Genomic DNA, 57,671 nt, shown 5'->3' on the forward strand with positions numbered 1-57,671 from the left:
CGGGGTTTTTCGACAGCACATCCTGTGCTGGCGAAAAACTGGCCGGCATCCCTGCCGGCCATCCTGCGGACTTTCCTCCACCCGCCCGCCGCGCCATAGGGGCCCCGGGTAAAGCAGCGCGCTCCCGGCGCGCAGAAGCAACAGCAAAGGCCAAAACAGAAGCCAGAGCAAAGCGAAGCGCCGCGAGCTCGCGGCGCTTCGTTTTTGCTTCTGCTGTTGACGTTGCCGTTGCTTCTGGCGCGCACGATGCGCGCCTGCTCTTCGGGGGCCCCTCGGCGACGGTGAGGCGGGGACGACAAGGCCGCATAGCGGGCGTTGCCATGGAGGGCAACGCCTTTTCGCGCGGGCAGGATGCCCGCTCGAAAAGCCCGGCCCCGCCTCACGGACTTGCCGGGCAGGACGCCCGGCAAGCGTCGCCGCGGGGTGGCCTTCTCTTTGGGTTACTTTTCTCTTGGCCACGCAAGAGAAAAGTAACTCGGGCCGCGTCAGCGGCACGAAACCGCTTTGAAATTTGCGAAGAACCAGCCGCTCGTGCGAACCGGCCGCATTCACGGCGCGTCGCCACCGCCCCGCAAGGGGGCGAGGGGAACCCCCCTCCGAACCGGCGCGCGTCATGCTGAGCGCCGCCTGGATCGCCGCCGCCGCCCTCCTGTGGCTGGCCCTGCTGTTCGCCGTCGCGCTGTACGGCGAACGCCACGCGCACGTTTTGCGCAACCGATGGGCGATCGTCTACGGCCTGTCGCTGGCGATCCACTGCACCTCGTGGACGTTCTACGGCACGGTGACGCAGGCCAGCCGTTCGGGCTGGTGGCTGCCGCCGACGTTCGTGGGCGCGATCCTCGTCTACCTGTTTGCGGCGGGCTGGCTGCAGCGGCTGGTGCAGTTGGCGCGCGAGTACAACGCCAGTTCGCTGGCCGACCTGATCGCCGCGCGGCTGGGGCGGCACTCCGGGCTGGCGGCGCTGGTGACCGCGGTGATGCTGATCGGCATGGTGCCGTACATCGCACTGCAGCTGAAGGCGGTGGCGATGAGCTACGGCGTGCTCAGCCGCGGCCAGTACGCCGGCACGCCGGCGTGGCAGGACAGCGCGCTCTACGTGGGCCTGGTGATGGCCGTGTTCACGATGCTGTTCGGCACGCGCCGCGCGTCGGCCACCGAGCACAATCGCGGGCTGGTGCTGGCGGTGGCGTTCGAGTCGCTGTTCAAGCTGGGCGCGATGCTCGCGCTGGGCTCGCTGCTGTTCACCGCGGTGCCGGACGCGGTGGCGATAGGCACGCCGCCGCCGCAGGACCACGACGGTTTCCCGGCGCTGATCCTGCTGGGCGCGCTGGCGATGTTCACCATGCCGCACCAGTTCCATGCCGGCGTGGTGGAGTGCCGCGACGGCGGTCACGTGCGCACGGCGCGCTGGCTGTTCCCGCTGTACCTGTTGCTGATCTCGCTGCCCATCCTGCCGCTGGCGCGGCTGGGCGACAGCTGGCTGCGCCCGGTGGGCGTGCCGTCGGACCTCTACGTGCTGGTGCTGCCGCTGGCGCGCGGCGAACACGGCCTTGCGCTGACGGCCTTCCTCGGCGGCCTCAGCGCGGCGACCAGCATGGTGGTGGTGGCCACGCTCACGCTCAGCCTGATGGTGAGCAACCATTTCGTGGCGCCGCTGCTGGTGCGTGCGGGCTGGGGGCAGGGCGAGCGCGGCGACCTGCGCGGCGCGGTGCTCACGCAGCGACGGCTGGCGATCCTCGCCATCGTGCTGCTGGCCTGGGCGTACAGCCGCGTGCTGGCGCGCAGCGATGCGCTGGCCGATATCGGCGCGATCTCGTTCTCCGCGCTGGCCGGGCTGGCGCCGGCCGCGCTGGCCGCGGTGTACCGGCCGCAGATCGGCGCGCGCGCGGTGGGCGCGGGCCTGCTGGTGGGCACCCTGGTGTGGCTGTACGCGTTGATGCCGGCGCTGTTCGCGCCGCAGCCGGCGTGGGTGCACACCGGGCCGTTCGGCATCGAGTGGCTGGCGCCCAGCCACCTGCTCGGCTTGGACGACTGGAGCCGGCTGGCGCGCGCGGTGGTGCTGAGCCTGTTGGCGAACATGGCCGTGATGTCGATGGTGGCGCGTTCGCGCTACGCGCATCCCGCCCCTGCACGGGGCGGCGGCGTGGCGCTGGCGGAGTTGCGCACGCTGGCGCAGCGCTTTCTGCCCGCGGCGCGCGTGGACGAGTTGTTCCACGATGCGCCGGATCGCCTGCTGGCCGAACCCTCGCGCATCGCGGCGGTGGAACACGAACTGGCCGCGATGATCGGTGCGGCCTCCGCGCGCCTGTTGCTGGACGTGATGCGCCACCAGGGCAAGCAGGATCTCGACGCGGTGGCCGCGATCGTGGGCGAGGCCGCGCAGGATCTGCGCTTCAACCAGCGCGTGCTGGCCGCGGCCTTGACCAGCATGAGCCAGGGCATCTGCGTGGTGGACGCCGAGCTGTGCGTGGTGGCGTGGAACCGGCCCTACGAGGAACTGTTCGCCTATCCGCCCGGCCTGCTGGAAGTGGGGCGGCCGGTGGCCGAACTGATGCGGCACAACCTCGCCGCCGGCCTGGCCGGCGCCGGCGAGATCGACGCCGACGTGCGCCGCCGCCTGGCGCACATGCAGGCTGGCTCGCCGCATCATTCCGAGCGGCAGTTCCCGAACGGCGTGGCGGTGGAGATCCGCGGCAGTCCGATGCCGGGCGGCGGCTACGTGGCGACGTATACCGACGTCACCGCGTTCCGCAACGCCGAGCGCGCGCTGAAGCGCATCAACGAAACGCTGGAGCAGCGCGTGGCCGAACGCACCCGTGCGCTTGCGCTGGCCAGCGACGCCGCGCAGCGGGCGAACGAGGCGAAGACGCACTTCCTCGCCGCGGTCAGCCACGACCTGCTGCAGCCGCTGCATGCCGCGCAGCTGTTCGCCCATACCCTGCAGGTGCGCCTCGCGGGCGACGCCGCCGCGCCCACCGCGCGCCATCTCGACGGCGCGCTGGCCGCCACCGAAAACCTGCTTGCCGGCCTGCTCGACATCGCGAAGCTGGAAGGCGGCCGCTTCAACGTGCGTCCGCGCGATTTCGCGCTGGCCGAGGTGCTCGATCCGCTGGCCGCCGAATTCCGCGCACTGGCCGAGGAGCGCGGCATCCGCCTGCGCGTGGTCGGCAGCCGCGGCTGGGCGCATTCCGATCCGCAACTGCTGCGTCGCGTGCTGCAGAACTTTCTCGCCAACGCCGTGCGTTACACCGAGCACGGCCGCGTGCTGCTGGGTTGCCGGCGCAGCGGCAACCAATGGCGCATCGAGGTGTGGGACAGCGGCCCGGGCATCGCCGAACAGGAGCAGGAACTGATCTTCGAGCAGTTCCGCCGCGGCAGCGCCGCCAGCGGGCAAGGCCTGGGCCTGGGACTGGCGATCGCCGACCGCATGGCCGGCCTGCTCGGGCATCGCCTGTCGCTGCGTTCCTGGCCGGAACGGGGCAGTGTGTTCGCGGTGGAACTGCCGCGCGCCGTCGCCGGTCGGATTGCGCGCGAACCCGCCGTCGCGCCCGTGCGCCACCTGCCGCAAGGGCGCGCGCTGGTGCTGGATAACGAGCCGGCCGCGCTGACCGCGATGAACGTGTTGCTCGAGAGCTGGCAATGGCAGGTGCATGCGGCGCGTACGCCGGCGCAGGCGGCGCAGGCGCCATGGACTCCCGACCTGCTGGTACTCGACTACCACCTCGACGGCGGCCTCACCGGGCTCGACGCGCTGGTCGGCCTGCGCGCGCGTTTCGGTGCGCTGCCTGCGGTGGTGCTGACGGCCGACCGCGACGCGGCCCTGCGTCAGCGCCTGATCGAGGCGGGCGTGAGCGTGCTGTACAAGCCGCTCAAGCCGCTGGCCCTGCGGCAGCTGATCCAGCACCACATGGCGGCGGTGCGCGAAACGGATTGAGCGTCAGTCGGCCCGCGCGGGGTCGACCAGGTCCAGCGAGCGCAGCAGCACGCTGGCCTGGGTGCGGTTGCGCACGCCGAGCTTCTCGAAGATCGCGGTGACGTGCGCCTTCACGGTGCGCTCCTGGATCGACAGCCGGTCGGCGACCTGCTTGTTGAGCAGGCCTTCGGCGAGCAGGCCGAGCACGCGGTATTGCTGCCCGGTGAGTCGCGCCAGGCGCGCGGCGAGGTCGCTGTCGTCCGGGTCGGAGGGCAGGGCGGCCACGCTCTCGCCGAGGTGCGGCGGCACCCATTCGCCGCAGTCCAGCACGGTGCGAATCGCGGCGGCGATCTCGTCGGGGCTGGCGCTCTTGGAGATGAAGCCGGCCGCGCCGTGGTCCAGCACGCGCCGCACCACGCGCGGTTCGTCGTGCGCGGACACCACCATCACCGCCACGGCGGGGAATTGCCCGCGCAGCGCGGCGAGCCCCGACAGCCCCCGGCTGCCGGGCATGTGCAGGTCGAGCAGGACCAGGTCGGTGTCCGGTTCGCCGCTCAGCGCGTCCAGCGTGGTGGGCAGGTCGCAGGCCTCGCTGATGCTGCCGTCGTCCAGCGCCGCCAGCGCCGCCTGGTGCAGCGCGGCGCGGAACAGCGGGTGGTCGTCGGCGATCAGCAGGCGCGGCATGGATCGGTCTTCCGGGGCTATCGGGCTAGCCTACACGGGGCAGGGTAGCGGCGCAGCGCACCGGTGACATGGGACTTTCGTACCATGGTCCGCCTCCGGCGACGCGCTATCGTGCGGGCATGTTGCCCGCCTTCCGCCTGTCCCTTGTTGCGGCCGCCGCCTGTGCGCTGGCGGCATGCGCCGTGTCGCCGCCGTCCGGGAAAAACGCCATGACGCCTTCCTTTGTGGTCAGTCCGGTGCTGGCAACCGTGCACCGGGGCAGCGACGACCTGCTCAGCGCCGGGCTGGGCCTGGCCGGTTTGCGCGGCGCGCCGTCGGCGTATGCCGATCCGCTGCATCCCACGTCTGCCGAGTTGCGTCGTCGCGCGATCCAGGCCAGTTGGAAGGGCATCGCCGACCTGGGTCCGCTGGGCGGCTACGGCAGCGTCTACGGCGCGGTGCCGGACGTGCCGGGCCGCGAGTACACGGCATTCGCGCGCCTCCCCGGCGCGCACTCGCCGCATCGCGTGCTGCTGCAGGTGCCGGACCACTTCGACCGCACGGCGCGCTGCCTGGTGGTGACGGCATCGTCCGGCTCGCGCGGCATCTACGGCGCCATCGCGCTGGCCGGCGCCTGGGGCCTGCCGAAGGGCTGTGCGGTGGCCTATACCGACAAGGGCACCGGCTCGGGGTATTTCGACACCGCGGACAACTCCGGCGTGGCGCTGGACGGCACGCGCGCCAAGGCCGGACAGGCCGAGCTGGAATTCGCGCCCGCGAATGCGCCGGCCGATGCCGGCATCGCGGTGAAGCACGCGCACTCGGGCGACAACCCGGAAGCCGACTGGGGCCGCCACGTATTGCAGGCCGCGCGCTTCGGCCTGGCGATGCTGGATCGCGCCTACCCCGATGCGGCGCCGTTCACGCCGAAGAACACGCGGATCATCGCCACCGGCCTGTCCAACGGCGGCGGCGCGGTGCTGCAGGCGGCCGGCCTGGACGACACGGGGCTGCTGTCCGGCGTGGTGGCGCTGGAACCGAACGTGCACATGCCCGGGCACGGCCGCGCCCTGTACGACTACGCGACCGAGGCCGCGCTGCTGATGCCCTGCGCCCTGGCCGATCCGCGTTTCGCCGATACCCCGCTTGCGCGCGTGCATGGGGCTGTGCCGCCGGCTTTCCTCGCGCGCTGCGCCAGCCTGCATGCGGATGGCGTGCTCGCTGCGGACACGCCGAAGGGCCAGGCCACCGAGGCCCTGCAGAAACTGCATGCCGGCGGCTGGCGCGACGAGGCCATCGCCACCGGCGCCAGCACCACGGCCTTCGACGTGTGGCGCGCGGTGGCGGCCGGCTATGCCTCGGCCTACCTGCGCCGCGGCGTGGGGCAGATGCCCTGCGGCTACAGCTATCGCGCCACGGATGCCTCCGGCGCGCCGGGCGCGGCGGACCCGGCCGTGCGGGCGTCGTGGTGGGCGGATGCCGCCGGCATTCCGCCGGGTGCGGGCGTGGGCTTGTTCGGCGGCACCGACCATTCGGCCGATCCCAGCCTGCCCGGCCTGCGCTGCCTGCGCGCCTTGTGGACGGGCACGGACGCCGACGCCAAGACGCTGCATGCGTCGGTGGCCGAGCTGGCGGCGCACCTGCCGCGCGCCGGGTTGCCGATATGGGTGGTGCACGGCGCCGCCGACGGCCTGCTGCCGACCGCCTTCACTTCCGAACCCTACGTGGCTTGGCTGCGTGCCGAAGGCCGCCATCCGCTGTACTGGAAGGTGCCGACCGCGCAGCACTTCGACGCCTTCCTCGCGCTGCCCGCGTTCGGCAACCGCCACGTGCCGCTGCTGCCCTACGGCTACGCCGCGCTGGACCGGCTGTGGGCGCACCTGCATGCCGGCCAGCCCTGGCCCGAGGACGTGCCCACGCCGGCGGCGCAGGTCCGCGGGGCCGCCACGCTCACCCGCGGGCAGCTCGACCTGCCGCCCTGACCCCGGATGGCCTCCGGCGTTTTGCCCATCTGCCGCAGGCGTTATCCTTGAGGGCCGTGCGCGCCTGCCGCCAGGCGTCGCCCCGTCAACCCCAAGGATTTCCGATGGCCATCCAAGTCACCCTCCAAACCAATCGCGGCCCGATCCGCCTGCGCCTGCACGACGACAAGGCGCCGCTGACCGTGGCGAATTTCGTGAACCTGGCGAAGCGCGGCTACTACGACGGCCTGTCGTTCCATCGCGTGATCGCCGACTTCATGGTCCAGGGCGGTTGCCCGGAAGGCAGCGGCCGCGGCGGCCCGGGCTACCGCTTCGAGGACGAGTTCCACCCCTCGCTGCGTCACGACAAGCCGGGCGTGCTGTCGATGGCGAACGCCGGCCCGCGCACCAACGGCAGCCAGTTCTTCATCACCCATGGCGCCACGCCTTGGCTGGACGGCAAGCACAGCGTGTTCGGCGAAGTGGTGGATGCGGATGATCAGCAGGTGGTCGACGCGATCCGCCAGGGCGACGTGATCGAGAAGGTCATTGTCGAAGGCGACGCGGACGCGCTGCTGGCCGCCAAGGCCGACCGCGTGAAGGAATGGAACGGCGTGCTCGACCAGCGCGGCTGATCCCCGTTCCGCCCGACACCAGGCCACCGCCCGCGGGCGGTGGCTTTTTTATGGGCGCGTAACCACCGGTGCCGCGGCTGATCCTAGAATCGGGCGGCTGCGCGGTGGCGCTGCGCGGCTTCCATCACCCCCAAGGAGAGCAGCGATGTCATTACTAGGTAGTTTGCTGGGCGGCGGCGGCCAGGCCGGCGGTTCGGATCTGATGTCGGTGGCCGGTCAGCTGCTTCAGCAGGCGGGCGGCGTGCAGGGTCTGGCCAACATGCTGCACCAGGGCGGCCTCGGCGAAGCGGTGCAGTCGTGGGTCGGCACCGGCGCGAACCAGGCCGTGTCCGGCGACCAGCTGAACCAGGCGCTGCAGGGCGGCGGCCTGGGCTCGGCGCTGCAGGAAGCGGCCGGCAAGCTGGGCATGGACCAGGGACAGCTGTCGGGTGCGCTGGCGCAGGTGCTGCCGCACGTGGTCGACCACCTCACCCCGGACGGGCAGGTGCCGGCGCAGGGCGGCGGCTTCGACCTCGGCGCGCTGGCCGGGCTGGCCGGCAAGCTGCTGGGCAAGTAAGCAAGGGACCAGGGAGCGGAAAGGGGGCGACCGTGACGCTGGTGGAGCGCAAGGCTCCACCAGCGAAGGCGCGGCCTCAGGAAGAGGACGATGGCTTGAAGAGTACGTGGTAGATCGCAAGCAGGATCACTGCGCCGCCGATCGAGGCGAGGAAGTGCACGAGGCCGGTCGGCCCCCAGAGGTGCAGCATTTCGCCCACGTAGGTGGCGATGACCGAGCCGAGGATGCCGATGATGACCGTGATGATGAAGCCCATCGAATCCTGACCGCCGCGGATGAACTTGGCGATCACGCCAACGATCAATCCGATGATGATGACCCAGAGCCAATGCATATCCGTGTGTCCTCGCGCTTGAAGTGGAAGGAATCCCCCTGGATGCGTTGGGGCCGGCCATCCTGCCGCCCCGCCGCCCGCATCGTCGCCGGTGCCGACGGCAGCGGCATCATGCCACCCCGAAGCCCTGCTCCGCATCCGCATTTGCGCGGGCATTCGCGCAAGATTCTGCGGGCAAAAGTTTGCCGCACTGCCGCATGCTAAAATCGCCGGGTTTGCCGCTGCCGGTCCCTCCCACGTACCCGAGGAAGTCATGCCCCAGCTCGCCCAACGCGTAGGCCGCGCCAAGCCCAGCGCGATCATGGTCATCGCCTCCCAGGCGAAGCAGCTCAAGGCCGCGGGCCGCGACATCATCAGCTTCTCCATCGGCGTGCCGAACTTCCTGCCCGGCGAGCACGTATACGCGGCGGCGCGGGCGGCGCTGGAGCACGACAGCGGCCAGTACGGCAGCAACCGCGGCGCCGAGCCGCTGCTGGACGCGTTCCTGAAGCACGTCGAGGCGCTGGGTTTCAGCGGCTACGGCCACGCCAACCTGGCGGTGGGCATCGGCGCCAAGCAGGTGCTGTACAACCTGGCCGAAGCGCTGCTGGACGAGGGCGACGAGATCGCGTTCGCCGCGCCGTACTGGACCACCTATCGCGACATCGCCGACATCGTGGGCGCGAAGGCGAACGTGCTGCATTGCGGCCCGGAGCAGAACTACAAGCTCGCCCCGGCGCAGCTCGACGCCGCGCTGGCGCGCAAGCCCAGGGTGTTCCTGTTCAACAACCCGTCCAACCCCAGCGGCATGGTCTACACGCGCGAGGAAATCGCCGCGCTGGCCGAGGTGCTGGCGAAGCACCCGGATACCTGGATCGTCACCGACGACATCTACAACTCGATGGTGTTCGACGGCATCGGCTACCACAACTTCGTGTTCGCCCGGCCGGAGCTGAAGGACCGGCTGGTGTTAGTCGACTCGGTGTCCAAGACCTATGGCATGCCGGGCTGGCGCGTGGGCCTGATGGCCGGGCCGGAAGCGGTGGCCAGGGCGATCACCACGCTCAACTCCAACCACATCACCAGCGTGCCGGAAGTGATCACCGCCGCCGCGGTGGCCGCGCTGTCCGGCCCGCAGGACGTGCCGCTGGCCAGGTGCGCCGAGTTCGCGCAGCGCCGCGACATCGTGGTGGCCGCGCTCAACGCCATCCCGGGCGTCAGCTGCCCGCGGCCGCAGGGCGCGTTCTATGCGTTCCCCGACATCTCGTCGGCGTTCGGCAAGACCCACCGCGGCACGCGGATCTCGAACGACGTGGAGTTCTGCGCCGCGCTGCTGGAAGCCAAGGGCGTGGCCTGCGTGCCGGGCTCGGCCTTCGGCGAGCCGCGCGCCATGCGCATTTCCTACACCTGTCCCGCGGCTCAGTTGCAGCCCGGATTGCAGCGTATCCAGGAGTTCTTCACCGAACTCGTTTGAAGCCCGGGTTCGTCGACCGAATCCCGAATCCCGACTCCCCCATCCCGGAGAATCACGATGAAAGCCCCCGTTCGAGTTGCCGTTACCGGCGCTGCCGGCCAGATCGGCTACGCCTTGCTGTTCCGCATCGCCGCCGGCGACATGCTGGGTCCGGACCAGCCGGTGATCCTGCACCTGCTGGAAATCACCCCGGCGCTGCCCGCGCTGCAGGGCGTGGTGATGGAACTCAACGACTGCGCGTTCCCGACCCTGGCCGGCGTGGTCGCCACCGACGACGTCAACGTGGCCTTCAAGGACGTGGACTACGCGCTGCTGGTCGGCGCCCGCCCGCGCGGCCCGGGCATGGAGCGCAAGGACCTGCTCGAGGCGAACGGCGCGATCTTCGCCCCGCAGGGCAAGGCGCTGAACGACCACGCCAAGCGCAACGTGAGGGTGCTGGTGGTGGGCAACCCGGCCAACACCAATGCGCTGATCGCCCAGCAGAACGCCCCCAGCCTGGACCCGAAGTGCTTCACCGCGATGGTGCGCCTGGACCACAACCGCGCGAAGAGCCTGCTGGCCGAGAAGACCGGCAAGCACAACACCGACGTGCGCAAGATGACGATCTGGGGCAACCACAGCTCCACCCAGTATCCCGACCTGTACCACGCCACCGTGGACGGCAAGCCGGCGCTGTCGCTGGTGGACCAGGCCTGGTACGAGAGCGATTTCATCCCCACCGTGCAGCAGCGCGGCGCGGCCATCATCAAGGCGCGCGGCGCTTCGTCCGCCGCCTCCGCCGCTTCGGCCGCGATCGACCACATGCGCACCTGGGCGCAGGGCACGGCCGAGGGCGACTGGGTGTCGATGGGCATTCCGTCCGATGGCTCCTACGGCATCGAGCCGGGCGTGATCTTCGGCTACCCGGTGACGGTGAAGGACGGCAAGTACGCCATCGTGCAGGGCCTGGAAATCAACGCGTTCTCGCAGGCGCGCATCGACGCGACGAACAAGGAACTGCGCGAGGAGCGCGCGGGCGTCGAGCACCTGTTCGCCAGGTAGGCAACGCGCCGCGACGTTTCGCGCGAACAAGGCGGCCTTAGGGCCGCCTTGTTCGTTCCGGCTTGCGCGCTCCGCGCTTGTTGCGTTCCCGTGGCGATGCGAACATGCCGCGACCGCTTACGGGCAAGGAGGGTGCATGCGCAGCGGGACGTGTCTGGTGTGGGTGGCGATGCTGGCGTTGGCGACGGCCGGCTGTTCGAAAAAACAGGCAGCGTCGCCCTCGTCGAGCTTGCCGGTGGCGGGCGAGCAGGCCAAAGCGGGCGCCAGGCTGGCCTACGAACATCATGTGCGCGTGGAACTGGAACAGGCCGGGATCGCCGCCCGCATGGCGGCGGTGCGCGAGGCCTGCGAGTCGGCACGGTTCGGCGACTGCAACGTCCTCCAGCTCAGCCAGGACGGCTACCGCGGCAGCCTGGTCGTGCGCATCGTGCCGGCGGGCGTCGAACCGCTGACCGCGTTGGCGTCCCGGGACGGCAAGCTGGCGTCGCGCGAAACCTGGGCCGAGGACCTCGCCGGGGCGGTGCAGGACAACGCGCGCAAACTCCGTCAACTGGACGCTTACGCCAGCCAGCTCGACGAGCTTTCCCGGCGCAAGGACCTGTCGGCATCCGACCTGATCTCGCTGGCGCACGAGCGCGCCACGCTCGAGACGCAGCGCGACGACCTGCTCGGCGTCGCCGCCCGGCAGCAACGCCGGCTGGACACGAACAAGCTGAGCATCGATTTCATCGATCCAGGTCGACACACCGGACGTTCGTTCCCGATCAGCCACTGGAGCGACCGGTTCCGCGAAGGCGCCGACGATGCGCTTTCCGTGCTCGCCTACGGCATCCCGTTCCTGCTGCTCGCGTTCCCGCTGACGTTGGGCTGGCGCTGGCTGTGGCGCCGCGTGACGCGCAGATCCGGCGGGCGCCAGGGAGGCTGAGCGCGGGCGTGGCGGCGCTCGCCGCCATGCCATGAAGCCCCGCCGCCAGCGCCCGCGACATCATGCCGCGGCGGGCGCGCGGCCCCGGTTCCGGCGCGGGCCATGGCGGGTTCCCGGGTGCTGGCGCATGGTTCCGCAAGCGTCCGGCCGGCAAGGCGCGGCGCCGTACGACCAAGGTCTACTCACGCGCCGCGCCGTGCCTGATCCAATCTCTGACGTGGCCATCGCGCAGGGGTGTTCCATGTCGTACGACGAGTTCTATCGCCGCTCGGTTGACGAGCCCGAGGCGTTCTGGGCCGAGCAGGCGCGGCGCATCCATTGGGAGACGCCGCCGCGGCAGATCCTCGACCAGTCGAAGCTGCCGTTCCGCCGCTGGTTCGTGGGCGGCACCACCAACCTCTGCTACAACGCCGTCGACCGCCACCTCGCGGAGCGCGCGGAACAGCTGGCGCTGGTCGCGGTGTCCAGCGAAACCGGCGTCACCCGCGAGTTCACGTATGGCGAGCTGTATCGCGAGGTGAACGCGTTCGCCGCCGTGCTGCAGTCGCTGGACGTGGGCCGCGGCGACCGCGTGGTGATCTACCTGCCGAACATCGCCGAGGCGGTGTTCGCGATGCTGGCGTGCGTGCGCATCGGCGCGATCCACTCGGTGGTGTTCGGCGGCTTCGCGGCGCACAACCTCGCGCTGCGCATCGACGACGCGCAGCCCAAGCTGCTGGTCTGCGCCGACGCGGGCATGCGCGCGGGCAAGGTGATTCCGTACAAGCCGCTGGTGGATGCGGCGCTGGCCGAAGCCTCGGCGCCGCCGCCGAAAGTGCTGGTGGTCGATCGCGGGCTGGACCCGGAGATGAGCCGCGTGGCCGGCCGCGACGTGGACTACACCGAACTGCGTGCGCGGCACGCGGGCGCCGAAGTGCCGGTGGCGTGGCTGGAATCGAACGAGCCGAGTTACCTGCTCTACACCTCGGGCACCACCGGCAAGCCCAAGGGCGTGCAGCGCGACACCGGCGGCTACGCGGTGGCGATGGCGATGTCGATACGCTGCATCTTCGACATCGCGCCGGGCCAGGTGATGTTCTCCACCTCCGACGTGGGCTGGGCGGTGGGGCATTCCTACAACGTCTACGGCCCGCTGATCGGCGGCGGCACCTCGCTGCTCTACGAGGGTCTGCCCACCCGGCCCGACCCGGGCGTGTGGTGGGGGTTGTGCGAGAAATACGGCGTGCGCAGCATGTTCTCCTCGCCCACCGCGATCCGCGTGCTGAAGAAGCAGGACCCGAGCTGGCTGCACCAGCACGACCTGTCGGCGCTGAAGTGGCTGTTCCTTGCCGGCGAACCGCTCGACGAACCCACCTCGCAATGGATCAACGCGGAACTCGGCGTGCCGGTGATCGACAACTACTGGCAGACCGAAACCGGCTGGCCCGCGATCACCCTGATGCCGGGACTGGACCTCAAGCCCGCCAAGCTCGGCTCGCCCGGCCTGCCCGCGCCCGGTTACCGCATGAAGGTGATCGACGAGGACAGCGGTCGCGAGGTGGCGGCCGGCGAGAAGGGCGTGCTGGTGCTGGAGCCGCCGCTGCCGCCGGGCTGCCTCAGCACGATCTGGCGCGACGACGACCGTTATGTGCACAGCTACTTCAGCCATTTCCGCGAGCTGCTGTACAGCTCGCTGGACTGGGCGATCCGCGACGCGGACGGCTATACCTTCATCCTCGGCCGCACCGACGACGTGATCAACGTGTCGGGGCACCGCCTGGGCACGCGCGAGATCGAGGAATCGGTGGCCGGCCATCCCGCGGTGGCGGAGGCCGCGGTGATCGGCGTGAGCGACGAACTGAAAGGCCAGGTGCCGGTGGTGTTCGCCACGCTGAAACAGGCGACGAGCGAAGGCCCCGCCGAAGTGGCCCGCGGCATGCAGCAGTGCGTGGTGGACCAGCTGGGAGGCGTGGCGAAGCCGGCGCGGGTCTACGTGGTCAACGCGCTGCCGAAGACCCGCTCGGGCAAGCTGCTGCGCCGTTCGCTGCAAGCCCTGGCCGAACACCGCGACCCGGGCGATCTCTCCACCCTGGACGATCCGACTGCGCTGGAGGAGATCCGCAAGGCGCTGGAGCGGGGGCCGGAAGCCTGACTCCCCTCTCCCTTTGGGAGAGGGGTAGAGGGTGAGGGTACAGGCGAAGCGCAATGCTTCGCGCTGGTCGCATCCTCACCCAGCCCTCTCCCGGAGGGAGAGGGCTTGAGGGTTACGCCGCGACGCTCTCCGCCACCGGCGCCGATGCCCGGATCAGGTGATCGAACGCGCCCAGCGCGGCGATGGAGCCCGCGCCCATCGCGATCACGATCTGCTTGTACGGCACCGTGGTGGCGTCGCCGGCGGCGAACACGCCGGGCAGCGAGGTCTGGCCGCGGGCGTCGATCACGATCTCGCCGCGCGGGCTGAGTTCCAGCGTGCCCTTCAGCCACTCGGTGTTCGGCAGCAGGCCGATCTGCACGAAGATGCCTTCCAGCGAGAGGCTGTGCATCGTGCCGTCGGCGCGATCCTTGTAGACGAGGCCGCTGACTTTCTGGCCGTCGCCCAGCACTTCGGTGCTTTGCGCGCTGACGATCACCTCCACGTTCGGCAGGCTGCGCAGCTTGCGTTGCAGCACCTCGTCGGCGCGCAGCTTGCCGTCGAACTCGAGCAGGGTGACGTGGGCCACGATGCCGGCCAGGTCGATCGCCGCCTCCACGCCGGAGTTGCCGCCGCCGATCACCGCCACGCGCTTGCCCTTGAACAGCGGGCCGTCGCAGTGCGGGCAGTAGGCCACGCCCTTGTTGCGATATTCGTTTTCGCCGGGCACGCCCATCTGCCGCCAGCGCGCGCCGGTGGCGAGCACCACCGTCTTCGATTTCAGGCTGGCGCCGTTCTCCAGCTGCACCTCGACCAGGCCGTCGGCGGATGCGCTGGCCGGGACCAGTTTCGTGGCGCGCTGCAGGTTCATGATGTCCACGTCGTAGTTCCTGACGTGCTGCTCCAGCGCCGCGCCCAGCCTGGGGCCCTCGGTGTAGTCGACCGAAATGAAGTTCTCGATCGCCATGGTGTCGAGCACCTGGCCGCCGAAACGCTCGGCCGCCACGCCGGTACGGATGCCCTTGCGCGCGGCGTAGATCGCCGCTGCGGCGCCGGCCGGGCCGCCGCCCACCACCAGCACATCGAAGGCTTGCCTGGCCTTGATGGTTTCGGCGGCGCGTGCGGCCGCGCCGGTGTCGAGCTTCGCCACGATCTGTTCCAGGCTCATGCGGCCCTGGTCGAAGACTTCGCCGTTCAAGTACACCGTGGGCACCGACATGATCTGGCGGCGATCCACTTCGTCCTGATAGAGCGCGCCGTCGATGGCGACGTGGTGGATGTTCGGGTTCAGCACGCTCATCAGGTTGAGCGCCTGCACCACGTCCGGGCAGTTCTGGCAGGACAGCGAGAAGTAGGTTTCGAAATGGAACTCGCCCTGCAGGTTCTGCACCTGGGCGATGGTCTCCGCCGCGGCCTTGGACGGATGCCCGCCCACCTGCAGCAGCGCCAGCACCAGCGAGGTGAATTCGTGGCCCAGCGGGATGCCGGCGAAGCGCACGCCGATGTCGCTGCCGACGCGGTTGATCGCGAAGGAGGGCTTGCGCGCCTCGCTGTCGTCGCGGCGCAGGCTGATCCTGTCGCTCATCGCGGCGATCTCGGCCAGCAGTTCTTCCAGTTCGCGCGACTTCGCGCCGTCGTCCAGCGCGGCGACGAGTTCGATCGGCTGCGCGAGTTTTTCCAGGTAGCCCGCGAGTTGGGCCTTGATGGCTGCATCGAGCATGGTGACCACTCCGGTGGGGATGGAGAAGAAAGAGAGAGGCTTGTGGCAGCGGCCGGCGCCGAGGGGAGGGCGGCTCGGAGGGCGCAAGCCGGGCGGGCGCGGGCCGCTGGCACAAGCATCCTCGGGAGGGAGGCCCCGGGTGCCGCGCACCCGGGACCGGTATTGCAAGTGGAGCGGTGGATCAGATCTTGCCGACCAGGTCCAGCGAGGGGGCCAGGGTCTTCTCGCCTTCCTTCCACTTGGCCGGGCACACTTCGCCCGGGTGGCTGGCGACGTACTGCGCGGCCTTCACCTTGCGCAGCAGTTCCTTGGCGTCGCGGCCGATGCCGCCGGCGGTGATCTCGACGATCTGGATCTTGCCGGCCGGATCGACCACGAAGGTGCCGCGGTCGGCCAGGCCGGCGTCCTCGATCAGCACTTCGAAGTTGCGGCTGATCGCCTGGGTGGGATCGCCCACCATGGTGTAGCCGATCTTCTTCACCGCGTCCGAGGTGTCGTGCCAGGCCTTGTGCGAGAAGTGGGTGTCGGTCGACACGCTGTAGATCTCCACGCCCAGCTTCTGGAACTCGGCGTAGTTGTCGGCGAGGTCTTCCAGCTCGGTCGGGCACACGAAGGTGAAGTCGGCCGGGTAGAAGAACACCACGGACCACTTGCCCTTGAGGTCGGCGTCGGTCACTTCGATGAAGTTGCCGGCCTTGAACGCCTGCGCCTTGAACGGCTTGATTTCGGTGTTGATCAAAGACACTTGTCAGTCTCCGTTGGTGGGTGGATGGGGGAGTCGATGGATTCAATTGTAGGGGGCGGTTTCAATTGTTCCAATTGATTGTTGAGATTGGATGAATTGAGCAAGGCTATGGCTTGGCATTTCCGGCAGTGCCGCGGGGCGCAACGCGCGCGGCGGCGTCGGACGGGGGGGCTTTCAGCGCTGGCGCGGCGGCATCGCACCGGCATAGTTCGCGCGCGGACGGATCAGGCCGCCGGCTTCCTGCTGTTCCAGCGCATGCGCCAGCCAGCCGGCCATGCGGCCTGCGGCGAACAGCGACAGCGCGGCGTCCGCGCCCTGGTGGTGCAGCAGGGCGATCGCGGCCAGCGCGAAATCCAGGCTGGGCGCCCGCCCGCTGCCCGCGGCGACCGCATCGACCAGCCGCTGCACGCGCGCCATGCCCGGCAGGCGCGGACGCGTTTCCTCCAGCGCGCGCAGCAGCAAGGCCGCGCGCGGATCGCCCTGCGGATACAGCGGATGGCCGAAGCCCGGCAGTTCGTCGCCGTGGCGCAGGCGTTCGCGCACGCAGTCGGCGGGCTGGCGTTCGCGCATGGACTGGCGCAGCAGCGCATGCGCGCGCGCGGCCGCGCCGCCGTGTTGCGGGCCGGACAGCGCCGCGAGCCCCGCCGCCGCGGCGGCATGCAGGCTGGCGCCGGTCGAGGCCGCCACGCGCGTGGCGAACGAGGAGGCGTTCAGCTCATGGTCCGCGCACAGCACCAGGGTGCTGCGCAGCAGGGGCGCGAGCTGGGCGGTACGTCCCTGCCAGTGGGCTGCGAGCTGTTCGTGGATGGGCCGCCGGCCCGGGCTGGTCGCGCAGAGCAGGGCGGCCGTCTCGCGCAGCAGGCGGGCGGCGCCCTCGCGGCGCTGCAGCGGATCGGTGCTGTGCGCATGCGGCGCGCCGATCGCCAGCAGCGGCAGCGCCGCGGCGGTGCGCTCCAGCGGCGGCACGTTGCGCTGGCGCAGCAGGCCCTGCACCGCGGCGGGCCAGGTCCGCGGCGGCGGCGGCGCGAACGGGTCGTGGCTGCCGCATTCCCACAGCAGGCGGGCGACGTCCTCCAGGCTGGCGCCGTTGCGCGCCAGCGCCATCGCCGACTCGCCGCGGTAGTAGTGGCCGTGGGGGCGGATCAGCGAGATCTGCGTCTCCAGCACCGGCAGCCCCCAGGTGAGGCTGTGCGCGGCGCCCTGGGCCGCGCCGCGCCCGGCGCCGCGCAGGTCGATCAGCCGCTCGATGTCGCCGGTGCGGTACTCGCGGCTGCGCCCGTCGGCGCCCGGCCGCGAGTCGACCTTGCCGCGGCTCACGTAGGCGTACAGCGTGGCGACGCTGACGCCGAGTCGCGCGGCGGCGTCGCGGGCGGAAAGGTAGTCGGGATGCATGCCGACATATTGATCGCTTGGATCAAGATTGATCAATATGTTTCGCGGGGGCAGAGTACGCATATTCGCGACGCGGAACGCCCCGCCTCGCGGCGTGCGATGGCGTTCCGGTCGCATGCCGCGGCATGGCCCGGCCGGCGCATCGCCTACACTGCTGCAGCTTCGGAGTATCGCCATGTCCTCGTTGGAATCCGTCGGCGTCCGCTTCCGCGCCGCCCTGGCCGCCGAGTCGCCGCTGCAGGTGATCGGCGCGATCACCGCCTATGCCGGCCTGATGGCGAGGCGCGTGGGCTACAAGGCGCTGTACCTTTCCGGCGGCGGCGTCGCCGCCAACTCGCTGGGCGTGCCGGATCTGGGCATCTCGACGATGGAGGACGTGCTGATCGACGCGCGCCGCATCGTCGACGCCACCGGGCTGCCGCTGCTGGTGGACATCGATACCGGCTGGGGCGGCGCCTTCAACATCGCGCGCACCATCCGCAACTTCGAGCGTGTCGGCGTGGCCGCGGTGCACATCGAGGACCAGGTGGGCCAGAAGCGTTGCGGCCATCGCCCCGGCAAGGAAGTGGTGTCGAAGGGCGAGATGGTCGATCGCGTGAAGGCCGCGGTGGATGCGCGCAGCGATCCCGGCTTCGTGATCATGGCGCGCACCGACGCGGCGGCGGCGGAAGGCATCGACGCGGCGATCGAGCGCGCGGTGGCCTACGTCGAGGCCGGCGCGGACATGATCTTCCCCGAGGCGATGAAGACGCTGGACGACTACCGCCGGTTCAAGGCCGCGGTGAAGGTGCCGATCCTCGCCAACCTCACCGAGTTCGGCTCCACGCCGTTCTACACCACCGACGAGTTGCGCTCCGCCGGCGTGGACATCGCGCTGTACTGCTGCGGCGCGTACCGCGCCATGAACAAGGCGGCGCTGAACTTCTACGAGACGGTGCGCCGCGAAGGCACGCAGAAGCACATCATCGACACCTTGCAGACGCGCGAGGAGCTGTACGACTTCCTGGGCTACCACGCCTACGAGGACAAGCTCGACGCGCTGTTCGCGGGCAAGCAGGACTGATTCCGTTACGCCGCCCGGCACCTTGCGCCGGCAAGTTTCGCGAGTATCCGAGGAGAAACATCCGATGAGCGAGCAAACCCTTCCCAAGGCCAAGAAATCCGTGGCGCTGTCCGGCGTGGCCGCCGGCAACACCGCGCTGTGCACCGTTGGCCGCAGCGGCAACGACCTGCATTACCGCGGCTACGACATCCACGACCTGGCGGCCAAGGGCTGCTTCGAGGAAGTGGCGCACCTGCTGGTGTACGGCGTGCTGCCGAGCTGGACCGAACTGCAGAACTACAAGGCCCGGCTGAAGCGCCTGCGCGGCCTGCCGGCGCCGGTGAAGGGCGCGCTGGAGCTGCTGCCGGCCGCCACCCATCCGATGGACGTGCTGCGCACCGGCTGCTCGGTGCTGGGCACCGTGCTGCCGGAGAAGGACGACCACAACGTCGCCGGCGCGCGCGACATCGCCGACCGCCTGATGGCCAGCTTCGGTTCCATGCTGCTGTACTGGTACCACTTCAGCCACAACGGCAAGCGCGTCGAGACCGAGACCGACGACGAGTCCATCGCCGCGCACTTCCTGCACGTGCTGCACGGCAAGGCGCCGAGCGAACTGCACGCGAATGCGCTGGACAAGTCGCTGGTGCTGTACGCCGAGCACGAGTTCAACGCGAGCACGTTCACCGCCCGCGTGATCGCCGGCACCGGCTCGGACATGTATTCGTCCATCACCGGCGCGATCGGCGCGCTGCGCGGGCCCAAGCACGGCGGCGCGAACGAGGTGGCGATGGAGATCATCTCGCGCTACCGCAGCGCCGACGAGGCCGAGGCCGACATCCGCGCCCGGGTGGAGCGCAAGGAGATCATCATCGGCTTCGGCCATCCCGTGTACACGGTGTCCGACCCGCGCAACGTGATCATCAAGGAGATCTCGCGCAAGCTCTGCACCGACGGCGGCAACCCGGTGCTGTTCGACGTCTCCGAGCGCATCGAGAAGGTGATGGGCGAGATCAAGAAGATGTTCCCGAACCTCGACTGGTACTCGGCGAGCACCTACCACATGATGGGCGTGCCAACCGCGATGTTCACGCCGCTGTTCGTGATCGCGCGCACCTCGGGCTGGAGCGCGCACGTGATCGAGCAGCGCCAGGACGGCAAGATCATCCGTCCCAGCGCGAACTACGTCGGCCCGGAAGACCTGGCCTACGTGCCGATCGACAAGCGCTGAGCATCGGGCATGCAACCGCCGCGGAATGCGCAAGGGAACCGGGCCGGTTCCCTTGCCGCACGCTCACGGCCCGGCGGCGTTGCCGGAGGCGCGCCGGCGCGTGAGCCAGCCGCCGCCGCAGATCAGCGCCACCAGCGCCACGTCCAGCGCGTAGCCGGCCCAGGGGTGCATCCGGAACCACGCGGCGGCCAGGTGATCGTGCGCGATCATGCGGGCGGCGGTGAACGCGATCGCGCCCGCACCGACGTAGATGATGGCGGGGAAGCGCTCGATCAGCTTCAGGATCAGGGTCGAGCCCCACACCACCAGCGGCACGCTGATCAGCAGGCCGAGTATCACCAGCGTCAGGTTGCCGCCCGATGCGCCGGCGATCGCCAGCACGTTGTCCAGCCCCATCAGCGCGTCGGCGACGATGATGGTGCGCAGCGCGGCCGCGAAGCTGCCGGCGGCGGCGACCTCGTGCGGCGTGTCGTCCTGCTTCAGCAGCTTCCAGGCGATCGGCAGCAGCAGCAGTCCGCCGACCAGCATCAGGCCGGGCAGATCCAGCAGCCACACCACGCCCGCGGTAAGCGTGACGCGCACCGCGACGGCGCCGAAACTGCCCCAGAACACCGCGCGCCGCTGCAACTGCTTCGGCAGGTTGCGCGCGGCGAGCGCGATCACGATGGCATTGTCGCCGGCCAGCACGAGGTCGAGCAGCACGATCGTGAACAGGCCGGGGAGGAGATCGGAGAAGGCTTGCATGCAGGGTTCCGACGCGCCGAGGCCATGCAGCGACGACGGATGCGCGCAGATCCGTCGTCACCGCAAAAGTCTCGTTCGCGGCACCGGCCGCCGCGGCGTCCGGAGCGAGGCATCGCTCGTGATGACGAACACCGCACGGATGCGCGACTGCATCCGGAACTACTCCCTCTTGGGTGGTAGTCCGCTTATTTTCGCGGGGCGTTTGACCAGGGTCAAGCGCGCCGCTGCTGCCGGCGGCATGCGCCGGATACAATCGACCACTACCATGAAGCGAGATACGCCATGAGCGCCCACGACATCCGTTCCGCCGTTCGCCCCGATCCCGACCAGCCCATGGTCGACATCGCCAACTACGTGGCCGATTACCGGATCGAGTCGAAGGAGGCGTACGACACGGCGCGTTACATGCTGCTGGATTCGCTGGCCACCGCGATGATGGCGATGAAGTTTCCGGAGTGCGTGAAGCACCTCGGCCCGGTGGTGCCGGGGGCGACGTTGCCGGGCGGCGCGCGCGTGCCGGGCACCAGCCACGAGCTGGACCCGGTGCAGGCCGCGTTCGCGATCGGCACCCAGATCCGCTGGCTGGACTTCAACGACACCTGGCTGGCGGCCGAATGGGGCCACCCCTCGGACAACCTGGGCTCCATCCTGGCCGTGGGCGACTGGCTGGGCCGCAAGGCCGAGCGCGAGGGCGGCCACGCGCCGACCGTGCGCGACGTGCTGGGTTACGCGATCAAGGCGCACGAGATCCAGGGTTGCTACGCGCTGAAGAACAGCTTCAACCGCGTGGGCCAGGACCACGTGATCCTGGTGCGGCTGGCGTCCACCGCGGTGGCCACCCACATGCTGGGCGGCGACAAGGAGCAGATCACCACCGCCGTGTCGCACAGCTGGATCGACAACGGCGCGCTGCGCACCTATCGCCACGCGCCGAACACCGGGCCGCGCAAGAGCTGGGCCGCGGGCGACGCCTGCCGTCGCGCGGTCACCCACGCGATCAACGCGGTGTATCGCGGCGTGGTCGGCTATCCGTCCGCGCTCAGCGCCAAGACCTGGGGCTTCTACGACGTGGCGTTCAAGGGCAACGCGTTCGAGTTCGAGCGTCCCTTCGGCAGCTACGTGATGGAGAACGTGCTGTTCAAGATCAGCTTCCCGGCCGAGTTCCATGCGCAGACCGCCGTGGAGTGCGCGATGAAGCTGCACGCCGAGGTGGCCGGCAGGCTCGACCAGGTCGAGAAGGTGGCGATCGAGACCCAGGAGGCCGGCTGCCGCATCATCGACAAGACCGGCCCGCTCGCGAACTACGCCGACCGCGACCACTGCATCCAGTACATGGTCGCGGTGCCGCTGATCTTCGGTCGCCTGGAAGCCTCGGACTACAACGACGAGATCGCCGCCGACCCGCGCATCGATGCGCTGCGCGAGAAGATGACGGTCAGCGAGAATCCGCAGTTCACCAAGGACTACTTCGATCCCGACAAGCGCTACATCGGCAATTCGGTGCAGGTGTTCTTCAAGGACGGCAGCTCGACCGAGAAGGTTTCCATCGATTACCCGATCGGCCATCGCAAGCGGCGTGCCGAGGGCATTCCGGTATTGCTGAAGAAATTCGAGGCGGCCATGCGCGGCTACCTGCCTGCGCACAAGGTCAAGGCGATCCTCGAGGCCACCCGGGATCCGGCGAAGCTGGATGCCATGCCCATCCAGCAGTTCCTGGGCCTCTTCACGCTCTGAACACGACGTGGCAACAATTCTCGCCGCAGTGGTATGCTGCATGGCAGCATCAACATCGCAGAATATCGCGATTCCACGATATGCTATATTTGTGTGAAGTCGAATGGACCGGCCGGATCACCGCACGACCGCTGCATCCGCAAATCGGTTGCAATCGTTTCAATTACGAAAAGGGAGAGACCTGATGAAACACAAGGGCCTTTATTTCATGGTTGCCCTGGCCTTGGGCGGCGTGGGTGCCGTTCACGCCCAGGACAGCACGGCGGCGGGCAGCAGCGACAACACCGCCGCTCCGGCCTGGCCGAACGGCTTCGACGACCGTTGGTACATCGCCCCGACCATCGGCGGCTACTACAACGACGGCGATCGCAACACCAACAGCCGCCAGTTCTACTACGGCCTGGGCGTCGGCAAGTTCATCTCGTCCAACACCTCGGTGGACGTGTTCTTCGACCGCACCAAGCGCAAGATCGACAACGGTCCGGCGAACGGTGGCGGCCACGGCCACAGCAACTGGTCCAGCAACAACCTGGGCGTGGCGGTGCGCTACTACCTGGGTAGCGCGTCCTGGCGCCCGTACCTGCTGGCCGGCGTGATGGGCAGCCATCACAAGAACCCGGTGGACAGCGACTGGGCCCCGGCGGCCGAGCTGGGCTTGGGCGTCGCCAAGGCGGTGACCGACAGCTCCGACGTCCGCGTGGAAGGTGGTTACCGCTACGACTGGGACGACAAGAGCCAGCTGAACAAGAGCGGTTACGGCGACTGGTTCCTGGGCCTGAGCATCGTGTCGCGCTTCGGCGCGGTGCCGGCGGCTCCGGCTCCGGTGGCCCCGCCGCCGCCGGCTCCGGCTCCGGTGGAAGCGCCGGCGCCGCAGAAGGTCGTGATCGACCTGCGTGGCGTGAACTTCAAGTTCGACTATCCGAAGAAGGGCCAGGTGCACGCTTCGGAGATCGGCAAGGCGCTGGCCGTGCCGACCTCGGACTCGATCGCGATCCTGGACCAGGCGGTGGATACGCTGAAGCGTTACCCGGACGTGCACGTCACGGTCGCCGGTTACACCGACGGCAAGGGCAAGCCGGCGTACAACCAGGCCCTGTCGGAGCGTCGTGCGCAGATCGTGTACGACTACCTGACCAGCCACGGCGTGGACGCCAGCCGTCTGGAAGGGCCGATCGGCCATGGCATGAACGATCCGATCGGCGACAACGCCACGGACGCCGGTCGTGCGCAGAATCGTCGCGTGGAACTGCAGGTCCAGCAGTAATCGGGCCTGTCGCAAGCGTCACGAAAAAGCCCGGCGCATGCCGGGCTTTTTCTTGGGAAAAGTACGGCCATGGAAGGCCTCGCGTTTGACCTCGACGATCATGGATGATCATGAGAGATCGCATCCATGCCCTCATGGCCTGACCGATGGACCACACGAAACAATCGGGCGCGCAAGCCGGCAAGCGCCACGGCGTCGCCCGCGTCCTGAGCAAGCTGGGGGTGTGTTCGCGCAGCCAGGCCGAGGCTGCGGTGCGGGCGGGGCGCGTGGCCGTGGATGGCCGCGTGGTGCGCGATCCCGAATACCCGGTACAGGCGGAGCGCCAGCAGCTCAGCCTGGACGGCGTCGCGGCGGTGGCGTCGCGGCGCGTCTATCTCGCGCTGAACAAGCCCCGCGGCATTGTGGTGAGCGCGGCCGACGAGCGTGGCCGCGATACCGTCTACGACCTGCTGCGCGACGCCGGCCTGCCGTGGCTGGGGCCGGTGGGGCGGCTGGACAAGGCCAGCGAGGGCCTGCTGCTGCTCAGCAACGACAGCGTCTGGGCCGCCGGCATCACCGAACCGAGCACGCACCTGGACAAGACCTACCACGTGCAGGTGGCGGGGCAGCCCGATGCGGAAGTGCTGGCCGCGATGCAGGCCGGGGTTCGCGAGGGCGCCGACCTGCTCAGGGCGCGGCATGTTGCATTGCTGCGTGCGGGGGAGAAGAACGCCTGGCTGGAAGTGGTGCTGGACGAGGGCCGCAACCGGCACATCCGGCGCCTGCTGGCGGCGCTGGGCGTGGACGTGTTGCGCCTGGTCCGGGTGGCGATCGGGCCGCTGGCGCTTGGCGAACTCGCCAAGGGGCAGTGGCGCCACCTCGATGCGGACGAGGTGGCGCAACTGCAGCGGCGCTGAGCGCTGAGCGTCAGATCACGCCGAGCTGCTTGCCCACCTTGGTGAAGGCGGCGATGGCGCGGTCCAGGTGCTCGCGGGTATGCGCCGCGCTCATCTGGGTGCGGATGCGCGCCTGGCCCTGCGGCACCACCGGGTAGAAGAAACCGGTGACATAGATGCCTTCCTCCAGCAGCGCGGTGGCCATCGCCTGCGCCTTCGGCGCGTCGTAGATCATCACCGGCACGATGGGATGCACGCCGGGCTTGATGTCGAAACCGGCCTTGGTCATCTGCTCGCGGAAATAGCGGGTGTTCTCCTGCACCTGCGCGCGCAGATCGCCGGCGGCCTCCAGCATGTCGAACACCTTGATCGCGGCGGCCACCACGTGCGGCGGCAACGAGTTGGAGAACAGGTAGGGACGCGAGCGCTGGCGCAGCATCTCGATCATCTCGGCGCGGCCGGTGGTGAAGCCGCCCAGCGCGCCGCCCAGCGCCTTGCCCAGGGTGCCGGTGAACAGGTCGATCTTGTCCATCACGCCGTTGACTTCGGCCGAGCCGCGGCCGGTCTCGCCGAGGAAGCCGGTGCAGTGGCATTCGTCGATGTGCACCAGCGCGCCGTATTTCGCGGCCAGCGCGGTGATCTGGTCGAGCTTGGCGATGAAGCCGTCCATCGAGAACGCGCCGTCGGTGGAGATCAGCTTGGTGCGCGCGCCAGCCGCGTCGGCGGCCTGCAGCTGCTTCTTGAGGTCGGCCATGTCGCTGTTGGCATAGCGGAAGCGCCTGGCCTTGCACAGGCGGATGCCGTCGATGATGGAGGCGTGGTTCAGCGCGTCGGAGATCACCGCGTCCTCTTCGCCCAGCAGCGGCTCGTACAGGCCGCCGTTGGCGTCGAAGCAGGCGGCGTAGAGGATGGTGTCCTCGGTGCCGAAGAAGTCCGCGATCTTCCGTTCGAGCTGCTTGTGCAGGTCCTGCGTGCCGCAGATGAAGCGCACCGAGGCCATGCCGAAGCCGTGCGAGTCCAATGCTTCCTTGGCGGCCTTGATGACCTCGGGATGGTCGGCGAGGCCGAGGTAGTTGTTGGCGCAGAAGTTCAGCACCCTGCGCCCGCCCTCCAGTTCGATCTCGGCCGATTGCGGCGAGACGATCACGCGCTCGGCCTTGAACAGGCCCTGCTCGCGAATGGAGTTCAGTTCGCTGGCGTAGCGTGCCTGGCCGGGGTAGCTCATGTGGGAAGTCCTGGTGGGAAAACGCTTATTGTCGGCCTTTCGGGCGCCGGGTAGAACCGCCTAGTGCAGGCCGAAATCCGCGCGTGTGGTCTTGCCCTGGTCGTCGATGCCCTTGGCGTCGAGCTTGGGCGCAAGCACGAACACGCGGTTGTCGTCGAGCTTGCCGCGCAGCCAGGTGCGCACCGCGTCGGCACGGCGCTCGGCAAGGTGGCGCAGCGCATCCGCGTTCACCGGCATGTTGGTTTCCAGCAGCTTGCGCATCACGTCCGGCGGTTGCGACTTGGTGAGGCCGATCATGTCGTGCGGCTTGGGGAATTTCGCGTGCTTGTAGGCCCTCTTGAGGTACTTCTCGTATTCGTCGGGCGTGAGCTTCGACAGGTCGGCGCCGTCGCCGGCCTCCTGCCGCACGAGGTCGTCCACCATCACCTTGCGCAGGCCGCTCTCGTCGAATGCCGGATCGATGCGGCCGGTGATGTCCAGCTTCAGCGCGGTCTTCTGCTGCAGGATCTTCACGATCTCGCCGAGTTTCTCCTGGGACTTGGCGTCGAGCACGGCCGAGCCAGGCGCGAACTCCACATAGCCCAGGTCCTGCTGCTTGCCGCCGCCACCGCCCATGGCCGAGGCGATCAGCCGGAACGGCGAGGTCACGGCGCGGCCGATCAGGTTGACGAAGGCGTGCCAGATCAGGCCGCCCATGCTGAACTGCGGATCGTCCAGCGAACCGGAGACCGGCACGTTCACGTCGATGTTGCCGTCGGCATTCTTCAGCAGCGCGACGGCCAGCTTCACCGGCAGGTGGCTGATGCCCGGGCCCTGGATGGCGTCGCCGAAGGTGAGCTGGGTGATGAAGATGTGGTTGTCCGCGTTGAGCTTGCCGTTGTCGAGCTGGTAATGCACATCCATCGTGAGCCGGCCCTTGGTGATCGGATAGCCGGTGTACTTGCCCGAGTAGGGCGACATATGGGTGAGCTCCACGCCATCGGCCTTGCCCTTCACGTCGAGGAAGGCCACCGGCGCCAGCGGGTTGATCGTGCCGGTGATGTTCACCGGCGCGTTGTCGTCGAGCTGGCCTTGCAGGGTCAGGTCGGCGGGTGGACCGCCGGCCGTGCCGAAGGCGCCCACCTGGCCGTCGAGCTGGGTGATGTTGGCGGTGTAGTTCGGCTTGATGAAGTTGTCGGTGTAGTTGAGGTGGCCGCGCGCCAGCGTGATCTGGCCGATGCGGATGTCGGCAGGCGGCGCCGCGGGCGCCGCCGTCGCCGCCGTGGCGGTCGTGGCGGCCGGAGCCGGCGCTGCCTGCGGTTTCGGTGCGGCCCCCGGTTGTGCCTGGGTCACGGAGACGGGCGCGGTGGTCGGATTGGCCACCACGTCCTGCAGGTTCGTCCGCCCGTTCGCGTTGATGATGACGCGGGCGTAGAAATCGCTGAGCGCCAGCCCGGCCACCGACACATGCGGCACGTCCTCGCCCATGCGCACGTCGAGGTCGCTGGCGTTGAGCGAATTCCAGCGCAGGAAATCGTCGCCGGTGAGCTTGTCCTGCACGCGCACGTTGCCGAGGGTGACGCGGCCGCGCCAGTCCATCAGCGCTTGCGGGCGATGGTCGCGGTAGCGCATGCGGCCATCCGCGCTGAGCAGGGCGCTGGTGAGGGTCACGTTGAGCGGTGCCTCGACCAGCGACTGCAGCGGCGCGATGTCCAGGCGGGTGGTGCGCACGCGCAGGTCGGCATCCAGCGGTTGCGGGCGCAGCTTGCCGTCGACGCGAAGGCTGCCGCGGCCGATGCCGCCATTCAGCGCCAGCTTCAGCGGCCGGCGCATGTCGTCGGAGAGGTCGTCGATGCTGGTGTGGTCGAGCTTGAGTTCGGTGTGGCCGCGCTTGCCGGCGATGCGCGGGTCGGTGAGACCCAGCGTGCTGCCGTCGATGCCGAGGTGGGCGATGCTCCAGTGCCATGCGGGTGCGGGCGAAGACTTGCGCGGGCCGTGCGCGGGCTCCGACTTGGCCAGGCCGGCGAGGTCGATGCCGCCGTCGTGCAGGCGTTGCGCTTCCACGTGCAGGCCGTGCAGGGTCACGTGGTCGAGTTGCGCCGTGCTGCTGGCGAGATCGAAGCGGGTGATGCCGGCCTGCAGCGATTGCCAGGCGACCGGCGTGCGGCTGCCTTGCTTCAGGGCGAGATCGTTGACGGCCACGGTGGCCGGCTGCAGGTTGAAGTCGAGGCTCTTGCCCCAGCCCGCCTGCAGTTGGCCGTCGGCGTCGAGCGTGCCCTTGGCGAGCTCGGCGTTCAGCAGCGGGGGCGCCAGCGCCAGCATGGGGGCCAGGCCCACGCCCTTGAGGCCCAGCTTGCCGGCGTAGCGGCTGTTCGCCACGTCCAGCTTGCCGTTCGTGGCGAGGCTGCCGCCGTTCAGCGTGGCGGCGAGATCGAGCGCCGCGGCAGGCGCGGCGACCGTGGACAGGTTGCGTATCGTGCCGTGAATGCCTTCGAGCGCCAGCGTGGCGGGCTTTGTGCCGCTGGCATCGGTGTATTCGAGGCGCCCGTCCTGCAGGGCAAGCGAGGCGATGCGCACCTCGGTGGCCGGCGCGGCCGGTGTGGCGGGAGCAGGGGCGGGCTTGGCGGCAGCGTTGCCGGTCAGCGTGTCGAAATTGCTGTGGCCGCCAGCCTTGCTGATGTAATGCAGGTCGAGCTTGTCCAACTGCACCGCACCGAGGCGGTAGCGCGACAGCAGGGGTTCCACGTCGTCCAGCGCGGCGTTGGCGTGGCCGAGTGCGAGGATGGGTGTCTTGTCCGGGGTGGTCAGTGCGAAATCGTCAAGCTGCAGCTGGCCGCCCAGCCGCACCTGCGGGCCGGATTTCGCCTGCACGAAGTGCAGTTCGAGCTGGCCCGAGAGCTGGCCGCGCGGGATCGCCACCGGCAGTGCCGCCGGCACGTAGCCCAGGTAGCGGGGCAGGTCGAGGTGGTTCAGGCTGAAGTTCACCACCGATTCGAGACTGTCCGCGAAGGGCTTGGTCTGGCCGGCGATGCGCAGCGGGCTGCCATCGACATTCATCGCCAGCAGCGGCTGCACGAACACGTCGGTGTCGCGCGGCAGGTTGGCGATGAACGGGATGCCCAGCTCGAGATGGTCGATGCGATGGCTGGCCTGGGTCACCGCGTCGGCAAACGCGATGTCGCCGTCGTGCACGCTGATGTTGGCGAGCGCGAAACGCGTCGGCTGGCTGCCCGGCTTGGCCGGCTCGCCCGCGAACTTGTCGATCAGGTCGGAAAAATTGAACTGCTGCGGCGCGGTGCGCGCGATGTGCAGTTGCGGATGCTGCAGCGACAGTTCGTCCAGCACCGGCGCCATGCGGAACAGCGAGGTCCACGAGGCGTTGATCACCGCGCGGTCGACATCGACGAACGGCGAGCGGCCGTCGCGATCCGCGATGTGCAGCTTGTCCAGCTGCAGGCGCAGCGTGAACGGGTTCAGGTGCACGGCGCCCACGCTGACCGGGCGGCCCAGCAGGGCGGTGAGCCGCGTCTGCAGCTGGCTCTTGATGATGGGCGGCGCGGCGAAGAAGCCGAGCAGGCCGAACACGACCAGCACGATGGCGACGATCAGCGCGATCCTGCGCGTGCGGTGCGAGCGATACAGGCGCTCCGCACGGTCGCGCGCCATGGCAAGGCGGGAGGCGGCCGGGGGGCGTGGGTCGTTCATGCTGGCGGTGTCCTGTTGGCGTTGGGGGCCGAAGGTCGCGGCCCGGTGCTTCCCTGGCCCGGCAGCCGTGCCGGACCGGGGAAGTTTACGCACCTGCCGCAGGAGGTGTCGCGGGCGTGGCCTTGCCGCGCCTGCCCGTCAATTCCAGGAGCAGACCACCTTGCCGCACTGGCCGGCGTCCATCAGGTCGAAGCCGCGCTGGAAATCGTCGATGTGGATCTGGTGGGTGAGCACCTTCTGCAGCGGGAAGCCGGTGAGCAGCATCTGGGTCATCTTGTACCAGGTCTCGTACATGCGCCGGCCGTAGATGCCCTGCATGGTGAGGCCCTTGAAGATCACCTTGTCCCAGTCGATGCCGGCGCCCTTGGGCAGGATGCCGAGCAGGGCGACCCTGCCGCCGTGGTACATGCACTCCAGCATGTCGTTGAACGCGCGCGGGTTGCCGCTCATCTCCAGGCCCACGTCGAAGCCCTCCATGTGCAGGTCCTTCATCACGTCCTTCAGCGACTGGTTAGCCACGTTCACCACGCGGGTGGCGCCCATGTCGGCCGCCAGCTTCAGGCGATAGTCGTTGATGTCGGTGACCACCACGTTGCGCGCGCCCACGTGCTTGGCGATGCCGGCGGCGATGATGCCGATGGGGCCGGCGCCGGTGATCAGCACGTCCTCGCCGATCAGGTCGAACTCCAGCGCGCAGTGCGCGGCGTTGCCGTAGGGGTCGAAGAACGCGGCCAGCTCGGACGGGATCTGGTCCGGGATCGGCCACAGGTTGGAGGCCGGCATGCTCATGTACTCGGCGAACGCGCCGTTGCGGTTCACGCCGATGCCGATGGTGTTGGGGCACAGGTGCTGGCGGCCGGCGCGGCAGTTGCGGCAGTGGCCGCAGACGATGTGGCCTTCGGCCGAGACGCGGTCGCCCACCTTGTAGCCGGTGACGCCGGGGCCGATTTCCACGATGCGCCCGACGAACTCGTGGCCGATGGTGAGGCCGGGCTTGATGACGCGCTGGCTCCATTCGTCCCACTTGTAGATGTGCAGGTCGGTGCCGCAGATCGCGGTCTTCTCCAGCTTGATCAGCACCTCGTTCGGGCCCACCTCGGGCAGCGGCACCTCTTCCATCCAGATGCCCTGCTCGGGCTTGCGCTTGACCAGGGCTTTCATCGTCTGCGGCATGGGATTTCCAGTGACTGGCCCGCGGTGCGGGCGGCGATTCCCGCATTATACGGCGCACGTCCGCCGATGCTTTCGTGCAGCGCGGTGTTGTCGGTGCGGCGGCTTCCGTTTAAGTTCACGAGGGCGCGAGTCGATGGTCGGAGAGATGGGTATGCATGTACGGGGATCGAGGCGGACATGGGGCGCGGGCGGGGTCGGCAGGCGTTTCGACCCGGACAGGCGATGCGCCTCGATACTGCTGGCGGCAGCCCTGGTCGCATTGCCGGCGTTATCGCTCGCCGCCGAACCGGTTGCGGGAAAGGCCGCCGCGGCGCCGCTGCAGTTCCGCATCACCGAAGGCCAGATCCAGAACGCGTTCTACCAGCACGGCGACATCGCGGCCCACCTGCTGCTCAGCTCCGGTCTGCAGCCGCGCATCCTGGTGGCGTTTCCGGCCGGCAACAGCGGCGCCGGGGTGTGGTTCGAGCCCACCGCCAAGCCGGTGCAGTGGACCTTGGACAAGCTGCAGGGGCAGCACCGCACGGTCGATGGCCGTGCCTGGAACGGCATCGAGGCCGAGGCCACGGTGACGGCGGATCGGCTGGTGGTGAAGGACGCGGTGCTGAGCAGCATCCGCGTGCTGCGCGACTACCAGCTTGAGCAGCACTATCCGGCTGAAGTGGCCGCCGCGCCGCAGTTGTCCTCGCATTCCGTCCACTGGCAGCGCCAGCGGCTGGATGGCGCGCCCGGCTACGCCATCGCGCTGAGCACCGACAACGGCAGCTTCGTGCGCGAGGAAGGTCGCATCGTGCTGCGGCCGGACCGTGCCGGCGCGGCGATCCACCTGCGCATTGCAGCAAGTACCGGCGAGCCGCCGCTGACGCCGCTTGCCCACCTGCTCAATGCGCAGGCGCAGCCCGATGCCCGCAGCCAGGACGTGCTGCGCTTCCTCAGCTACCGGCAGAAATTCCTCGCCGGCTCCTGGCGTTTCGACACGTATTTCGGGCGCGACACCTTGATGTCGCTGCGCCTGCTGATGCCGGTGCTGCAGCCGGAGGCCATCGACGCCGGCATCGGCTCGGTGCTGGCGCGGCTGTCGCCGGAGGGCGAAGTGGCGCACGAGGAGGGCATCGGCGAGTTCGCGGTGCTGCAGCACCTCAAGGACGGCGGCAAGCCGTCGGATGCGCCGATCTACGACTACACCATGATCGACGGCAATTACATGCTGGCGCCGGTCGCCGCCGCGTGGCTGCTGGACGACGCGCGCGGCCGCGCCGACGCCCGCGCCTTCCTTGCCGGCAGCGTCGATGGCCGGCACCGGGGCGATGCGCTGGTGCGCAACCTGCTGTTCGTCGCCGACCGCAGCATGGCGTTCGCCCGGCAGCCGGTGTACCCGAACCTGATCGCGCTCAAGCCGGGCAAGCCGGTGGGGCAGTGGCGCGACAGCAACGAGGGCATCGGCCGCGGCCGCTATCCCTACGACGTCAACGTGGTCTGGGTGCCCGCGGCCTTGCACGCCATCGGCCGCTTCCTCGACGCCGGCTTGCTGGACGCCTACACCACGCCCGCCCAGCGCGAGCGCCTGCATGCGGCGGTCGTTGGCGTCGGCGTGTGGGAGAGCAAGGCGCCCGCGCTGTTCGACGTGCGTCTGGATGCGCAGCAGGCGGCCGGGCAGGTGCGTGCCTATGCGACGCAGGTCGGCGTGGGCGACACCGCGGCGCTGGCCTCGCTGGACGGCAAGGCGCTGGCGTTCCCCGCCATCTCGCTGGACGCGCAAGGCCATCCGGTGCCGGTGATGCATACCGACGTGGGCTTCGAGTTGCTGTTCGGCACGCCCGGCGCGGCGACGCTGGACCGGCTGGTCGGCGACGTCGTGCGGCCGTTCCCGGCCGGGCTGATGACCGGCGTCGGCATGGTGGTGGCGAATCCCGCCTACGCCGACCGCGAGGTGTGGCCGCGTTTCGGCAACCAGGCCTATCACGGCACCGTGGTGTGGTCCTGGCAGCAGGCGGTGATGGCCGCCGGCCTCAAGCGCCAGCTGGCCCGCGACGATCTGCCGCCCGCCACGCGCAGCCTGCTCGGCAAGGCGCAGACCGGCCTGTGGCAGGCGATCTGCGCCGCCAGCGCGGTGCGCAACTCGGAGCTGTGGTCCTGGACCCATGCGGATGGCCGCTACCGCGTCGAGCCGTTCGGCGCGGAAGGCGCGCACGAGGACGAGTCCAACGCCGCCCAGTTGTGGAGCACGGTCTACCTGGCCTTGCCGCCGCCGGCCGGCATCGCCTGCCACTGATCCCCGCCTGGCGCGGGCCGGGACGCCGCGGGAACGCGGTGCGGCGCAGCATTGCCGTTCCCGTCGCTTCCGTTTATGGTCGCAAGTTCTTTCGATCATCGGGCAATGGAACGCATGCGCGTGAAGACGATGGGCATGGCCGCCGCCATGCTGCTGGCCCCGGCCGTGCAGGCCGACGAGGGCATGTGGATGCCGTCCCAGTTGCCGGACATCGCCGGGCCGTTGCGCGAGGCCGGTTTCCGGGGCGCGCCGGCCGAGCTGGCCGATCTCACCAGGGCGCCGCTCAACGCGGTGGTCAAGGTGGGCGGCGCCACCGGCGCCTTCGTCAGCGACCAGGGTCTGGTGCTCACCAACCACCACGTCGCGTTCGGGGTGATCCAGTACAACAGCCGGCCGCAGCGCGACCTGATCCGCGACGGCTACGTCGCCGGCAACCGCGGCGAAGAGTTGCCGGCCAATCCCGACTTCCGCCTGCTGGTGACCACCGGGTTCGACAAGGTGACCGGCAAGGTGCTGGCCGGCGCCCGCGGCAAGACCGGCCGCGCCTACCACGACGCGGTGGACGCGGCGGGCAAGGCGTTGGTGGCGGAGTGCGAGCGTGAAGGCGGCGTGCGCTGCAGCGTGGCCACGATGTTCTACGGCCGCGACTTCTACCTGGTGAAGCAGCTGGAGCTGCGCGACGTGCGCCTGGTCTACGCGCCGCCGCGCGCGATCGGCAACTACGGCGACGAGGTGGACAACTTCGTGTGGCCGCGCCACAGCGGCGACTTCACCGTGCTGCGCGCCTACGTCGGTCCGGACGGCAAGCCGGCGGACTACGCGAAGGAGAACCGCCCCTACGCACCGCCCGCGCACCTGCAGGTCGCCCGCGACGGCGTGGCCGAAGGCGACTACGTGATGCTGGCCGGCTATCCCGGCATCACCTATCGCCACCGCAGCGCCGCCGAGTTCCGCGACCAGGTCGAATGGCGCCTGCCCACTGCGGTGGCGACGATGAAGGCGCTGCAGGACGCGATCGAGGATGCCGGCAAGACGGATGCGCAGGCGAAGATCCGCTACGCCGCGCAGCTGCAGTCGCTGAAGAACGGCATCAAGCGCTTCAGCGGCGAACTGGAAGGCCTCAGGCGCAGCAATGCGGTGGCCGTGCGCCGGCAGGACGAGGCCGCGATGCTGGCCTGGCTGGACCAGCAGGCCGATGCAGCGACGCTGCGCCCGCAGATCGACGCCGCCGCCCGCGAGATCGCCGCCGGCAACGCCGGCCGCGAGCGCGACCTGCTGCTGGGCCTGCTGCAGTCGCAGACCCAGTTGCTGCGCTCGGCGCTGCGGCTGCAGCGACTGGCGCACGAGCGCGGCATGCCCGACGCGGCGCGCGAGAGCGGCTACCAGCAGCGCGACGAGGAACTGATCGCGGGCCAGTTGCGCCAGGTGCAGCGCCGTTACGACCCGGCCGTGGAGAAGCGCCTGCTGACCACGCTGCTGACCCGCTACCAGCAACTGCCCGACGCGCAGCGCCTGCCCGAGTTCGACGCCGCGTTCGGCCGCACCCCGGCCGCACTGGCCGCCGCGCTGGACCGCGTCTACGCCGCCACCACGCTGGGCGACGAGGCCAGGCGCCTGCAATGGCTCAAGGCGGCGCCGGCCGAAGTCGCCGCCAGCGACGATGCGCTGCTGAAACTGGCCGCGCAGCTGCAACCGGCGCTGCTGCGCCTGGACGACGAGCGCAAGGCGCACGAGGGCGAACTGCTGCGCCTGCGCCCGGCCTACATGCAGGCGCTGATCGCCTATCGCGAGCAGCAGGGCCGTGCGGTCTATCCGGATGCGAATTCCACGCTGCGCGTGAGCTACGGCAAGGTCTCGCCGCTCAAGGCGCGCGACGCGGTGGGCTACGCGCCGCTGACCAGCACCGCGGGCATCGTCGAGAAGAACACCGGCGAGGAGCCGTTCGACGCGCCCAGGCCACTGCTGGCCGCGATCGCGAAAGGCGACTACGCCGGCTACCTCGATCCGAAGTCCGGCACGATGCCGGTGGATTTCCTCAGCAACCTCGACACCACCGGCGGCAATTCCGGTTCGCCGGTGCTGAACGCCAGAGGCGAACTGGTCGGGCTCAACTTCGACAGCAACTGGGAGGCGGTCAGCGCCAGCTGGATGTTCGACCCGCGCTACAAGCGCGCGATCCATGTCGACCTGCGCTACATGCGCTGGCTGATGGACAAGGTCTATCCGGCGCACTGGCTGCTGGCCGAGCTGGGCACGCCCGCCCGTTGAACACCGTTCTCATGACTTGCGGCATGCGCCGCGCCGGCCCGGTTCGGGCATAACCTGAAAGTTCTTGCGTCGCGGCTCCGGTCGCAACCGTTTTCCCCCTGGAGGTTCCCGTGCGTCGTCTCATGCTTGCCGCGGCCGTGTCCCTTGGCCTGATCTCGTCCGCCCATGCCGTCGAAGGCATGTGGCAGCCCGCCCAGCTCCCGGGCATCGCCGCCACGCTGCAGCAGCACGGCCTGAAGCTGGCCCCGAACACGCTGGCCGACCTCACCGCGTATCCGCTGGGCGCGATCGTGAGCCTGGGCGGCTGCACCGCCTCGTTCGTCTCGCCCGACGGCCTGGTGGTGAGCAACCACCACTGCGTGTACGGCGCGCTGCAGTTGAACTCCACGCCGGAGAACAACCTGATCGCCAAGGGCTTCCTCGCCAGGACCCACGCCGAGGAGCTTTCCGCCGGCCCGTCCGCGCGCGTGTTCGTCACCGAGGAAATCCGCGACGTCACCAGGGAGATCACCGCGAAGCTCAACGACGGCATGAGCGGCGCCGAGCGCTACAAGGCGATCGAGCTGGCGATCAAGGAGCAGGTCAAGGCCTGCGAGAGCGAGGGCTACCGCTGCGACGTCTACACCTTCCACGGCGGCTACAGCTACCAGTTGATCAAGCAGATGGAGATCAAGGACGTGCGCCTGGTCTATGCGCCGCCGCAGTCCATCGGCAAGTTCGGCGGCGACGTGGACAACTGGATGTGGCCGCGCCATACCGGCGACTTCGGCTACCTCCGCGCCTATGTGTCGAAGGACGGCAAATCCGCGTCCTTCTCGAAGGACAACGTGCCGTACAAGCCCAGGCACGTGCTCAAGGTCAACGCGAAGGGCGTCGAGGCCGGCGACTACGTGATGGTCACCGGCTATCCGGGCCGCACCAACCGCTACCGCCTCGCCGACGAAGTGCAGAGCGCGATCGACTGGACCTACCCCACCCAGATCGGCATCTACCAGGACACGCTGGACATCATCAACACCGCCGGCAAGGCCGATCCCAAGGTGGCGGTGAAGTACGCCAGCATGGTCGCCGGCCTCAACAACTACCTGAAGAACTTCGGCGGCCAGCTCGAAGGCCTGCGCCGCGCCGACGCGGTGGAAGTGAAGCACACGCAGGAGGCGAAGCTGGAAGCCTGGCTCAAGCAGCAGGGCGGCGCGGAGAACCAGGCGCTGGCCGGCGACATCGGCAAGCTGCGCCAGGCGATCGCCGCCGAGCGCGCGAACCGCGACCGCGACCTCGCGCTGGGCCTGGTCGAGCGCTCGTCGCTGTTCAGCACCGCGGTGCGCCTGGTGCACCTGGCGAAGGAGCGGCCCAAGGCCGATCTCGAACGCGACGCCGGTTACCAGCAGCGCGACTGGGTGCGCATCGAAGGCGGCCTGAAGCAGCTGGACCGCCGCTACGATCCGGGCGTGGACCAGCAGCTGATGGCCTACGGCCTCAAGCGCTACGCGGCCTTGCCGCAGGCGCAGCGCCTGCCCGCGCTGGACGCGTGGCTGGGCGACGCGAAGACGCCCGAGCAGATCAAGGCCAGGGTCGCCGCGCTGTACGCCGGCAGCCAGCTCGGCAACGCGGATACGCGGCTGAAGTGGTTCGCGGCCGACAGCCAGGCGATCGACGCCAGCGACGACAGCATGCTCAAGCTGGCCCGCGCGGTGCAGCCGGAACTGCAGAAGATGGAAGACGAGCGGGACGCCCGCGCCGGCGAGATGAGCAAGCTGCGGCCGCGCTACATGCAGGCGATGATCGCGTGGAAGGAATCGCAGGGCCTGCCGGTGTACCCGGACGCGAACAGCTCGCTGCGCGTCACCTTCGGCAACGTGCAGGGCGTGGCGCCGCGCGACGGCGTGAGCTACGCGCCGTTCACCACCGTGGCCGGCATCGTGGAGAAGAACACCGGCATCGAGCCGTTCGACGCGCCCAAGGCCGAGATCGCGGCGATCAAGGCCAAGGCGTTCGACGGTTACGCCTCTCCGAAGCTGGGCACGCTGCCCGTGAACTTCCTCGCCGACCTCGACATCACCGGCGGCAACTCCGGCTCGCCCGCGCTGGACGCGAACGGCCAGTTGGTCGGCCTTGCGTTTGACGGCAACTGGGAGTCGGTGAGCGGCGACTGGCTGTTCAATCCCCAGCTCAACCGCTCGATCCAGGTCGACGTGCGCTACATGCTGTGGGTGATGCACCACCTCGACCACGCCGACAACCTGCTGAAGGAAATGGGCGTGCCGGCGAAGTAAGCCGCGCCGCGCCCGACGCGCAGGGCCGCCGCATGGCGGCCCTGCGCATTTCTGTCCACAGCGAATGTGGATACGTGCTGGACAAGCGTGTGGACAACTCCGATTCGTCGCGTCGCGACAGGCACTTGGCACGGATTGCCGAAGTTTTGCCCAGGCCCGTGCGTTACGCTTGCGCCCGGTTTTCCGAGCAGCCCGCATGAGCCCAGACATCCGCCCGCCCGCCATCTTCCTGATGGGCCCCACGGCCTCGGGCAAGACCGCGCTCGCCTGCGAACTGGCCGAGCGTTTTCCGCTGGAGCTGGTCAGCGTGGATTCCGCGCTGGTCTACCGCGGCCTGGACATAGGCGCGGCGAAGCCGGACGCGGCCACGCTGGCGAGTCATCCGCATGCGCTGATCGACATCCGCGATCCGGCCACCCCGTATTCCGCCGCGGAGTTCCGTGACGACGCGCTGGCTGCGATGCAGTCCATCACGGCACAGGGCAGGGTGCCCCTGCTGGTGGGCGGCACCGGGCTGTATTTCCGCGCCCTGCAGCGCGGCCTCTCCGACCTGCCCGAAGCCGATCCGGCGCTGCGCGCGCGGCTGACGGAGGAGGGCGCGCGCATCGGCTGGCCGGCGCTGCATGCGCGGCTGGCGCAGCTCGATCCTCCCGCGGCGGCAAGGATCGGCCCCAACGACGCCCAGCGCCTGCAACGCGCGCTGGAAGTGATCGAGCTCAGCGGACGACCCTTGTCCGAACTGCAGCGCGGCGGCCGCGGCGGGGCGTTTCCGTGGCGCGTGCTGAAGCTGGCCCTGCTGCCGGCCGACCGCAGGCCCCTGCACGCGCGCATCGCCGAGCGCTTCGATGCGATGCTGGCGGCGGGCTTCCTCGACGAGCTGCGCGCCCTGCGCCGCCGCGGCGACCTGCACGCCGACCTGCCGGCGATCCGCGCGGTGGGCTACCGCCAGGGCTGGGAATACCTCGACGGCGCCACGGACGCCGCCGGCTTCCGCGAGCGCGCGATCTTCGCCACCCGGCAACTGGCCAAGCGACAGATCACCTGGCTGCGCGCGGAACTGGACGCGCGCAGCTTCGACCCCGACGTTGCGCCACCGCTGCCGCGTGCGGTGGAGGCCGTCCGGCTGTTTCTCGGAACGCCGGTGTGAGAAAGCCGTTGCAAGCCGCGCCGCCGGCTGTGGATTTCCCGAAAAACCCCTTCCTTCAAGCCCTTGAACCCGGTTAACATCGTCGCAGTTGGGCCGGGGCGCCACTGGCGTTTTTTCCCCGGGCCGGTTCGCCGCACAGGGGAGAACAACATAATGTCCAAGGGACAGTCATTGCAGGATCCGTTTCTCAATGCGTTGCGCCGCGAGCGCGTGCCGGTGGCCATCTATCTGGTCAACGGCATCAAGTTGCAGGGCACGGTCGAGTCGTTCGACCAGTTCGTGGTGCTGCTGCGCAACCAGGTCAGCCAGATGGTCTACAAGCACGCCATCTCCACCGTGGTGCCCAGCCGCAACGTGCGTATCGGCAACGGCCACGACGGCCACGAGCCGCATGCGGATGCCGCGCCGGCAGGCGACGCCGCGGACGCTTGATTGATGGCCTGCCGGCCCACATGAAGGCGGGGTCCCACCGATCCCGTCACGCCGCAGAGGCCGCCAGTCCACGTGTTTGATCGTCAGAAGAAAGGCGAGCGCGCCATCCTCGTGCTCCCCCACGGCCGCGGCAGCGGCGACGCCGAGCGGCGCGCCGCCGAGTTCGTCGAACTGGCCAGGTCCGCCGGCGCCGAAGTGCTGGGCAGCGTCGCCGCCCGCGTCGAAACCCCCAATCCGCGCTACTACATCGGCAGCGGCAAGGCCGAGGAAGTGGCCGAGATGGTGCGCGCGGTGGAGGCCGACCTGGTGCTGGTCGACCACCTGCTCAGCCCGGTGCAGGAGCGCAACCTCGAGAAGCACCTCAGTGCGCGCGTGGTCGACCGCGCCGGCCTGATCCTGGACATCTTCGCCCAGCGCGCCCGCTCGCACGAAGGCAAGCTGGAAGTGGAGCTGGCCCAGCTCAAGCACATCGCCACCCGGCTGGTGCGCGGCTGGACCCACCTGGACGCCCAGCGCGGCGGCGCGATCGGCAACCGCGGCCCCGGCGAAACCCAGCTCGAAACCGACCGCCGCCTGCTCGCCGAACGGGTGAAGATGCTCACCAGGCGCCTGGAGAAGGTGCAGACCCAGCGCGGCCAGCAGCGCCGCGCGCGGCTGCGCAACACGGTGCCGCGGGTGGCCCTGGTGGGCTACACCAACGCCGGCAAGTCCACCCTGTTCAACGCGTTGACCGAAGGCGCCGTCTACGCCGCCGACCAATTGTTCGCCACGCTGGACCCCACCGTGCGCCGGCTCGACGACCTCGCCTGCGGCCCCGCGGTGATCGCCGACACCGTGGGTTTCGTGCGCGAACTGCCGCACGACCTGGTCGCCGCCTTCCGCGGCACCCTGGCCGAGGCGCGCGATGCCGACCTGCTGCTGCACGTCAGCGACGCCGCCGACGAGGAGCGCGAGCTGCTGCGCCGCGTGGTCGACCAGGTGCTGGAGGAGATCGGCGCGGGCGATGTGCCGCAGCTGCGGGTCTACAACAAGATCGATCTGGTGGGCGTCGAAGAGGGCGGCAGCGAGGCCTCGATGCAGCCACGTATCGACCGCGACGCCGAGGGCCGCCCGCAGGCGGTGTGGCTGTCCGCCGCCACCGGCGCCGGCATCGACCTGCTGCGCCAGGCGCTGGGCGAACTGCTGGGCGGCGAGCGCGTGCAGTCCGAGCTGCGCCTGCCGCTGACCGCGGGGCGGCTGCACGCCCGGCTCAAGGCGGTGGGCGCGATCGCCGGCGAGCAGGTGGACGAGCACGGCTGGCGCCTGCGCATCGACGCGCCGCGCAGCGTGATCGCGCCGCTCAACGGCGGCAACGCGGCGGAGGCCGAGCTGCTGCGTGGGCTGCTGGCGGGCGCGGCGTCCTGATTTCGCCCGGCTCTGCTAGAATGTCGGCTGTTTGCGCGGTCGAAAACCTCGATCGCCATGTCGGTATGCAGCCCCGTCACGCCACATGCGATTTCCGTTCAACCCGATGTATCCCGGTGCGGCTGGCCGGGGTCACCAGCGACGAGACTGACAATGGCCTGGAATGAACCCGGCGGCGGCCAGCGCGACCCCTGGAACCGCCAGCGCCCGAACAGCGGCGGCTTCTCGCCGGAGCAGTGGCTGAAGGACTTCGGCAAGCATTTCGGCAGGCTGGGGCGCGGCCCCGGCGGCATCCTCACCGCGATCGTCGTGCTGGTCGTGATGTTCCTGCTGATGAGCAGCTACACCATCATCGGCGCGCGCCAGGTCGGCGTGGTGCTGCGTTTCGGCGAATACGCGCGCTCGCTGCCGCCGGGCTTCCACCTCAAGCTGCCCAACCCGATCGAGAGCGTGGACAAGGTCGAGGCCACGGGCATCCGCTCGGTCAACGACCGCGTTTCCATGCTCACCCGCGACGAGAACATCATCGCCATCGACTTCACCGTGCAGTACCAGGTGGACGACGCGTACAAGTACCTGTTTTCGGTGAGCGACCCCGACGCCAGCGTGGGCGCCGCCGCCGAGGCCGCGGTGCGTTCGGTGATCGGCAGCAGCGACATGGACCAGGTCCTCTCCGCCGACGGCTCGACCCTGGTGACCCAGGCGCAGCAGGCGCTGCAGAAGACGCTGGACAGCTACAACAGCGGCCTGCGCGTCACCGAGGTGAGCTTCCAGAACGTGGCGCCGCCGGCCGAGGTGAAGGACGCCTTCGACGACGTCAACAACGCGCGCGAAGACAAGCAGAGCATCGAGAACAACGCGCTCGCCTACGCGAACAAGGTGGTGCCGGTGGCGCGCGGCGACGCGGCGCGCATCGCCGCCGAGGCCGAAGGCTACAAGGCCGAGCGCATCGCGCGCGCGCAGGGCGACGTCGCCCGCTTCGACCTGCTGCTGAAGGAATACAAGGCGGCGCCTGCGGTGACCCGCAAGCGCCTGTGGCTGGAGACCATGGAACAGGTGATGGCCGACAACCCCAAGGTGATCGACGGTTCCGGCGGACGCAACATCATCAACCTGCCGGCCGCCCAGCGCACGCGTGGCGCTGCCGATGCCACCGGCAACGCCGCGGCGTCGGTGATTGCGCCCGCCTCGGCCAGTTCCAGCGGCGACGCGGACAAGGAGAAGCAGCCATGAGGCGTATCGTCGCCCTCGCCGTTGCGGCGCTGCTGGTGCTGCTCGGCCTGAGCAGCGTGTTCGTGGTGAACGAGGGGCAGAGCGCGTTGCTGCTGCAGTTCGGCCGCATCGTGCGCGCCGACTACGCGCCGGGCCTGCACTTCAAGCTCCCGGTGATCCAGCAGGTGTTGCATTTCGACAAGCGCATCCTGTCGCTGGACGCGCAGCCCGAGCGCTACTTCACCTCCGAGAAGAAGAGCGTCAACGTCGACTTCTACGTGAAGTGGCGCATCGCCGACAACGCGGCCTACTACCGCGCCACCGGCGGCGACCAGTTGCAGGCGGCGCAGCGGCTGACCCCGATCATCAAGGACGCGCTGCGCTTCGAGTTCAACGCGCGCACCCTGCAGGACCTGATCTCGGGCGGCCGCAAGGACATCACCGAGCGGGTGCGCCAGCAGACGGATGCCTCCGCGCGCAAGAACCTCGGCATCGGCGTGGTCGACGTGCGCATCAAGCGCATCGACCTGCCGGACGAGGTGAGCGAGTCGGTGTACAAGCGCATGCGTGCCGAGCGCCTGCAGCTGGCCAACGAGTTGCGCTTCACCGGCCAGGAAGTGGCGGAGAAGATCAAGGCCGACGCCGACCGCCAGGGCCAGGTGCTGCGCGCCGATGCCGGGCGCGACGCGGCCAAGGTGCGCGGCGAGGGCGATGCGCAGGCTGCGGCCATCTATGCGCAGGCCTACAGCCAGGATCCGGACTTCTTCGCATTCTACCGCAGCCTCGCCGCCTACAGGAAATCGTTCGAGGACGGCAAGGGCGTGCTGATCCTCAAGCCCGATTCGGAGTTCCTGCGCTACTTCGGCAATCCGGAGCAGGGCAGGCATTGAGCGTCGCGTCGCCCGGACGGGCGGCGCACCGCAGGCGTCACCAACGAGTTCACGGCCGCCACGCGCCGACACGATTCCCCTTTCGCGCTCCCCCACGGGGCGCTTCCAAATGAGCGAGAACATCATGGGCAAGTCGGTAGTCATCCTCGGAGCCCAGTGGGGCGACGAAGGCAAAGGCAAGATCGTCGACCTGCTGACCGAGCGGGTCAGCGCGGTGGCGCGCTTCCAGGGCGGCCACAACGCGGGCCACACCCTGGTCATCAAGGGCAAGAAGACCGTGCTGCACCTGATCCCCTCGGGCATCCTGCGCGACGACGCGCAGTGCCTGATCGGCAACGGCGTGGTGCTGTCGCCCGAGGCGCTGATCAAGGAAATCGCCGAGCTGGAAGAGCAGGGCGTGGACGTGCGTTCGCGCGTCAAGATCAGCCCGGCGACGCCGCTGATCATGCCGTACCACATCGCCGTGGACAAAGCGCGCGAAGCCGCCGCCGGCAAGAGCGCGATCGGCACCACCGGCCGCGGCATCGGTCCCGCCTACGAGGACAAGGTGGCGCGCCGCTCCATCCGCGTGGCCGACCTGATGTACCCGCACGAACTGCCGGCGCTGCTGAAGACCGCGGTGGAGTACCACAACTTCATCCTCACCCAGTGGCTGAAGGCCGAGCCGGTGGACTACGACACCGTGCTGAAGGATGCGCTGGCCTGGGGCGAGTACATCAGGCCGCTGGTGGACGACGTCGCCACCATCCTGCACGACGTGCGCAGCGAGGGCGGCAACATCCTGTACGAGGGCGCGCAGGGCGCGCTGCTGGACATCGACCACGGCACCTATCCCTACGTCACCTCGTCCAACACCACGGTGGGCGGCGCGCTGGCCGGCACCGGCGTGGGCGCGCACGACATCGACTACGTGCTGGGCATCTGCAAGGCCTACGCCACGCGCGTGGGCAGCGGCCCGTTCCCCACCGAACTCAACGACGAGATGGGCGAGCGCCTGCGCAAGGTCGGCAACGAGTTCGGCGCCAGCACCGGCCGCCCGCGCCGCTGCGGCTGGATCGACCTGGTGGCGCTGAAGCGCGCGGTGCAGATCAACGGCATCAACGGCCTCGCCATCACCAAGCTGGACGTGCTCGACGGCCTGGAGTCGATCAAGGTCTGCGTCGCCTACGAGTACCGCGGCAAGCGCCGCGAACTGGCGCCGCTGGACGCGGACGGCTGGGACGAGTGCAAGCCGGTGTACCTGGAGTTCCCGGGCTGGGAGGAATCCACCGCCGGCATCCGCGACTGGAACAAGCTGCCCGCCGCCGCCCGCGCCTACCTGCGCGCGGTGGAGGAACTCTCCGGCTGCAAGCTCGCCATCGTCGCCACCGGCGCCGACCGCGACGACACCATCGTGCTGGACGATCCGTTCGCCTGAGCGGGCGTGTCCGGGACGTGACGAGGAACCCCGCCGCGCGCGGGGTTTTTCGTCGGGTGCGGTACGCTTGCTTGGATCGCCGGGGCACGTCCCCATATCGATTCGGGCCGATGTCACCGTGGAGGCCGACCATGTCCCAGTATCGCAAGACGCCCGAAGCGCTCGCCCGGCTGACGCCCGAGCAGTACCGCGTCACCCAGCAGAACGCCACCGAACGGCCCGGCACGGGCGAATACCTGCACCACGCCGCGCCGGGCATCTATGTCGACGTGGTGAGCGGCGAGCCGCTGTTCGCCTCCGCGGACAAGTTCGACGCGCATTGCGGCTGGCCCAGCTTCACCCGGCCGCTGCAGCCGGCCAGCGTGCGCGAGCTGGGCGACGACTCGCACGGCATGCTGCGCACCGAGGTGCGCTCCGCGCAGGGCGACAGCCATCTGGGCCATGTATTCCCGGACGGGCCCACCGCGAGCGGCGGACTGCGCTACTGCATCAACTCCGCGTCGCTGCGCTTCGTGCCGCGCGCCGAGATGGAAGCCCAGGGCTACGGCGCCTGGCTGGACCAGGTGGAGGACGCGTGATGGCCACCGAACGCGCCGTGCTCGCCGGCGGCTGTTTCTGGGGCGTGCAGGAACTGCTGCGCAAGCTGCCCGGCGTGCTGTCCACCCGCACCGGCTACGCCGGCGGCGACGTGCCGAACGCCACCTATCGTCACCACGGCAGCCACGCCGAGGCGGTGGAGATCGTGTTCGATCCCGCCCGCATCGGCTACCGCGAGCTGCTGGAATTCTTCTTCCAGATCCACGATCCCAGCACGCCGAACCGGCAGGGCAACGACCGCGGCAGCTCCTATCGCTCGCTGATCCTGTACGCCAGCGTGGCGCAGAAGCGCATCGCCGAAGACACCATCGCCGACGTCGATGCTTCCGGCCTGTGGCCCGGCAAGGTGGCGACCGAGCTGCAGCCGCTGGGCGACTTCTGGGAGGCCGAACCGGAGCACCAGGACTACCTGCAGCACTATCCCGGCGGCTACACCTGCCACTTCGTGCGGCCGGGCTGGCGTCTGCCGCGGCGCGCGGAAGACGCGGCGCGCTGATCGCGCGGGCGGCGCGGTTGGCGCCGCAGGAAAACGGATGTCACGGTGCCGCGGGCGGCGTTCCCGCGGCGTGACCGGGCGTGCATGCCGCCGTCATCGCGCCGGCCTCGGACCGCATGCAGACGTGCACGCCGTGGGGCGGATCGGCAAGCGTCCGTTCGCCGCCTGCGGCCACCGCGAATGCCTGCAGCGGCGGCTTGCTGCAGGTGGCGTCGGTGCAGTCCGGGTCGAACAAGGCGTAGTGGCATTGCCCGCTGGCACTGACGCGGCACTCGAAACGCGCCGACAGTTCGCCGATGGTGACGCGGCTGTCGAAGACGGTCCGGCCGTTTTCGCTGGCGCGCGTGACCAGCACGCGTTCTCCCGGTGTGCAGCCGGCCAGCAGCAGGATGATGGCGATGAGTTTGTACATGGAGACACCTCGCGTGCGGGGTCACATGTTGCGGAACAGCGCCATGAAGGGCTGGCTCACGGTGAGGGTTTCGGGGCGTTGCCTGAGGCGCACCGTGCCCTTGCCGCTGTCGTCGCGAACGATGGCGGCGATGGCTTTCAGGTTGACGATGGTGGAGCGGTGGATCTGCTTGAACGCCGCCGGGTCGAGCTGCTCCAGCAGTTCGCGGATGGGCTTGCGCAGCAGCGCCTCGCCCTCGGCGGTCACCGCCACGGTGTACTTGTGGTCGGCGCGGAAGTAGGCGACGTCGTCGACCATGATCAGTCGCGTTTCGCGGCCCGTGCCGGCGGTGATCCAGGTCAGCGGCGGTGCTGCGGCAGTGAGCGCGCCGCCCTGCGCCAGCTCGCGCAACAGCAGGGCCAGGTCGCCGTGCGCGGTCTGGCCGGCGGTGACGCGGCGCTGCAGCCGTTCCACGGTGGCGGCCAGGCGCTCGGCGGCGATGGGCTTCAGCAGGTAGTCGATCGCGCCGCGCTCGAACGCGTCGATGGCGTACTGGTCGTAGGCGGTGGTGAACACCACCTGCGTCGCCGGACTGGCGGTGGCGGCCGCGGCGGCCACTTCCAGGCCATTCAGGCCGGGCATGCGGATGTCGAGGAAGGCCACGTCCGGCTGCTGCGCCGCGATGGCCTCCAGCGCTTCGGCGCCGTCCTCGCATTCGGCGACCACGTCCAGTTCCGGCCACGCATCGCCCAGCAGGCGTTTCAGCGCATCGCGCAGCAGCGGTTCGTCCTCGGCGATGACGGCGCGGGTCATGGACGCGCTTCCACGGCGACCGGCGGCGCTTGCGGCGCCGGCACGGTGAGCGTGGCGGCCACGCCCTCGGGCACGTTCGCGACCACCGCCAGCGAGGCGCGCGGCCCGTAAACAAGCTGCAGGCGTTCGCGCACGTTCTTCAGGCCGATGCCGGTGCCGCCGCCCGCGGGGCCGAAGCCCTGGCCGTCGTCGGCCACGGTGACCGCCACGCTGTCGCCGTCGCGGCGGCCGAAGATCCACACGGTGCCGCCGCCGGGCTTGGGCTCCAGCCCGTGCTTGATCGCGTTCTCGACCAGGGTCTGCAGCATCATCGGCGGCAGGGTGACGGCGCGCAGCGCGTCGGGCACCTCGATCTTCATCTCCAGCCGCGCGCCCATGCGGATCTTCAGGATTTCGAGGTAGGCGCGGGCGCGTTCCAGTTCCTCGCCCAGCGTGGACAGCGTTTCCTCCGCGCTGGGCAGCGAATGGCGCAGGTACTGGATGAGGTGGCCGAGCATGCGGTCGGCCTGCGCCGGTTCGCTGCGCGTGAGGTATTGCGCGCTGGCCAGCGTGTTGTAGAGGAAGTGCGGCTCCACCTGCGCGTGCAGCAGGTTCAGCCTGGCCTGGGCCAGTTCCTTGTCGGTGACGGCCTGGGTGGCGGCCTGTCGCTCGCGGCGCCGGCGTTCGGCCACGCGACGGGCGAGCGCGCGGGAGATCGCCTCGGCGTTCACCAGGTTGGTGCCGTCGTCCACGCGGAACCAGTCGGTCCATGCGCCGCTTTCCGGTTCGCACACCAGGGTGACGCTGCCGATGTCGTCGCCCGGCGTCACCGTGGCGAAGATCTGGTTGCGCCGGCCGCCCAGCCAGCTGAAGGGATTGAGCCAACCGAGCACGGTGCGGCCGTAGGGATTGGGCCGTAGCACCTTGGCGCGCACCTGCAGGCTGTCGCGGGCGCTTTCGACTTCCTCGGTGTAGGGCAGTTCGCGGATGGTCGCATCCAGCATGTCGAACGCCTCGCCGGCTTCGAACGGCAACTCGATCTGCCGGCGCTGGCGGTTGCCCAGCGTCGCCAGGCTCACGTGCCCGGCGAGCAGGCGCACGCGCCGCAGGTGCGAGAACGCGCCCGTGACCACCAGCGCCAGCACGACGGCGGCGAGGAGTTCCGGCAGCGGCGACAGGCTGCGGAACGGGCCGGAATTGGAGACCAGGCCTGCCACGCAGATCAGTAGCAGCAGCCACGCGACGACCAGCCGCGCCACGAAGAAAATACCCTTGATCACTGGCTGTCCCCGGTGGTGGATCGATGGGGCCGAGCATAGCGGCCGCGCCGGCGGCTTTCGCCGGGCATGCGACGAACACCGCTGCGGCGGGAACGAACCGGGGGAAATGCGGTGCAGGCAGGGCGCATCGCCCTGGAGGACATGACTTCCGGCCGTGTCTGGCCGTGGCGGCTGGCGCCACCATGGGCGTCGGGGAAGCGTTTGCCTCATTTCATCGGCCGTCGGTTTCACGGCGCCTTCCGGCACCGTGGGCCATGTTTCGCCTCAAGGAGGGGTTTTCATGCGCAAATCACTGGTTTCCGCGATCGCACTGGCGCTCGCCGTTTCTGCCGGCGGCCTGGTGGCGATGCCGGCGCAGCCTGCCGCCGCCGCATCGTCGCCGGCGCCCACCCAGTTGCCGCGCGGCGTACGGCCCACGCATTACGAGGTGGCCATCGTGCCGCACGCGGACACGCTGAGCTTCGACGGCAAGGTGACGGTGGACGTGGACGTGCTGAAGCCCACGGCCAGCATCACGCTCAACGCGCTGGGCATGAAGTTCGCCTCGGCGAGGCTCGTGCCGGCCTCGGGCAGGGGCGCCACCGCCACGGCCAGGGTGGCGGTGGATGAGAAGGCGCAGACCGCCACCTTCACGTTCGCCAAGCCGGTCGCCCCCGGCCGCTACAAGCTGGCGATGGATTACGTGGGCACCATCGGCACCCAGGCCAACGGCTTGTTCGCCATCGACTACCCCACCGAGGGCGGCCAGAAGCGTGCGCTGTTCACCCAGTTCGAGAACTCCGACGCCCGCCGCTTCATCCCCTCGTGGGACGAGCCGGCGTACAAGGCCAGCTTCGACCTCTCGGTGACCGTGCCCGCCGACGAGATGGCGGTGAGCAACATGCCGGTGGCCTCGAAGACGGATGCGGGCCACGGCCTGGCGAAGGTGACTTTCCGGACCACGCCGAAGATGTCCACCTACCTGCTGTTCTTCGGCCTGGGCGACTTCGACCGTGCGACCACCACCTCGGACGGCACCGAGATCGGCGTGATCATGCAGAAGGGCAAGCGCGCGCAGGCGGCCTTCGCGCTGGAATCGGCCAAGGCGGTGCTGCACGACTACAACGAATACTTCGGCATCAAGTACCCGCTGCCCAAGCTGGACAACATCGCCGCGCCGGGCAGCAGCCAGTTCTTCTCGGCGATGGAGAACTGGGGCGCGATCTTCACCTTCGAGTACGCGATGCTGCTCGACCCCTCGTTCTCCACGCAGGGCGACAAGATGCAGGTGTTCGGCACCGCGGCGCACGAGATGGCGCACCAGTGGTTCGGCGACCTGGTGACCATGAACTGGTGGGACAACCTGTGGCTCAACGAGGGCTTCGCCTCGTGGATGGCCTCGCGCGAGACGGAAATGCGGCATCCGGAATGGAACGCCGCGCTCGATGCGGTGGGCACGCGCGAAGGCGCGATGTCGCGCGACGCGGTGGCCACCACCCATCCGGTGGTGCAGAAGATCGACACCGTGGAAGAGGCCAGCCAGGCCTTCGACACCATCACCTACGCGAAGGGCGAGGCGGTGATCCGCATGCTGGAGGCCTATGTCGGGCCCGAGGCCTGGCGCCAGGGCGTGCACAACTACCTGCAGGCGCATGCCTACGGCAACACTGTTTCCGACGACCTGTGGCACGCGATGGACGGCGTGGCCGGCGGCAAGCCGATCACCCGGGTGGCGCACGACTTCACCTTGCAGCCGGGTGTACCGATGATCAAGGTGGGTGCGGCCGCATGCAGCAACGGCGAAACCACCGTCAAGCTCACCCAGGGCGAGTTCACCAAGGATCGCCCGGACAAGCAGCCGCTGCGCTGGCACGTGCCGGTGATCGCGCAGGTGCTGGGCAACGCCACGGCCAGCACGCTGGTGGAGGGCTCCGCCACGCTGAAGCTCAAGGGCTGCGGGCCGGTGCTGGTGAACGCGGGACAGAGCGGCTACTACCGCACGCTGTATGCGCCCAACCAGCTCGCCGCGCTGAAGCAGGACTTCACCAGGCTCGCGCCGATCGACCAGCTGGGCCTGATGGGCGACACCTGGGCCGAGAGCATGGCCGGCCTGGAACCGGTGTCGGATTTCCTGGACCTGGCCAAGGCCACGCCGGCCGATGCCGTGCCGGAGGTCTGGGCGGAAGTGGCCGGCAGCCTCATGGCGCTGGACGACTATTACCGCGGCGACCAGACGCGGCAGGACCGCTTCCGCAAGCATGCGACGGCGCGGCTCAAGCCGGTGTTCGCGCGGGTGGGCTGGGATGCCCGGCCGGACGAAAGCACCTCGACCACGCTGCTGCGTACCCAGTTGATCGGCGCGCTGGCCGAGCTGGGCGACCAGGACGTGCTCAAGGAAGTACGCCGCCGCTACGACGCCCAGGCCACCGATCCCAAGGCGGTGCCGGCCGCCTTGCGCAAGACCATCCTCGGCATCGTGGCGCGGCACGCCGACGCCGCCACCTGGGACAGGCTGCACGCCGAAGCCAGGGCCGAGAAATCGCCGATGATCCGCGACCGCCTGTACGGCCTGCTCGCCGCCGCCACGGACAAGGCGCTGGCCCAGCGTGCGCTGGATCTCGCGCTCACCGACGAGCCGGGCGCCACCAACAGCGCCGGCATGATAGGCAGCGTGTCCCGCCGGCATCCGGAACTGGCCTACGACTTCGCCATGGCGCACCGCGCGCAGGTGGACAAGCTGGTCGACTCCTCCTCCAGCACCCGCTACTACCCGGCCCTTGGCGGCAGCTCGTTCGACCCGGCGATGATCGAAAAGATCAAGGCCTACGAGGCCACCATCGCCCCGGGCGCGCGCCGTCCCGCCGACACCGTGATCGCCAACATCCAGTACCGCATGATGATCCGCAAGGACCGCCTGCCGGCGGTGGATGCGTGGCTGGCGAAGAACGGCGGTTGAGCGGGTCGGCAAGCGACACGACAAGGCCCCGCATGCGGGGCCTTGTCGTTTTCGACTCCCGGAAGAACAGCGTCAGCCCAGCGCCGCGTCGATGGCATCCAGCGCCGCTTCGACGTTGCGCCTTGGCGTGCCGATGTTCATGCGCACGAAGCCGCTGCCGCCGGGGCCGAAGTCGGGGCCGGGGTTGAGGCCCAGCTTGCAGCGGTGGACGAAGAAGTCGCGCAGCGCGGCGTCGTCCAGGTCCAGCGCGCGGCAGTCCAGCCACAGCAGGTAGCCGGCTTCGGGCGGTGTGAGGCGGATTGACGGAATGCGGGTGCGCAGATGGTCGGCGACGAGATCGCGGGTGCCGGCGAGGTAGGCCAGCAGGGTGTCGAGCCAGTCGTCGCCGTGGAGCCAGGCGGCTTCGGCGGCGGCGACGGCGAAGGGGTTGGCGTCGCCCAGGTGCAAGCTTGCGACGGTAGTGCGCAGCGCGTCGCGCAGGTCGGCGCGTGGGACAGCGAGGACGGCCAGTCCCAGCCCTTGCAGGTTGAAGGTCTTGCTGGGCGAGAGCAGGGCGACGACGCGGTCGCCGGGCTGCGCCAGGCTGGGCAGGGGATGGTGGCGGCCGCCGGACAGCGGAAGGTCGCCATGCACTTCGTCGCTGATGACGGTGAGGTCGTGGCGGCGTGCGATGCGCAGCACTTCCGCCAGTTCGTCCGGCGTCCACGCCCGGCCGACCGGGTTGTGCGGATTGCACAGCAGCAGGGCGCGCGCGCCGCTGCGTGCGCATTGTTCCAGCTGCGCGAAATCCATCGCGTAGCGGCCATCGGATTCGCGCAGCGGGTTGTGCAGCAGTCGCCGGCCGCAGCCTTCCACCGCGCCGCGGAAGCCGTGGTAGACCGGCGGCTGCACGATCACCGCGTCGCCTGCGGCGGTGCAGGCCTGCACCGCCGCGGACAGCGATGCGAACACGCCGGAAGCCGGCACCAGCCAATCGCGTTCGGCCTGCCAACGGTGGCGGCGCGCGCACCAATCAACCAGCGACTGGCACAGGCTGTCGGGGTACTGCGTGTAGCCGTAGATCGGGTGCCGCGCGCGGGCGAGCAGGGCTTCGCTCACGCAGGTGGGCGCGGCGAAATCCATGTCGGCGATCCACATCGGCTGGACGTCGGCGCGGCCGAATTTCTGCAGGCGGCCTTCGAACTTCAGCGCATGGGTGCCGCTGCGGTCGATTGGCTGGTCGAAGTCGGGGGACACGGTCAGGTCACCGGTGGAAACGCAGCCGTCGCTCCTGTGCAGGCAGGAGCCCAGTGGCTTTGCTTGCGCGCGGATGCGAGCGGAGCAGAGGCGCTGGACCCCGGCTTTCGCCGGGGTGACAGTGGAGCGGGTTGCGGAATGGGGTTGGAGCCCAATGGCTTTGCGTGCGGCGGGGATGCGAGCGGAGCTGGGGCGCTGGACCCCGGCTTTCGCCGGGGTGACGGTGGAGCGGGTTGCGGAATGAGGTTGGAGCCCAGTGGCTTTGCGTGCGGCGGGGATGCGAGCGGAGCAGAGGCGCTGGACCCCGGCTTTCGCCGGGGTGACGGAGAGGCGGGTTGGGGAAAACGGTGGAGGAGCGGGCTCACACGCGGCGCCGCCACAGGCTCACCTCGGACAAGGTGTGCTGGAATTTGCGTCGCGTCTCGCGTATCACGAACGGCACCTCGCGGGGGTCGCCCAAGCGTTCGAAGTGCGCGCCGAGGATGGCGTCGAGACCGTCGAGCGTGGTGAAGCTCTCGCCGTCCTTCTTGAAGCCACCCAGCCAGTCCGCGCGCGGCGTGTGTTCGGTGAGCCAGGTGTAGGGCGAGGCGATCATCAGCAGGCCGCCCGGGTTCAGCCGTTCGTGGATGGTTTCCAGGAACTGCGCGGGGTTGTACAGGCGGTCGATCAGGTTGGCGGCGAGGATGAGGTCGTAGCCGCCGAATTGCGGCTTGAGGTTGCAGGCGTCGCCCTGCCAGAACTCCACCTTGGCGGCGGTATCCGCCAGGCCCAGCTCGGCGAGGCTGCGCGACTTGTATTCGACCAGCTCGCCTTCGTCCTGCAGCAGGTAGCGCAGGCTGTCGCCGCGCGCCAGCGCCACGCCCTGGCCGATGAAGCGCGCGGAGAAATCCACGCCGGTGACGTGGTCGAAATGGCGCGCCAGTTCGAACGTGGCGCGGCCGGAGGCGCAGCCGAGATCCAGTGCGGTGCGTTTCGGCGCGTCGCCGCGTGCCGCGATGGCCAGTTCCGCCAGCGCCTGCGAGAAATTCGGTACGCCGAAGTAGCTGTCGCCGTAGTGGAACTCGGCGTATTCGGAGAGCAGCTTGTCGGTTTCGTAGTGCGAGGCCGGCGCGGGCTTGAGGTGCTTGGAAACCACGTAGCGGAAGCCCGCGTGCTGGAAGAAGTGGCGGCGGAACGCGTAGCGCGAGGCGGCTTCGGCCTCGTTCCCGGTGGCGATCCACGAACCGCCCTTCATCAGGTTGTGGCGGCCGTCGAAGGTGGGCGTGGTGAAGTCGTCGTAGATCGGGTGCACCTGGAAGCCTTCGAACGGATAGATCGGGGTTTCCGTCCACTGCCACGCGTTGCCGGCCACGTCGAAGAACTCGCCCTGCGCGAAGCGGTTCACCGGGCACGACGAGGCCCAGTGCGCGAGGTTGAGGTTCGCGTCCGGCGCTTCGCCGTGCGGTGCGCCGCGGCGGCTTTCGGCGTACAGCCGATACCACTCGTCCTCGGTGGGCAGGCGCACGGGCAGTCCGCTGCGCGCGGACTTCCAGCGGCAGAACGCCTTGGCCTCGTGGTAGTTCGTTTCCACCGGCCAGTCCCACGGCATCGCCACTTCCTCGGTGAGCAGGCGCAGACGCCAGCCATCGGCGGAGCGGCGCCAGAACGTGGGATGTGCGGCCCGGGCGAATTCGCGCCAGCCGTTGCCTTCCTCGTCCCAGTACTCGGGCTGGACGTAGCCGCCGTCGTCCACGAAGGCGAGGAACTCGCGGTTGCTGACCAGTTGGCGGCTGGCCTCGAAGGCCGGCACTTCAGCCGCGTGGCGGCCGTATTCGTTGTCCCAGCCGTAGGTCGCGCTGGAGATGTCGCGACCCAGCGCGACCGCGCCCGCCGGCACCTTCACCAGCGTGTTTTCCGGGGCCTCGCCGCTCTGCATGCAGGGGCGCCACGCGGGGTGCGGCTTCACGTAGGCCAGCTTGTGCTGGCGGATCAGCACGGAGGATGTTTCCAGGTGGATGCGCTCGTGCTCGATGCCCATCACGATGGCCCACCACGGGTGGTCCCAGCCTATCGGCAGCTCCAGCGGCGCCTCGTCGATCAGGCGCAGCACCAGGGCGCGCACCTTGTCGCGATACGCCTGCACCTCGGCGATGCCGGGCCAGTCGTAGTGCGTGTCGTCCAGGTCGTCCCAGCCCATCTCGTCCACGCCCACCGCGAACACGGATTCAAGGTGCGGATCGATGCGTTCCTCGATCAACCGGGTCAGCAGCAGCTTGTTGACGAAGAACGTGGCGGTGTGGCCGTAGTAGAAGATCAGCGGGTGGCGCAGCGTGATCGGCGGCTCGTACCAGGCTGCGTCGACGGCCAGCGTCTCGAACAGCGACTCGTAGCGGTCGAAGGTGCTGGTGAAGTAGTCGCGCAGCGTCTGGCGCATGCGCCGGGGATCGGATTCGTGCAGGTCCGGCGTGCGCGGCAGGGGCGTGGTGGCGACGCGGCTGCCGGGCTCGGCAAGCGTGGAAGCGTTCAAGGCGAAACCTCTCGATCCCGGGGAAACGGCGGTGCCTGGGGGCTGCATTCTGGCACGCATGGCGGCACGCGGCGCTGCAGGCATGTGCAAACTTCCACATGCGGTGAGTTGGCGGGGATTCAATGGGGGGGTGTTGCAGTCGACCCGGATTGAGGGGCGATTGGGCGCCCATTTGTCGAGCCGGTCCGCCATTACTTTTACGACCTACCTAATCGTGATAATCACACGGGCGGCCACCCGTGGCCGCACTCTGCCGTTGTTTTTGCGATCGTCCCTGATCGCGAAGATCACACGGGCGGCCATCCATGGCCGCACTCTGCCGATGTTTTTGCGATCGTCCATGATCGCGAAGATCACACGGGAGGCGATCCATGGCCGCACTCTGCCGATGTTTTTGCGATCATCCATGATCGCGAAGATCAAACGAGCGGCCATCCATGGCCGCACTCTTCAGAATGAAAAACGAGAAGCCCCGCGCTGGGCGGGGCTTCTCGTCGACATCGGACGTGGCGGCTCAGGCCTCGACTTCTTCCTTGTATGCATCCACCGGGATGCAGGCGCACATGATGTTCTTGTCGCCGTAGACGTTGTCCACGCGTGCCACCGGCGGCCAGTACTTCTGCTGCTTCAACGAGGGCAGCGGGAAGGCGGCCAGCTCGCGCGGGTAGGCGTGCGTCCACTCGCTGGCGCTGACCGCGGACGCGGTGTGCGGGGCGTTGCGCAGCGGGTTGTCGTCGCGGTCCAGCTTGCCTTCCTCCACCGCGCGGATCTCTTCGCGGATCTGGATCATCGCGTCGATGAAGCGGTCCAGCTCATGCTTCGATTCGCTCTCGGTGGGTTCCACCATCAGCGTGCCGGACACCGGGAAGCTCAGCGTGGGCGCGTGGAAGCCGAAGTCGATCAGGCGCTTCGCCACGTCCTCGGCGCCGATGCCGGTGGCGTCCTTGAGCGGGCGCAGGTCCAGGATGCACTCGTGCGCCACCAGGCCGTTGCGGCCGGTGTAGAGCGTCTCGTAGTGCGGCGCGAGGCGTTTGGCGATGTAGTTCGCGTTGAGCAGCGCGACCTGGGTGGCCTTGCGCAGGCCGGCCGTGCCCATCAGCGTGATGTACATCCACGAGATCGGCAGGATGGACGCGCTGCCGAACGTGGCGGCGCTGACCATCGCGCCGTTGCCGGTGCCCGCGGTGCGCACGCCGTCGCTGTCCAGCGCGCCCGGCAGGAACGGCGCGAGGTGCGAGCGCACCGCGCACGGGCCCACGCCCGGGCCGCCGCCGCCGTGCGGGATGCAGAAGGTCTTGTGCAGGTTGAGGTGGCTGACGTCCGAGCCCCACTTGCCGGGCTTCGCCACGCCCACCAGCGCGTTCATGTTGGCGCCGTCGGTGTACACCTGTCCGCCGTGCTGGTGGACGATGTCGCAGATCGCCACCACGTCCTCCTCGAACACGCCGTGGGTGGACGGGTAGGTGAGCATGATCGCGGCGAGGTTGGCCGAATGCTTCTCGGCCTGGGCGCGGATGTCGGCCACGTCCACGTTGCCGTTCGCGTCGCACTTGGTGACCACCACCTTCATGCCGCACAGGTTCGCGGACGCCGGGTTGGTGCCGTGCGCGGACTCGGGGATCAGGCAGATGTCGCGGTGGCCTTCGCCGCGCGAGCGGTGGTAGGCGCGTATCGCCAGCAGGCCGGTGTATTCGCCCTGCGCGCCGGAATTCGGCTGCAGGCTCACCGCGTCGTAGCCGGTGATTTCCACCAGCTGCGCTTCCAGGCCGGCGATGAGTTCGCGGTAGCCCTGCGCCTGGTCCGCCGGCGCGAACGGGTGGATGTCGGCGAACTCGGGCCAGGTCACCGGCATCATCTCGGCGGTGGCGTTGAGCTTCATGGTGCACGAGCCCAGCGGGATCATCGTGCGGTCCATCGCCAGGTCCTTGTCGGCCAGCGTGCGCAGGTAGCGCAGCAGCTCGTGTTCGGTGTGGTGCGTGTTGAACACCGGGTGCGTGAGGAACGGCGAGCTGCGCCGCAGCTCGGGCGGGATCAGCGACGGCGCGCTGGCGTCCAGCGCGTCGATGCCGGGCAGCTTCGCGTCGTCGCCGCCGAAGATGCGCCACAGCAGCTCGATGTCGGCGCGCGTGGTGGTTTCGTCCAGCGAGATGCACAGGTACTCGCCCCATGCCTTGCGCAGGTTCGCGCCGAGCGCCACCGCGCGCGCCGCGATCGCGTCGGTGCGCTCGCCGGTCTTCAGGCTCAGCGTGTCGAACGCGCTGTCGTGGTGGGTGGTGGTGAAGCCCAGCTGCTGCAGACCGGCCTTGAGGATGGCGGTGAGGCGCGCCACGCGCGAGGCGATGCGCACCAGGCCCTCCGGGCCGTGGTAGACGGCGTACATCGAGGCCATCACGGCCAGCAGCACCTGCGCGGTGCAGATGTTGCTGGTGGCCTTCTCGCGGCGGATGTGCTGCTCGCGCGTCTGCAGCGTGAGGCGGTAGGCCTTGTTGCCTTCGGCGTCGATGGACACGCCGATCAGGCGGCCGGGCATCGAGCGCTTGTACGCGTCGCGGCAGCCCATGAAGGCGGCGTGCGGGCCGCCGAAGCCGAACGGCACGCCGAAGCGCTGCGAGTTGCCGATCACGATGTCGGCGCCCATCTCGCCCGGCGTCTTCAGCAGGGTCAGCGCCAGCAGGTCGCTGGCGAAGATCGCCAGCGCGCCCTTGGCGTGGATTTTCGCGACCTCGTCGCTCCAGTCCATCAGCCAGCCGCTGCTGGTGGGGTACTGGATCAGCGCGGCGAAATAGTCGTCCGCGGCGATCGCGGCATCCCATTCCTCGGCGGAATTCGCCAGCTTCACCGTCAGGCCCAGCGGCTCGGCGCGCGTCTGCATCACCCCGATGGTCTGCGGATGCGCATCGCCGGATACCACGATGACGTTGCCCCTGGCCTTGGCCGAACGCTTCGCCAGCGTCATCGCCTCGGCGGCCGCGGTGGCTTCGTCCAGCAGCGAGGCGTTCGCGATCTCCATGCCGGTGAGGTCGGCGCACATGGTCTGGAAGTTGATCAGCGCCTCCATGCGGCCCTGCGAGATCTCCGCCTGGTACGGCGTGTAGGCCGTGTACCACGCAGGGTTCTCCAGGATGTTGCGCAGGATGACGTTGGGCGTGTGGGTGCCGTAGTAGCCCTGGCCGATGAAGCTGCGGAACACCTTGTTCCGGCCGGCGATGGCGCGGATCTTCGCCAGCGCGTCGACCTCGCTCACCGCCGCGGGCAGCGCCAGCGGGGCGGCGGACTTGATCGTCGCCGGCACGATCGCGTCGGTCATCGACTCCAGCGAGTCGTGCCCGACGATGCGCAGCATGCGCGCGATCTCGGCGTCGTTGGGGCCGATGTGGCGCGCGATGAACGCGTCGTGGTTTTCCAGCTCGTGCAGGGAGGGGGAGTTCTGGCTCATGGCAGGGGCGTCCGAAATCTGCGTGCATGCCGCACGCGGGCGCCCCTCTGTCCTTTTGCCTGAGAGTTTGGAGGCGTGAGCCTCGTGCCCCTTCGGCGGCGGATGCGACCGCTCTCTCCAGAGTGCTGTGCGCAGGATGGTATGGGGCCTGAGCGATTACGGGCGTTGCGCCTTCGGCAGCGGCCGATCCTTCAAGGAATGGCCGCTTCTCCCACCATGCGTTTCACCCGGCGGATTATACAGGGGCGCCGGCCCGCGCGCCTCGGCCCG

Annotated in this window: 41 protein-coding genes and 1 riboswitch; of the genes, 25 read left to right on the top strand and 16 right to left on the bottom strand. The window is 69.3% G+C overall.

Annotation, left to right across the window (positions count from 1 at the left end; genetic code table 11):
• Positions 1-613: 613 nt before the first annotated feature.
• Complete coding sequence (locus PCA_RS06165; RefSeq protein ID WP_181301724.1) at positions 614-3,934, top strand: PAS-domain containing protein; 3,321 nt, start codon at positions 614-616, stop codon at positions 3,932-3,934.
• A 3-nt stretch (positions 3,935-3,937) separates the two neighbouring features.
• On the opposite strand, the gene PCA_RS06170 is transcribed toward PCA_RS06165, so the two are convergent.
• Positions 3,938-4,597 (bottom strand): response regulator transcription factor, encoded by a 660-nt coding sequence (locus PCA_RS06170; protein ID WP_181301725.1) that lies wholly within the window; start codon positions 4,595-4,597, stop codon positions 3,938-3,940.
• Between the two features lie 119 nt (positions 4,598-4,716).
• Between PCA_RS06170 and PCA_RS06175 the strand changes: the two genes are divergently transcribed.
• The 3 genes from PCA_RS06175 to PCA_RS06185 all read left to right on the top strand — a co-directional run bounded on the left by PCA_RS06175 (position 4,717) and on the right by PCA_RS06185 (position 7,728).
• Positions 4,717-6,558 (top strand): 3-hydroxybutyrate oligomer hydrolase family protein, encoded by a 1,842-nt coding sequence (locus tag PCA_RS06175; protein ID WP_181301726.1) that lies wholly within the window; start codon positions 4,717-4,719, stop codon positions 6,556-6,558.
• A 104-nt stretch (positions 6,559-6,662) separates the two neighbouring features.
• On the top strand, positions 6,663-7,172 hold the full coding sequence (locus tag PCA_RS06180; protein WP_181301727.1) for a peptidylprolyl isomerase: 510 nt from the start codon (positions 6,663-6,665) through the stop codon (positions 7,170-7,172).
• Between the two features lie 145 nt (positions 7,173-7,317).
• Positions 7,318-7,728 (top strand): YidB family protein, encoded by a 411-nt coding sequence (locus tag PCA_RS06185; protein WP_181301728.1) that lies wholly within the window; start codon positions 7,318-7,320, stop codon positions 7,726-7,728.
• Between the two features lie 76 nt (positions 7,729-7,804).
• On the opposite strand, the gene PCA_RS06190 is transcribed toward PCA_RS06185, so the two are convergent.
• Positions 7,805-8,062 carry a GlsB/YeaQ/YmgE family stress response membrane protein gene (locus PCA_RS06190; protein ID WP_181301729.1) on the bottom strand — a complete coding sequence of 86 codons (258 nt, stop codon included), beginning with the start codon at positions 8,060-8,062 and terminating at the stop codon, positions 7,805-7,807.
• A 253-nt stretch (positions 8,063-8,315) separates the two neighbouring features.
• On the opposite strand from PCA_RS06190, the gene PCA_RS06195 reads away from it, so the two are divergent.
• The 4 genes from PCA_RS06195 to prpE all read left to right on the top strand — a co-directional run bounded on the left by PCA_RS06195 (position 8,316) and on the right by prpE (position 13,612).
• Positions 8,316-9,515 (top strand): pyridoxal phosphate-dependent aminotransferase, encoded by a 1,200-nt coding sequence (locus tag PCA_RS06195; RefSeq protein ID WP_181301730.1) that lies wholly within the window; start codon positions 8,316-8,318, stop codon positions 9,513-9,515.
• 57 nt (positions 9,516-9,572) lie between these two features.
• Entirely contained in the window at positions 9,573-10,556 is a 984-nt protein-coding gene (locus PCA_RS06200; protein WP_181301731.1) for a malate dehydrogenase, read from the top strand.
• A gap of 169 nt (positions 10,557-10,725) precedes the next feature.
• A complete protein-coding gene (locus PCA_RS06205) occupies positions 10,726-11,481 on the top strand; it encodes a DUF4349 domain-containing protein (protein ID WP_181301808.1) in 756 nt (251 codons plus the stop codon).
• A gap of 241 nt (positions 11,482-11,722) precedes the next feature.
• On the top strand, positions 11,723-13,612 hold the full coding sequence (gene prpE, locus PCA_RS06210; protein WP_181301732.1) for a propionate--CoA ligase: 1,890 nt from the start codon (positions 11,723-11,725) through the stop codon (positions 13,610-13,612).
• 112 nt (positions 13,613-13,724) lie between these two features.
• Here prpE and ahpF read toward each other — a convergent pair whose 3' ends face one another.
• The 3 genes from ahpF to PCA_RS06225 form a co-directional block, all read right to left on the bottom strand.
• Positions 13,725-15,311, bottom strand: a complete 1,587-nt coding sequence (ahpF, locus tag PCA_RS06215) for an alkyl hydroperoxide reductase subunit F (RefSeq protein WP_181301733.1) — start codon at positions 15,309-15,311, stop codon at positions 13,725-13,727.
• A 181-nt stretch (positions 15,312-15,492) separates the two neighbouring features.
• Positions 15,493-16,056, bottom strand: coding sequence for an alkyl hydroperoxide reductase subunit C (ahpC, locus tag PCA_RS06220; protein WP_181301734.1), 564 nt, complete (start codon positions 16,054-16,056; stop codon positions 15,493-15,495).
• A 174-nt stretch (positions 16,057-16,230) separates the two neighbouring features.
• Positions 16,231-17,448: a citrate synthase family protein gene (locus tag PCA_RS06225; RefSeq protein ID WP_181301735.1), complete on the bottom strand. Its 1,218-nt coding sequence runs from the start codon at positions 17,446-17,448 to the stop codon at positions 16,231-16,233.
• 175 nt (positions 17,449-17,623) lie between these two features.
• On the opposite strand from PCA_RS06225, the gene prpB reads away from it, so the two are divergent.
• Positions 17,624-18,511, top strand: a complete 888-nt coding sequence (gene prpB / locus PCA_RS06230; protein ID WP_181301736.1) for a methylisocitrate lyase — start codon at positions 17,624-17,626, stop codon at positions 18,509-18,511.
• 64 nt (positions 18,512-18,575) lie between these two features.
• A complete protein-coding gene (prpC, locus tag PCA_RS06235; RefSeq protein ID WP_181301737.1) occupies positions 18,576-19,721 on the top strand; it encodes a 2-methylcitrate synthase in 1,146 nt (381 codons plus the stop codon).
• Between the two features lie 63 nt (positions 19,722-19,784).
• On the opposite strand, the gene PCA_RS06240 is transcribed toward prpC, so the two are convergent.
• Positions 19,785-20,465 carry a TerC family protein gene (locus tag PCA_RS06240; RefSeq protein ID WP_181301738.1) on the bottom strand — a complete coding sequence of 227 codons (681 nt, stop codon included), beginning with the start codon at positions 20,463-20,465 and terminating at the stop codon, positions 19,785-19,787.
• A 282-nt stretch (positions 20,466-20,747) separates the two neighbouring features.
• Between PCA_RS06240 and PCA_RS06245 the strand changes: the two genes are divergently transcribed.
• The 3 genes from PCA_RS06245 to PCA_RS06255 all read left to right on the top strand — a co-directional run bounded on the left by PCA_RS06245 (position 20,748) and on the right by PCA_RS06255 (position 24,359).
• Positions 20,748-22,199 (top strand): bifunctional 2-methylcitrate dehydratase/aconitate hydratase, encoded by a 1,452-nt coding sequence (locus PCA_RS06245; protein WP_181301739.1) that lies wholly within the window; start codon positions 20,748-20,750, stop codon positions 22,197-22,199.
• A gap of 184 nt (positions 22,200-22,383) precedes the next feature.
• Entirely contained in the window at positions 22,384-23,463 is a 1,080-nt protein-coding gene (locus PCA_RS06250; protein WP_181301740.1) for an OmpA family protein, read from the top strand.
• A gap of 146 nt (positions 23,464-23,609) precedes the next feature.
• Positions 23,610-24,359 carry a pseudouridine synthase gene (locus tag PCA_RS06255; protein ID WP_181301741.1) on the top strand — a complete coding sequence of 250 codons (750 nt, stop codon included), beginning with the start codon at positions 23,610-23,612 and terminating at the stop codon, positions 24,357-24,359.
• 10 nt (positions 24,360-24,369) lie between these two features.
• Here the strand turns inward: PCA_RS06255 and kbl are convergent, their stop codons facing one another.
• From kbl to tdh, 3 genes are all read right to left on the bottom strand, one after another.
• Complete coding sequence (gene kbl / locus PCA_RS06260) at positions 24,370-25,563, bottom strand: glycine C-acetyltransferase (protein ID WP_181301742.1); 1,194 nt, start codon at positions 25,561-25,563, stop codon at positions 24,370-24,372.
• Between the two features lie 60 nt (positions 25,564-25,623).
• A complete protein-coding gene (locus PCA_RS06265; protein WP_181301743.1) occupies positions 25,624-29,247 on the bottom strand; it encodes a DUF748 domain-containing protein in 3,624 nt (1,207 codons plus the stop codon).
• Between the two features lie 138 nt (positions 29,248-29,385).
• Positions 29,386-30,420, bottom strand: a complete 1,035-nt coding sequence (tdh, locus tag PCA_RS06270; RefSeq protein ID WP_181301744.1) for an L-threonine 3-dehydrogenase — start codon at positions 30,418-30,420, stop codon at positions 29,386-29,388.
• 259 nt (positions 30,421-30,679) lie between these two features.
• Between tdh and PCA_RS06275 the strand changes: the two genes are divergently transcribed.
• From PCA_RS06275 to msrA, 11 genes are all read left to right on the top strand, one after another.
• The gene (locus tag PCA_RS06275) at positions 30,680-32,689 is read left to right on the top strand and encodes a hypothetical protein (protein ID WP_255436700.1); all 2,010 of its coding nucleotides are present in this window, start codon (positions 30,680-30,682) and stop codon (positions 32,687-32,689) included.
• 114 nt (positions 32,690-32,803) lie between these two features.
• Positions 32,804-34,957 (top strand): S46 family peptidase, encoded by a 2,154-nt coding sequence (locus tag PCA_RS06280; RefSeq protein ID WP_181301745.1) that lies wholly within the window; start codon positions 32,804-32,806, stop codon positions 34,955-34,957.
• A gap of 122 nt (positions 34,958-35,079) precedes the next feature.
• Positions 35,080-37,230, top strand: a complete 2,151-nt coding sequence (locus PCA_RS06285; protein ID WP_181301810.1) for a S46 family peptidase — start codon at positions 35,080-35,082, stop codon at positions 37,228-37,230.
• Positions 37,231-37,426: 196 nt separating this feature from the next.
• Entirely contained in the window at positions 37,427-38,377 is a 951-nt protein-coding gene (gene miaA, locus PCA_RS06290; protein ID WP_181301746.1) for a tRNA (adenosine(37)-N6)-dimethylallyltransferase MiaA, read from the top strand.
• A 153-nt stretch (positions 38,378-38,530) separates the two neighbouring features.
• A complete protein-coding gene (hfq, locus tag PCA_RS06295) occupies positions 38,531-38,809 on the top strand; it encodes an RNA chaperone Hfq (RefSeq protein WP_181301747.1) in 279 nt (92 codons plus the stop codon).
• Between the two features lie 72 nt (positions 38,810-38,881).
• On the top strand, positions 38,882-40,213 hold the full coding sequence (hflX, locus tag PCA_RS06300; RefSeq protein WP_181301748.1) for a ribosome rescue GTPase HflX: 1,332 nt from the start codon (positions 38,882-38,884) through the stop codon (positions 40,211-40,213).
• A 153-nt stretch (positions 40,214-40,366) separates the two neighbouring features.
• Positions 40,367-41,446, top strand: a complete 1,080-nt coding sequence (gene hflK, locus PCA_RS06305; RefSeq protein ID WP_181301749.1) for an FtsH protease activity modulator HflK — start codon at positions 40,367-40,369, stop codon at positions 41,444-41,446.
• The gene (gene hflC, locus PCA_RS06310; RefSeq protein WP_181301750.1) at positions 41,443-42,315 is read left to right on the top strand and encodes a protease modulator HflC; all 873 of its coding nucleotides are present in this window, start codon (positions 41,443-41,445) and stop codon (positions 42,313-42,315) included. The genes hflK and hflC overlap by 4 nt, the downstream gene beginning before the upstream one ends.
• A gap of 124 nt (positions 42,316-42,439) precedes the next feature.
• Entirely contained in the window at positions 42,440-43,732 is a 1,293-nt protein-coding gene (locus PCA_RS06315) for an adenylosuccinate synthase (RefSeq protein WP_181301811.1), read from the top strand.
• 131 nt (positions 43,733-43,863) lie between these two features.
• Positions 43,864-44,310, top strand: a complete 447-nt coding sequence (msrB, locus tag PCA_RS06320) for a peptide-methionine (R)-S-oxide reductase MsrB (RefSeq protein WP_181301751.1) — start codon at positions 43,864-43,866, stop codon at positions 44,308-44,310.
• Complete coding sequence (gene msrA, locus PCA_RS06325; RefSeq protein WP_181301752.1) at positions 44,310-44,825, top strand: peptide-methionine (S)-S-oxide reductase MsrA; 516 nt, start codon at positions 44,310-44,312, stop codon at positions 44,823-44,825. Before msrB ends, msrA begins: the two co-directional genes overlap by 1 nt.
• 40 nt (positions 44,826-44,865) lie before the next feature.
• Here msrA and PCA_RS06330 read toward each other — a convergent pair whose 3' ends face one another.
• From PCA_RS06330 to PCA_RS06340, 3 genes are read right to left on the bottom strand one after another with little or no spacing between them, the layout of a single operon-like run.
• On the bottom strand, positions 44,866-45,237 hold the full coding sequence (locus PCA_RS06330; RefSeq protein WP_181301753.1) for a hypothetical protein: 372 nt from the start codon (positions 45,235-45,237) through the stop codon (positions 44,866-44,868).
• A gap of 21 nt (positions 45,238-45,258) precedes the next feature.
• A complete protein-coding gene (locus PCA_RS06335; RefSeq protein WP_181301754.1) occupies positions 45,259-46,029 on the bottom strand; it encodes a LytTR family DNA-binding domain-containing protein in 771 nt (256 codons plus the stop codon).
• Positions 46,026-47,288, bottom strand: coding sequence for a histidine kinase (locus PCA_RS06340; RefSeq protein ID WP_181301755.1), 1,263 nt, complete (start codon positions 47,286-47,288; stop codon positions 46,026-46,028). Before PCA_RS06340 ends, PCA_RS06335 begins: the two co-directional genes overlap by 4 nt.
• A gap of 280 nt (positions 47,289-47,568) precedes the next feature.
• Here PCA_RS06340 and PCA_RS06345 point away from each other — a divergent pair, with 280 nt between their 5' ends.
• Positions 47,569-50,223, top strand: a complete 2,655-nt coding sequence (locus tag PCA_RS06345; protein ID WP_181301756.1) for a M1 family metallopeptidase — start codon at positions 47,569-47,571, stop codon at positions 50,221-50,223.
• Positions 50,224-50,295: 72 nt separating this feature from the next.
• Here PCA_RS06345 and PCA_RS06350 read toward each other — a convergent pair whose 3' ends face one another.
• The 4 genes from PCA_RS06350 to gcvP form a co-directional block, all read right to left on the bottom strand.
• The gene (locus PCA_RS06350; protein ID WP_181301757.1) at positions 50,296-51,459 is read right to left on the bottom strand and encodes a PatB family C-S lyase; all 1,164 of its coding nucleotides are present in this window, start codon (positions 51,457-51,459) and stop codon (positions 50,296-50,298) included.
• A gap of 361 nt (positions 51,460-51,820) precedes the next feature.
• The gene (gene ovoA / locus PCA_RS06355; protein ID WP_255436702.1) at positions 51,821-53,965 is read right to left on the bottom strand and encodes a 5-histidylcysteine sulfoxide synthase; all 2,145 of its coding nucleotides are present in this window, start codon (positions 53,963-53,965) and stop codon (positions 51,821-51,823) included.
• 204 nt (positions 53,966-54,169) lie between these two features.
• Positions 54,170-54,400: a hypothetical protein gene (locus PCA_RS06360; RefSeq protein ID WP_219918584.1), complete on the bottom strand. Its 231-nt coding sequence runs from the start codon at positions 54,398-54,400 to the stop codon at positions 54,170-54,172.
• Between the two features lie 79 nt (positions 54,401-54,479).
• Positions 54,480-57,401 (bottom strand): aminomethyl-transferring glycine dehydrogenase, encoded by a 2,922-nt coding sequence (gene gcvP, locus PCA_RS06365; RefSeq protein WP_181301760.1) that lies wholly within the window; start codon positions 57,399-57,401, stop codon positions 54,480-54,482.
• A gap of 37 nt (positions 57,402-57,438) precedes the next feature.
• Positions 57,439-57,532: riboswitch (glycine riboswitch) on the bottom strand.
• Positions 57,533-57,671: the final 139 nt, after the last annotated feature.

Source organism: Rhodanobacter sp. PCA2 (assembly GCF_013620825.1).
Lineage (GTDB): Bacteria > Pseudomonadota > Gammaproteobacteria > Xanthomonadales > Rhodanobacteraceae > Rhodanobacter_A.

Bases quoted from the DNA above. Each gene is read 5' to 3' on its own strand.
- PCA_RS06165 (WP_181301724.1), top strand. From the start codon at position 614: ATGCTGAGCGCCGCCTGGATCGCCGCCGCCGCCCTCCTGTGGCTGGCC.
- PCA_RS06170 (WP_181301725.1), bottom strand. From the start codon at position 4,597: ATGCCGCGCCTGCTGATCGCCGACGACCACCCGCTGTTCCGCGCCGCG.
- PCA_RS06175 (WP_181301726.1), top strand. From the start codon at position 4,717: ATGTTGCCCGCCTTCCGCCTGTCCCTTGTTGCGGCCGCCGCCTGTGCG.
- PCA_RS06180 (WP_181301727.1), top strand. From the start codon at position 6,663: ATGGCCATCCAAGTCACCCTCCAAACCAATCGCGGCCCGATCCGCCTG.
- PCA_RS06185 (WP_181301728.1), top strand. From the start codon at position 7,318: ATGTCATTACTAGGTAGTTTGCTGGGCGGCGGCGGCCAGGCCGGCGGT.
- PCA_RS06190 (WP_181301729.1), bottom strand. From the start codon at position 8,062: ATGCATTGGCTCTGGGTCATCATCATCGGATTGATCGTTGGCGTGATC.
- PCA_RS06195 (WP_181301730.1), top strand. From the start codon at position 8,316: ATGCCCCAGCTCGCCCAACGCGTAGGCCGCGCCAAGCCCAGCGCGATC.
- PCA_RS06200 (WP_181301731.1), top strand. From the start codon at position 9,573: ATGAAAGCCCCCGTTCGAGTTGCCGTTACCGGCGCTGCCGGCCAGATC.
- PCA_RS06205 (WP_181301808.1), top strand. From the start codon at position 10,726: ATGCTGGCGTTGGCGACGGCCGGCTGTTCGAAAAAACAGGCAGCGTCG.
- prpE (WP_181301732.1), top strand. From the start codon at position 11,723: ATGTCGTACGACGAGTTCTATCGCCGCTCGGTTGACGAGCCCGAGGCG.
- ahpF (WP_181301733.1), bottom strand. From the start codon at position 15,311: ATGCTCGATGCAGCCATCAAGGCCCAACTCGCGGGCTACCTGGAAAAA.
- PCA_RS06225 (WP_181301735.1), bottom strand. From the start codon at position 17,448: ATGCATCCCGACTACCTTTCCGCCCGCGACGCCGCCGCGCGACTCGGC.
- prpB (WP_181301736.1), top strand. From the start codon at position 17,624: ATGTCCTCGTTGGAATCCGTCGGCGTCCGCTTCCGCGCCGCCCTGGCC.
- prpC (WP_181301737.1), top strand. From the start codon at position 18,576: ATGAGCGAGCAAACCCTTCCCAAGGCCAAGAAATCCGTGGCGCTGTCC.
- PCA_RS06240 (WP_181301738.1), bottom strand. From the start codon at position 20,465: ATGCAAGCCTTCTCCGATCTCCTCCCCGGCCTGTTCACGATCGTGCTG.
- PCA_RS06245 (WP_181301739.1), top strand. From the start codon at position 20,748: ATGAGCGCCCACGACATCCGTTCCGCCGTTCGCCCCGATCCCGACCAG.
- PCA_RS06250 (WP_181301740.1), top strand. From the start codon at position 22,384: ATGAAACACAAGGGCCTTTATTTCATGGTTGCCCTGGCCTTGGGCGGC.
- PCA_RS06255 (WP_181301741.1), top strand. From the start codon at position 23,610: ATGGACCACACGAAACAATCGGGCGCGCAAGCCGGCAAGCGCCACGGC.
- kbl (WP_181301742.1), bottom strand. From the start codon at position 25,563: ATGAGCTACCCCGGCCAGGCACGCTACGCCAGCGAACTGAACTCCATT.
- PCA_RS06265 (WP_181301743.1), bottom strand. From the start codon at position 29,247: ATGAACGACCCACGCCCCCCGGCCGCCTCCCGCCTTGCCATGGCGCGC.
- tdh (WP_181301744.1), bottom strand. From the start codon at position 30,420: ATGCCGCAGACGATGAAAGCCCTGGTCAAGCGCAAGCCCGAGCAGGGC.
- PCA_RS06280 (WP_181301745.1), top strand. From the start codon at position 32,804: ATGCGCGTGAAGACGATGGGCATGGCCGCCGCCATGCTGCTGGCCCCG.
- PCA_RS06285 (WP_181301810.1), top strand. From the start codon at position 35,080: ATGCTTGCCGCGGCCGTGTCCCTTGGCCTGATCTCGTCCGCCCATGCC.
- miaA (WP_181301746.1), top strand. From the start codon at position 37,427: ATGAGCCCAGACATCCGCCCGCCCGCCATCTTCCTGATGGGCCCCACG.
- hfq (WP_181301747.1), top strand. From the start codon at position 38,531: ATGTCCAAGGGACAGTCATTGCAGGATCCGTTTCTCAATGCGTTGCGC.
- hflK (WP_181301749.1), top strand. From the start codon at position 40,367: ATGGCCTGGAATGAACCCGGCGGCGGCCAGCGCGACCCCTGGAACCGC.
- hflC (WP_181301750.1), top strand. From the start codon at position 41,443: ATGAGGCGTATCGTCGCCCTCGCCGTTGCGGCGCTGCTGGTGCTGCTC.
- PCA_RS06315 (WP_181301811.1), top strand. From the start codon at position 42,440: ATGGGCAAGTCGGTAGTCATCCTCGGAGCCCAGTGGGGCGACGAAGGC.
- msrB (WP_181301751.1), top strand. From the start codon at position 43,864: ATGTCCCAGTATCGCAAGACGCCCGAAGCGCTCGCCCGGCTGACGCCC.
- msrA (WP_181301752.1), top strand. From the start codon at position 44,310: ATGGCCACCGAACGCGCCGTGCTCGCCGGCGGCTGTTTCTGGGGCGTG.
- PCA_RS06330 (WP_181301753.1), bottom strand. From the start codon at position 45,237: ATGTACAAACTCATCGCCATCATCCTGCTGCTGGCCGGCTGCACACCG.
- PCA_RS06335 (WP_181301754.1), bottom strand. From the start codon at position 46,029: ATGACCCGCGCCGTCATCGCCGAGGACGAACCGCTGCTGCGCGATGCG.
- PCA_RS06345 (WP_181301756.1), top strand. From the start codon at position 47,569: ATGCGCAAATCACTGGTTTCCGCGATCGCACTGGCGCTCGCCGTTTCT.
- PCA_RS06360 (WP_219918584.1), bottom strand. From the start codon at position 54,400: ATGGCCGCTCGTTTGATCTTCGCGATCATGGATGATCGCAAAAACATC.
- gcvP (WP_181301760.1), bottom strand. From the start codon at position 57,401: ATGAGCCAGAACTCCCCCTCCCTGCACGAGCTGGAAAACCACGACGCG.